This is a genomic window from Isoptericola sp. Y541 (assembly GCF_059445465.1).
In genome coordinates this window covers 1-55,624 of record NZ_JCAIUJ010000003.1, presented here as the reverse complement: position 1 = coordinate 55,624, position 55,624 = coordinate 1, and the positions used below count along the sequence as shown (strand labels likewise).

General features: G+C 73.6%; 52 protein-coding genes and 1 tRNA gene (1 of these 53 cut by a window edge). 16 read left to right on the top strand and 37 right to left on the bottom strand.

Annotation, left to right across the window (positions count from 1 at the left end; translation table 11 throughout):
• The 15 genes from AC1C2V_RS08650 to AC1C2V_RS08580 all read right to left on the bottom strand — a co-directional run.
• Window positions 1–267, bottom strand: partial view of a Trp biosynthesis-associated membrane protein gene (locus AC1C2V_RS08650; RefSeq protein WP_495389190.1) — the 5' portion only. Its footprint begins 423 nt before the window's first position; the window shows 267 of its 690 coding nt (coding positions 1–267); the start codon lies at window positions 265–267; its stop codon lies off the left edge, out of view.
• 52 nt (window positions 268–319) lie between these two features.
• Complete coding sequence (locus AC1C2V_RS08645; protein ID WP_495389493.1) at window positions 320–1,885, bottom strand: anthranilate synthase component I; 1,566 nt, start codon at window positions 1,883–1,885, stop codon at window positions 320–322.
• Between the two features lie 35 nt (window positions 1,886–1,920).
• Window positions 1,921–2,370 carry a phosphoribosyl-AMP cyclohydrolase gene (gene hisI, locus AC1C2V_RS08640; protein ID WP_495389189.1) on the bottom strand — a complete coding sequence of 150 codons (450 nt, stop codon included), beginning with the start codon at window positions 2,368–2,370 and terminating at the stop codon, window positions 1,921–1,923.
• A gap of 79 nt (window positions 2,371–2,449) precedes the next feature.
• Window positions 2,450–4,249 (bottom strand): ABC transporter ATP-binding protein, encoded by a 1,800-nt coding sequence (locus AC1C2V_RS08635; protein WP_495389188.1) that lies wholly within the window; start codon window positions 4,247–4,249, stop codon window positions 2,450–2,452.
• The gene (locus tag AC1C2V_RS08630) at window positions 4,246–6,213 is read right to left on the bottom strand and encodes an ABC transporter ATP-binding protein (RefSeq protein ID WP_495389187.1); all 1,968 of its coding nucleotides are present in this window, start codon (window positions 6,211–6,213) and stop codon (window positions 4,246–4,248) included. The genes AC1C2V_RS08635 and AC1C2V_RS08630 overlap by 4 nt, the downstream gene beginning before the upstream one ends.
• A gap of 27 nt (window positions 6,214–6,240) precedes the next feature.
• Window positions 6,241–7,014, bottom strand: a complete 774-nt coding sequence (gene hisF, locus AC1C2V_RS08625; protein ID WP_495389186.1) for an imidazole glycerol phosphate synthase subunit HisF — start codon at window positions 7,012–7,014, stop codon at window positions 6,241–6,243.
• Between the two features lie 7 nt (window positions 7,015–7,021).
• Window positions 7,022–7,999 carry an FKBP-type peptidyl-prolyl cis-trans isomerase gene (locus AC1C2V_RS08620; protein WP_495389185.1) on the bottom strand — a complete coding sequence of 326 codons (978 nt, stop codon included), beginning with the start codon at window positions 7,997–7,999 and terminating at the stop codon, window positions 7,022–7,024.
• A gap of 216 nt (window positions 8,000–8,215) precedes the next feature.
• On the bottom strand, window positions 8,216–9,577 hold the full coding sequence (pafA, locus tag AC1C2V_RS08615; protein ID WP_495389184.1) for a Pup--protein ligase: 1,362 nt from the start codon (window positions 9,575–9,577) through the stop codon (window positions 8,216–8,218).
• Between the two features lie 54 nt (window positions 9,578–9,631).
• Window positions 9,632–10,354, bottom strand: a complete 723-nt coding sequence (prcA, locus tag AC1C2V_RS08610) for a proteasome subunit alpha (protein WP_495389183.1) — start codon at window positions 10,352–10,354, stop codon at window positions 9,632–9,634.
• Entirely contained in the window at window positions 10,351–11,280 is a 930-nt protein-coding gene (gene prcB / locus AC1C2V_RS08605; protein ID WP_495389182.1) for a proteasome subunit beta, read from the bottom strand. The genes prcA and prcB overlap by 4 nt, the downstream gene beginning before the upstream one ends.
• A gap of 6 nt (window positions 11,281–11,286) precedes the next feature.
• On the bottom strand, window positions 11,287–11,484 hold the full coding sequence (locus AC1C2V_RS08600; RefSeq protein WP_495389181.1) for a ubiquitin-like protein Pup: 198 nt from the start codon (window positions 11,482–11,484) through the stop codon (window positions 11,287–11,289).
• Window positions 11,485–11,663: 179 nt separating this feature from the next.
• Window positions 11,664–13,391, bottom strand: a complete 1,728-nt coding sequence (gene dop / locus AC1C2V_RS08595; RefSeq protein ID WP_495389492.1) for a depupylase/deamidase Dop — start codon at window positions 13,389–13,391, stop codon at window positions 11,664–11,666.
• Window positions 13,392–13,449: 58 nt separating this feature from the next.
• Entirely contained in the window at window positions 13,450–15,117 is a 1,668-nt protein-coding gene (gene arc, locus AC1C2V_RS08590) for a proteasome ATPase (RefSeq protein ID WP_495389180.1), read from the bottom strand.
• A 172-nt stretch (window positions 15,118–15,289) separates the two neighbouring features.
• Window positions 15,290–16,378, bottom strand: a complete 1,089-nt coding sequence (locus tag AC1C2V_RS08585; RefSeq protein WP_495389491.1) for a tRNA (adenine-N1)-methyltransferase — start codon at window positions 16,376–16,378, stop codon at window positions 15,290–15,292.
• 47 nt (window positions 16,379–16,425) lie between these two features.
• Window positions 16,426–17,544 carry a site-2 protease family protein gene (locus AC1C2V_RS08580; RefSeq protein WP_495389179.1) on the bottom strand — a complete coding sequence of 373 codons (1,119 nt, stop codon included), beginning with the start codon at window positions 17,542–17,544 and terminating at the stop codon, window positions 16,426–16,428.
• A 77-nt stretch (window positions 17,545–17,621) separates the two neighbouring features.
• On the opposite strand from AC1C2V_RS08580, the gene AC1C2V_RS08575 reads away from it, so the two are divergent.
• Window positions 17,622–18,539, top strand: a complete 918-nt coding sequence (locus AC1C2V_RS08575; RefSeq protein ID WP_495389178.1) for a RecB family exonuclease — start codon at window positions 17,622–17,624, stop codon at window positions 18,537–18,539.
• A 9-nt stretch (window positions 18,540–18,548) separates the two neighbouring features.
• Here the strand turns inward: AC1C2V_RS08575 and AC1C2V_RS08570 are convergent, their stop codons facing one another.
• Entirely contained in the window at window positions 18,549–19,262 is a 714-nt protein-coding gene (locus tag AC1C2V_RS08570) for an HAD family hydrolase (RefSeq protein WP_495389177.1), read from the bottom strand.
• Window positions 19,263–19,347: 85 nt separating this feature from the next.
• On the opposite strand from AC1C2V_RS08570, the gene AC1C2V_RS08565 reads away from it, so the two are divergent.
• Both AC1C2V_RS08565 and AC1C2V_RS08560 read left to right on the top strand, forming a co-directional pair.
• On the top strand, window positions 19,348–20,280 hold the full coding sequence (locus tag AC1C2V_RS08565; RefSeq protein WP_495389176.1) for a PAC2 family protein: 933 nt from the start codon (window positions 19,348–19,350) through the stop codon (window positions 20,278–20,280).
• Between the two features lie 78 nt (window positions 20,281–20,358).
• The gene (locus tag AC1C2V_RS08560) at window positions 20,359–20,607 is read left to right on the top strand and encodes a hypothetical protein (RefSeq protein ID WP_495389175.1); all 249 of its coding nucleotides are present in this window, start codon (window positions 20,359–20,361) and stop codon (window positions 20,605–20,607) included.
• A 25-nt stretch (window positions 20,608–20,632) separates the two neighbouring features.
• Here AC1C2V_RS08560 and mshC read toward each other — a convergent pair whose 3' ends face one another.
• Both mshC and AC1C2V_RS08550 read right to left on the bottom strand, forming a co-directional pair.
• Window positions 20,633–21,916 carry a cysteine--1-D-myo-inosityl 2-amino-2-deoxy-alpha-D-glucopyranoside ligase gene (gene mshC / locus AC1C2V_RS08555; RefSeq protein WP_495389174.1) on the bottom strand — a complete coding sequence of 428 codons (1,284 nt, stop codon included), beginning with the start codon at window positions 21,914–21,916 and terminating at the stop codon, window positions 20,633–20,635.
• Window positions 21,917–21,976: 60 nt separating this feature from the next.
• Window positions 21,977–22,849, bottom strand: coding sequence for an undecaprenyl-diphosphate phosphatase (locus AC1C2V_RS08550; RefSeq protein ID WP_495389173.1), 873 nt, complete (start codon window positions 22,847–22,849; stop codon window positions 21,977–21,979).
• 51 nt (window positions 22,850–22,900) lie between these two features.
• Here AC1C2V_RS08550 and AC1C2V_RS08545 point away from each other — a divergent pair, with 51 nt between their 5' ends.
• Window positions 22,901–23,866 (top strand): aldo/keto reductase, encoded by a 966-nt coding sequence (locus AC1C2V_RS08545; RefSeq protein ID WP_495389172.1) that lies wholly within the window; start codon window positions 22,901–22,903, stop codon window positions 23,864–23,866.
• Here the strand turns inward: AC1C2V_RS08545 and AC1C2V_RS08540 are convergent.
• On the bottom strand, window positions 23,848–24,189 hold the full coding sequence (locus AC1C2V_RS08540) for a primosomal protein (protein ID WP_495389171.1): 342 nt from the start codon (window positions 24,187–24,189) through the stop codon (window positions 23,848–23,850). The genes AC1C2V_RS08545 and AC1C2V_RS08540 overlap by 19 nt on opposite strands.
• Window positions 24,190–24,262: 73 nt before the next feature.
• Here AC1C2V_RS08540 and AC1C2V_RS08535 point away from each other — a divergent pair, with 73 nt between their 5' ends.
• Together AC1C2V_RS08535 and AC1C2V_RS08530 are read left to right on the top strand one after the other, a co-directional pair.
• Window positions 24,263–24,514 carry a DUF5703 family protein gene (locus tag AC1C2V_RS08535; RefSeq protein WP_495389170.1) on the top strand — a complete coding sequence of 84 codons (252 nt, stop codon included), beginning with the start codon at window positions 24,263–24,265 and terminating at the stop codon, window positions 24,512–24,514.
• Window positions 24,511–25,380, top strand: coding sequence for a fructosamine kinase family protein (locus AC1C2V_RS08530; RefSeq protein WP_495389490.1), 870 nt, complete (start codon window positions 24,511–24,513; stop codon window positions 25,378–25,380). The genes AC1C2V_RS08535 and AC1C2V_RS08530 overlap by 4 nt, the downstream gene beginning before the upstream one ends.
• Window positions 25,381–25,411: 31 nt before the next feature.
• Here AC1C2V_RS08530 and AC1C2V_RS08525 read toward each other — a convergent pair whose 3' ends face one another.
• The 4 genes from AC1C2V_RS08525 to AC1C2V_RS08510 all read right to left on the bottom strand — a co-directional run bounded on the left by AC1C2V_RS08525 (window position 25,412) and on the right by AC1C2V_RS08510 (window position 30,593).
• Complete coding sequence (locus tag AC1C2V_RS08525; RefSeq protein WP_495389169.1) at window positions 25,412–26,788, bottom strand: M20/M25/M40 family metallo-hydrolase; 1,377 nt, start codon at window positions 26,786–26,788, stop codon at window positions 25,412–25,414.
• A 68-nt stretch (window positions 26,789–26,856) separates the two neighbouring features.
• Window positions 26,857–28,488, bottom strand: a complete 1,632-nt coding sequence (locus AC1C2V_RS08520) for an ABC-F family ATP-binding cassette domain-containing protein (protein WP_495389168.1) — start codon at window positions 28,486–28,488, stop codon at window positions 26,857–26,859.
• A 246-nt stretch (window positions 28,489–28,734) separates the two neighbouring features.
• Window positions 28,735–29,334, bottom strand: a complete 600-nt coding sequence (locus AC1C2V_RS08515; RefSeq protein ID WP_495389167.1) for a GNAT family N-acetyltransferase — start codon at window positions 29,332–29,334, stop codon at window positions 28,735–28,737.
• Between the two features lie 32 nt (window positions 29,335–29,366).
• Window positions 29,367–30,593: an AI-2E family transporter gene (locus AC1C2V_RS08510; protein WP_495389166.1), complete on the bottom strand. Its 1,227-nt coding sequence runs from the start codon at window positions 30,591–30,593 to the stop codon at window positions 29,367–29,369.
• Between the two features lie 208 nt (window positions 30,594–30,801).
• On the opposite strand from AC1C2V_RS08510, the gene AC1C2V_RS08505 reads away from it, so the two are divergent.
• Entirely contained in the window at window positions 30,802–31,845 is a 1,044-nt protein-coding gene (locus tag AC1C2V_RS08505; RefSeq protein WP_495389165.1) for a DUF2776 family protein, read from the top strand.
• Between the two features lie 10 nt (window positions 31,846–31,855).
• Here AC1C2V_RS08505 and AC1C2V_RS08500 read toward each other — a convergent pair whose 3' ends face one another.
• Both AC1C2V_RS08500 and AC1C2V_RS08495 read right to left on the bottom strand, forming a co-directional pair.
• The gene (locus tag AC1C2V_RS08500) at window positions 31,856–33,544 is read right to left on the bottom strand and encodes a DHA2 family efflux MFS transporter permease subunit (RefSeq protein ID WP_495389164.1); all 1,689 of its coding nucleotides are present in this window, start codon (window positions 33,542–33,544) and stop codon (window positions 31,856–31,858) included.
• A 378-nt stretch (window positions 33,545–33,922) separates the two neighbouring features.
• A tRNA-Leu gene (locus AC1C2V_RS08495) sits at window positions 33,923–34,007 on the bottom strand.
• A 236-nt stretch (window positions 34,008–34,243) separates the two neighbouring features.
• Between AC1C2V_RS08495 and AC1C2V_RS08490 the strand changes: the two genes are divergently transcribed.
• Window positions 34,244–35,068 (top strand): metal-dependent hydrolase, encoded by an 825-nt coding sequence (locus tag AC1C2V_RS08490; protein WP_495389163.1) that lies wholly within the window; start codon window positions 34,244–34,246, stop codon window positions 35,066–35,068.
• A 4-nt stretch (window positions 35,069–35,072) separates the two neighbouring features.
• Here AC1C2V_RS08490 and AC1C2V_RS08485 read toward each other — a convergent pair whose 3' ends face one another.
• Window positions 35,073–35,927: an MBL fold metallo-hydrolase gene (locus AC1C2V_RS08485; RefSeq protein WP_495389162.1), complete on the bottom strand. Its 855-nt coding sequence runs from the start codon at window positions 35,925–35,927 to the stop codon at window positions 35,073–35,075.
• 328 nt (window positions 35,928–36,255) lie between these two features.
• Between AC1C2V_RS08485 and AC1C2V_RS08480 the strand changes: the two genes are divergently transcribed.
• On the top strand, window positions 36,256–37,101 hold the full coding sequence (locus tag AC1C2V_RS08480; RefSeq protein ID WP_495389489.1) for a serine protein kinase RIO: 846 nt from the start codon (window positions 36,256–36,258) through the stop codon (window positions 37,099–37,101).
• A gap of 69 nt (window positions 37,102–37,170) precedes the next feature.
• On the opposite strand, the gene AC1C2V_RS08475 is transcribed toward AC1C2V_RS08480, so the two are convergent.
• Complete coding sequence (locus tag AC1C2V_RS08475; RefSeq protein ID WP_495389161.1) at window positions 37,171–37,779, bottom strand: hypothetical protein; 609 nt, start codon at window positions 37,777–37,779, stop codon at window positions 37,171–37,173.
• A 35-nt stretch (window positions 37,780–37,814) separates the two neighbouring features.
• On the opposite strand from AC1C2V_RS08475, the gene AC1C2V_RS08470 reads away from it, so the two are divergent.
• Window positions 37,815–38,216, top strand: coding sequence for a DUF6841 family protein (locus AC1C2V_RS08470; protein ID WP_495389160.1), 402 nt, complete (start codon window positions 37,815–37,817; stop codon window positions 38,214–38,216).
• A gap of 43 nt (window positions 38,217–38,259) precedes the next feature.
• Here AC1C2V_RS08470 and AC1C2V_RS08465 read toward each other — a convergent pair whose 3' ends face one another.
• From AC1C2V_RS08465 to AC1C2V_RS08445, 5 genes are all read right to left on the bottom strand, one after another.
• Window positions 38,260–39,426, bottom strand: a complete 1,167-nt coding sequence (locus tag AC1C2V_RS08465; protein WP_495389159.1) for a glycerophosphodiester phosphodiesterase family protein — start codon at window positions 39,424–39,426, stop codon at window positions 38,260–38,262.
• 140 nt (window positions 39,427–39,566) lie between these two features.
• Window positions 39,567–43,148 (bottom strand): error-prone DNA polymerase, encoded by a 3,582-nt coding sequence (locus AC1C2V_RS08460; RefSeq protein ID WP_495389158.1) that lies wholly within the window; start codon window positions 43,146–43,148, stop codon window positions 39,567–39,569.
• An 83-nt stretch (window positions 43,149–43,231) separates the two neighbouring features.
• Window positions 43,232–44,932 (bottom strand): Y-family DNA polymerase, encoded by a 1,701-nt coding sequence (locus AC1C2V_RS08455; RefSeq protein ID WP_495389157.1) that lies wholly within the window; start codon window positions 44,930–44,932, stop codon window positions 43,232–43,234.
• Entirely contained in the window at window positions 44,932–45,786 is an 855-nt protein-coding gene (gene imuA', locus AC1C2V_RS08450; protein WP_495389156.1) for a DnaE2-dependent mutagenesis accessory factor ImuA', read from the bottom strand. The genes AC1C2V_RS08455 and imuA' overlap by 1 nt, the downstream gene beginning before the upstream one ends.
• A gap of 149 nt (window positions 45,787–45,935) precedes the next feature.
• A complete protein-coding gene (locus AC1C2V_RS08445; RefSeq protein ID WP_495389155.1) occupies window positions 45,936–46,160 on the bottom strand; it encodes a hypothetical protein in 225 nt (74 codons plus the stop codon).
• 31 nt (window positions 46,161–46,191) lie between these two features.
• Between AC1C2V_RS08445 and fabG the strand changes: the two genes are divergently transcribed.
• Window positions 46,192–46,959, top strand: a complete 768-nt coding sequence (gene fabG, locus AC1C2V_RS08440) for a 3-oxoacyl-ACP reductase FabG (protein ID WP_495389154.1) — start codon at window positions 46,192–46,194, stop codon at window positions 46,957–46,959.
• A 173-nt stretch (window positions 46,960–47,132) separates the two neighbouring features.
• Window positions 47,133–47,417 carry a MaoC/PaaZ C-terminal domain-containing protein gene (locus AC1C2V_RS08435; protein WP_495389153.1) on the top strand — a complete coding sequence of 95 codons (285 nt, stop codon included), beginning with the start codon at window positions 47,133–47,135 and terminating at the stop codon, window positions 47,415–47,417.
• 382 nt (window positions 47,418–47,799) lie between these two features.
• Here AC1C2V_RS08435 and AC1C2V_RS08430 read toward each other — a convergent pair whose 3' ends face one another.
• Window positions 47,800–48,825, bottom strand: coding sequence for a helix-turn-helix transcriptional regulator (locus AC1C2V_RS08430; protein WP_495389152.1), 1,026 nt, complete (start codon window positions 48,823–48,825; stop codon window positions 47,800–47,802).
• 56 nt (window positions 48,826–48,881) lie between these two features.
• Between AC1C2V_RS08430 and AC1C2V_RS08425 the strand changes: the two genes are divergently transcribed.
• Entirely contained in the window at window positions 48,882–50,360 is a 1,479-nt protein-coding gene (locus tag AC1C2V_RS08425; RefSeq protein WP_495389151.1) for an MFS transporter, read from the top strand.
• A gap of 52 nt (window positions 50,361–50,412) precedes the next feature.
• On the opposite strand, the gene AC1C2V_RS08420 is transcribed toward AC1C2V_RS08425, so the two are convergent.
• The 3 genes from AC1C2V_RS08420 to AC1C2V_RS08410 form a co-directional block, all read right to left on the bottom strand.
• Window positions 50,413–50,928 (bottom strand): GNAT family N-acetyltransferase, encoded by a 516-nt coding sequence (locus tag AC1C2V_RS08420; RefSeq protein ID WP_495389150.1) that lies wholly within the window; start codon window positions 50,926–50,928, stop codon window positions 50,413–50,415.
• A gap of 338 nt (window positions 50,929–51,266) precedes the next feature.
• A complete protein-coding gene (locus AC1C2V_RS08415) occupies window positions 51,267–52,445 on the bottom strand; it encodes an alpha/beta fold hydrolase (RefSeq protein WP_495389149.1) in 1,179 nt (392 codons plus the stop codon).
• 170 nt (window positions 52,446–52,615) lie between these two features.
• Window positions 52,616–53,218 carry a TetR/AcrR family transcriptional regulator gene (locus AC1C2V_RS08410; protein ID WP_495389488.1) on the bottom strand — a complete coding sequence of 201 codons (603 nt, stop codon included), beginning with the start codon at window positions 53,216–53,218 and terminating at the stop codon, window positions 52,616–52,618.
• Window positions 53,219–53,298: 80 nt separating this feature from the next.
• Between AC1C2V_RS08410 and AC1C2V_RS08405 the strand changes: the two genes are divergently transcribed.
• The 3 genes from AC1C2V_RS08405 to AC1C2V_RS08395 all read left to right on the top strand — a co-directional run bounded on the left by AC1C2V_RS08405 (window position 53,299) and on the right by AC1C2V_RS08395 (window position 55,162).
• On the top strand, window positions 53,299–54,051 hold the full coding sequence (locus AC1C2V_RS08405) for an SDR family oxidoreductase (RefSeq protein WP_495389148.1): 753 nt from the start codon (window positions 53,299–53,301) through the stop codon (window positions 54,049–54,051).
• Between the two features lie 187 nt (window positions 54,052–54,238).
• Complete coding sequence (locus AC1C2V_RS08400; RefSeq protein ID WP_495389147.1) at window positions 54,239–54,646, top strand: hypothetical protein; 408 nt, start codon at window positions 54,239–54,241, stop codon at window positions 54,644–54,646.
• Between the two features lie 60 nt (window positions 54,647–54,706).
• The gene (locus AC1C2V_RS08395) at window positions 54,707–55,162 is read left to right on the top strand and encodes a hypothetical protein (RefSeq protein WP_495389146.1); all 456 of its coding nucleotides are present in this window, start codon (window positions 54,707–54,709) and stop codon (window positions 55,160–55,162) included.
• A gap of 58 nt (window positions 55,163–55,220) precedes the next feature.
• On the opposite strand, the gene AC1C2V_RS08390 is transcribed toward AC1C2V_RS08395, so the two are convergent.
• The coding region (locus AC1C2V_RS08390) for a hypothetical protein (RefSeq protein WP_495389145.1) at window positions 55,221–55,624 on the bottom strand (404 nt) is incomplete at its 5' end.

Genomic DNA, 55,624 nt, shown 5'->3' with positions numbered 1-55,624 from the left:
GCCCGCGATCGCGAGCGCGATGCCCGCCGCCACGACGACCAGGGCGGCGGCCCCGACCGCCGGTGCCGCGCTCGTGCCCGTCACCGCGACGTCGACCGTCGGCTCCAGTGCGGTCGCCACGGTGGTGCTCAGCCAGGTGGGGGACGCCGTCGCGAGCGTGAGCCCGCCGACCGCCACCACCGACCAGACGGCGCGCGACCGCACCCGCAGCGGGCCCCCGCCGCGCGTGCGGGCCCCGCCGCCCGTCGTCCCTCGTTCGTCGTCCATCAGTCCCGTCCGTCCGTCGTGCCCGTCCGTCATGCCCGTCCGTCATGCCCGCTCACAGCGACCGGAACCGCGCGGCCAGCTGCACCGCGCGCACGGCGGCGGCGGCCTTGTTGCGCGACTCCTCGTACTCCAGCGCGGGCACGGAGTCGGCCACGATGCCCCCGCCGGCCTGCACCCACGCCCGGCCGTCGCGGATGCACGCCGTGCGGATCGCGATGGCCATGTCCATGTTGCCGCCGAAGTCGAAGTAGCCCACCGTGCCGCCGTAGATCCCGCGCGACGCCGGCTCGAGGGCGTCGATGAGCGCGATCGCCCGGGGCTTGGGCGCCCCCGAGAGGGTGCCGGCCGGGAACGTGGCGCGCAGCGTGTCGAGCGCCGTGGCGCCCGCACGCAGGCGCCCGACCACGGTGGAGCACAGGTGCATGATGTGGCTGAACCGCCGGGTGGACATGAACTCGACCACCTCGACCGACGTCGGCTCGCACACCTTGACCAGGTCGTTGCGCGACAGGTCGACCAGCATGAGGTGCTCGGCCCGCTCCTTGGGGTCGGCGAGCAGCTCCTCGCCGAGGGCGACGTCCTCCTCCACCGTGGCGCCGCGCGGGCGCGACCCCGCGATCGGGTAGGTCGTGACATGCCCGTCGGTGACCTTGACGAGCGTCTCGGGGCTGGACCCGACCACGGAGAAGTCACGGCCGTCGGGGCCGGTGAGCCGGAAGTAGTACATGTACGGGCTCGGGTTGATGGTGCGCAGCGCGCGGTAGACGTCGAGCGGCGGGGCCGGGCAGTCCAGGTCGAGGCGCTGCGACAGCACCACCTGGAACACCTCGCCCTCGCGGATCGCCTCCTGCCCCGCCTGCACGGCCGCCTCGAACTCCGGGCGGGTGGAGCGGAACTCCAGGCGGGGCTCGGCCACCTCGTCCGTCGGGCGCAGCACGGTCGGCTCGGCGGGAGCCGGGGCGGCGAGCCGCGCCTGCATCGCATCGAGCCGCGCCACGGCGTCGGCGTGCGCCTGGTCGACGCGCTCGTCCGTGCCGTCGCCGTTGATCGCGTTGGCGATCAGCCAGGCTGTGCCCGTGTGGTGGTCCACCGCCACCAGGTCGGTGGCGAGGCTCAGCGCCACCTCCGGCACGCCGAGCTCGTCGGGCGCGCTCGCCGGCAGCGTGGGCTCCCAGTGCCGCACGACGTCCCACCCCAGCGCGCCGGTGAGTCCCCCGGTGAGGGGCGGCAGCCCCTCGATCGGCGGCGTGCGCAGGGCCTCCAGCGCGGCGCCCAGCACCTCGACGACGTCGCCCGAGGTCGGGATGCCGGCGGGGACGTCGCCGTGCCACACCGCCCGGCCGTCGACGGCCGTCAGGGTCGCGCGCGAGTCCACGCCGATGAAGGACCAGCGCGACCAGCCGCCCGACGACTCCGCGGACTCCAGCACGAACGTGCCCGGCCGGTCGGCAGCCAGCGTGCGGTACAGGCCGACCGGCGTCACGTCGTCGGCGAGGACGCGCCGCACCACGGGGATCACGCGGCGATCCGCGGCCAGCACGCGGAACGTGCCCAGGCCCGGCCACGTGGCGCCCCACGCCAGGTCGTCCTGCGTCGGCCCCGCGACGGAGGTCGGCAGCGGGGCGGGCGCGGGCGGCGTGACGGCGGGCGTGGTCACCGGTCCTCCTGGGTCGTGGCGGGCTGGGTCTCGTCGGGCTGGGTCTCGTCGGGGACGGCGTCGTCGGGCTCGGTGCCGACGACGGCGCCGAGGTCGCCCCCGGCCTCGAAGCAGGTGCGCGCACCCGTGTGGCAGGCGGCGCCGACCTGGTGGACGCGCACCAGCAGCGCGTCGCCGTCGCAGTCCAGGGCCACGGAGCGCACGTGCTGCACGTGGCCGGACGTGTCGCCCTTGCGCCAGTGCTCCTGCCGCGACCGGCTCCAGAACGTCACCCTGCCCTCGGTGAGCGTGCGGTGCAGCGCCTCGTCGTCCATCCAGCCGAGCATGAGCACCTCGCCCGAGTCGTGCTGCTGCACGATCGCGGCGACGAGGCCGTGCTCGTCGCGCTTGAGCCGTGCGGCGATCGCTGGGTCGAGGTGCGATGCGGGGAGGGTGGGCGTCTGCACCCGAGCATCTTGACACGCCCGCGCCGCCCGCCGGGCCCCTGTTCCGCCGCCGGCCGACGTCATCCTCGTCACGACCGCCCTACCGCGACTGCGCGACCCAGCTCGCGTGCATCCGCGCGTAGACGCCGCCCGCGGCGGCGAGCTCGGCATGCCCGCCCACCTCGACCACGCGGCCGTCGTCCACCACGACGACGAGGTCGCTGGCCTCCGCCGTCGAGAGCCGGTGGGCGATGGTCAGGGTCGAGCGGCCGGACGTCAACGAGTCCAGCGCCCTCGCGATCCGCACCTCCGCCACCGGGTCCACCGCCGACGTCGCCTCGTCCAGCACCAGCAGGTCCGGCGCCGCGAGGAAGGCGCGCGCGATCGCCACGAGCTGCCGCTCCCCCGCGCTCAGGGCCTCACCGCGCTGGCCGACCGGCGTCGCCAGGCCCTGCGGGAGCCCGGCCACCCAGTCGGCCAGACCGAGTGCTTCGACCGCTCCGGCGACGCGGGCCAAGGTCTCGACCGGCTCGACCGACGAGGTCGGCCGCAGCCCGTAGGCGATGTTCTGCCCGACCGTGCCGTCGAGGAGGAATCCCTCCTGCGGCACGAGCACCACGCGCTCACGCAGCGAGTCGAGCCGGAGGCGGCGCAGGTCGGTGCCGTCCAGCAGCACCTGCCCGTCGGTGGGGTCCATGAGCCGGGTGACGAGCTTGGCGACGGTCGTTTTGCCCGAGCCCGTCCGCCCGACGACGGCGATCTTGCAGCGCGCGGGCAGCTCGAGGTCCACCCCGTGCAGCACCTCCGGGCCGTCCGGGTAGGCGAACCGCACGCCGCGCAGCGTCACGGCGGCCGGGCCGCGCGGGCTCGCCACGGCGTCGGGTGCCTCGGCCACGTCGACGGGCGTCTCGAGCACCGCGAGCACCCGGCGCCACCCCGCCACCGCGTTCTGCAGCTCGTTGAGGATCTCGGTGGCCATCTGCACGGGCCCGGTGAAGAGCTGCACCAGGAAGAGGAAGGCCACCACCTGCCCCGCGGTGAGGCCACCGCCGACCCCGAGCAGCGTGCCCACCACGACCACCACGGCCAGCACCAGGTTGGCGACCAGCACGCCGCCCGAGAACACCGACGCCACCAGCAGCTGGGCGCGTGCCTGCGTCGAGCGGGTCTCCTCCACCGCGGCGTCGATCCGGCGGCCGGTGCGCCGGGCCACGCCGTAGGCGCGGACGGTCTCCGCCCCGACCACGGCCTCCGAGATCGTGCCGAGCATCGCGCCGACCGCCTGCCGCACCGCGGAGTAGGCCCGGTTCACCGTGGGCTGCGCTCGCCGCAGCACCAGGAAGAGCGGGACGAAGCACAGCCACACCACCAGGGTGAGCTGCCAGGAGTACACCGCCATGAGGGCGGTGGCCACCAGCACCTGCATGCTCGAGACGAGCAGCATGATGCCGCCCCACTGCACGAACAGCGAGATCGTGTCGACGTCGGAGGTGACCCGCGAGACCAGCGCCCCGCGTCGTTCGGTCCCCTGTGTCAGCGTGGACAGGTCGTGCACGTGGCGGAACGCCTGCACCCGCAGCGCCGCGAGGCCGGTCTCCGTGCTGCGGAACAGGCGGACGTTGACCATCGCCGTGCACAGCCCGGACACGATCACCGCCCCGCCCGCGAGCACCGTGAGGAGCACGACCCGCCCGCCGTCGGGGCCACCCGTGGCGAGGATGCCGTCGTCGATCGTGCGCTGCACGGCCACCGGCACCACGACGCGCCCGGCGGCGGCGAGCACGGCGAGGGCGAGGGTGAGCCAGATCCCGTCCACGATCTGCGGGGAGATCTGCACGCCCCGGCGCAACGTGGCGAGGACGCCCAGCTCGCTGGCGGTGGCGATCCGCGACCGGCTCACGGCACGTCCTCCCCCAGCGTCTCCCCCGCGGCGCGCTCGTCCGCGAGCTCCCGGGCCCGACGGGCCGTCTCGCGCTCGTAGGCCGTCGCGAGGTCGTGGTACCCGGGGTCGCGCGCGAGCAGCTCGCCGTGCGTGCCGACGTCGACGACCCGCCCGCCCTCGAGGTGCACGACGACGTCGGCCAGCGAGACGGACGACATGCGGTACGCCACCATGACCACCGTCGTGGCGGGCGCCCCGTCGTCGCCGTCGTCACCGCCCCGTGCGCGGGCCAGGGACCCGAGGATCTCGGACTCCACCCTCGGGTCGACTGCCGAGGTGGCGTCGTCCAGCACCAGCAGCCGAGGGCGGCGCACCAGGGCGCGCGCGATCGCGAGGCGCTGCCGCTGGCCGCCGGAGAGGTTCGCGCCCCGCTCGCCCAGCGGCGCGTCGAGCCCGCCGGGCAGCGCCCGCACGACGTCGTCGACCCGGGCGACGCGCAGCGCCTCCCAGACCGCGGCGTCGTCCGGCGTCGTACCCGTCCCGCCGACCCGATCTCCCTGGCCCTCGTCCTGGCCCTCGTCCTGGTCCTCGTCCTGGTCCCGGCCCTCGTCCTGGTCCGCCAGCGTCACGTTGGCACGCACGGTGTCCTCGAAGACGAACGTCTGCTGCGCCACCAACGCCACCCGCGTCGGGATCTCGCCGCCCGCAAGCTCCCGGACGTCGACGCCGTCGAGCAGCACCTGCCCGCGGCTGGGGTCGCTGAGGCGCGCGAGCAACGAGACGAGGGTCGTCTTGCCCGCCCCGGTGCTGCCGACGACGGCGACCGTGGTGCCGGGCGGGATGTCGAGGTCCACGCCGTCGAGCAGGGTGACCGTGGTGCCGGCCGCGGGGACGTCGACGCCCACCCCGGCCAGCCGCACCGCCAGGCCGCCGGGCCCGCCCGGCAGCGGTCGGGAGCCGGGGATGAGGGTGACGGGGGCGTCGAGCACACGGGCGATCCGGTCGTAGCCCACCAGCGCGCGCGGCAGCTCGCCCAGCACCCAGCCGAAGGCGCGCACCGGCACGGCCATGACCGTCAGCAGGTACGCGGCCGTCACGACGTCCCCGGCGTCCACCGCCCCCGACGCCGCGCGCCACGTGCCCACGCCGAGCACCGCCAGCGTCCCGAGCGACGGGAGCAGCTCGATGACCGGGTCGAAGAACGCCCGCACGGTGCCCACCCGCACGTTGGCCGCCCGCAGCTCGTCCGTGCGCTCGGCGAACCGCCGCTCCTCGCGGTCGGCGGTGCCCAGGGACTTGACCAGGAGCGCGCCCTCGAAGGACTCGTGCGCGACGTCGGCGACCTCGGCCCGCAGCTGCTGGGCGCGGGTGACCGCCGGCGACATGTACCGCTGGAACACCACGTTGGCGACAATCGCGGCCGGCACGACGACGAGGGCCGCGGCCGCAAGCCACACGTCGATCGCCAGCAGCATCGCCGTGGCCACCACGATCATGACCACCACGCCGAGCGCGAAGGGCAGCGGGTTGAACACGCCCGTGGCGGCCTCGACGTCCGCGCTCGCCGCGGACAGCAGCTGCCCGGCCGGGTGCGCCCGGTGCCACGACATGGGCAGCCGCAGGTACTGGCCCGACAGCCCGCGCCGGTGGTGCGCCTGGATCGCGGCGAAGCCGTAGCCGGCCCAGATGCGCCGACCCGCCACGCCGAGCGCGAGGGTGACGGCGACCGCGGCGAGGACCAGGCCGGCCAGCCAGATCCGGTCCCGCGCCGCCGGGTCGCCCCCGATGGCCGGCACCACGACGGCGTCCGTGGCCCAGCCCACCGCGCGGCTCACCGCCACGGTGGCCGCCCCGAAGAGCGCGGACGCCGCCACGGCCAGCACGTACAGGCGGGGCTCGGAGCGCATCCCGCGCCACACGAGCGTCGCCGAGCGACGCAGCCGCGACCCGGAGAGGGCTGCGGCCGGAGGTCTCCCGGTCATGGACAGCCGCTCGTCATCGACACCGGCTCACCGGCGGACCTCGATGCCCGCCGCCGCCAGCGCGTCCTTGACCTGGCCGACCGACAGCGTGCCGAAGTGGAAGACGCTCGCGGCGAGCAGCGCGTCGGCGCCGGCACGGGCGGCCGCGACGAAGTGGTCGGGGGTGCCCGCGCCGCCCGACGCGATCAGCGGCACGCCCACGCGCTCCCGGACCGCGGCGAGCATCTCCAGGTCGAATCCCGAAGTGGTGCCGTCGGCGTCCATGGAGTTCAGCAGGATCTCGCCCGCGCCGAGCTCGGCCGTGCGCTGCGCCCACTGGACGGCGTCGATGCCGGTGCCCCGGCGGCCGCCGTGCGTCGTCACCTCGTAGCCCGACGGCGTGACCGTCTCTCCCGTGACCCGCCGCGCGTCGACCGACAGCGTCAGCACCTGGCGCCCGAAGCGGGCCGCGATCTCCGCGACGAGCTCGGGGCGGGCGACGGCCGCCGTGTTCACGCCCACCTTGTCCGCGCCGGCGCGCAGCAGGCGGTCGACGTCGTCCGTCGACCGCACCCCGCCGCCCACCGTGAGCGGCACGAAGACCTGGTCCGCGGTGCGGCGCACGACGTCGATCATCGTGGCGCGGTCGCCCGAGGACGCGGAGACGTCGAGGAACGTGACCTCGTCCGCGCCCTCCCGGTCGTAGCGCGCGGCGAGCTCGACGGGGTCGCCGGCGTCGCGGAGGTTGGTGAAGTTCACTCCCTTGACGACCCGCCCGTCGTCGACGTCGAGGCACGGGATCACACGGACGGCCACGGACATGCGGGGCTCACTCTTCCTTCGTGTCGCTGTCGCCGGACTTCTCGTCGGGGCTCCCGCCGTCGTCGCCCTTGCCGGTCGACTCGTCCTCGGTCACCTGGAAGTGCGCGTCGAGGATGTCGACGACGTACACCAGCGTCTCGCCCGCGAGGTCACTGCTGGTGCCACCGTAGCCGAGGTCCGGGGGCACGACGAGCAGCACCTGGGACCCCGCCGTCTGCTCCACGAGGCCCTGGTCGAGGCCGTCGACGAGCTGCCCGATCCCGACCGTCGCGGACTGCGGGCGGGTGTCCGGCGTCCACGTCGTGTCGAACTGCTTCCCGTCGCTCCAGCGCACCGCGGTGAAGCGCATCGTCACGACCTGCCCCACCTGCACCTGCGGGCCCGTACCGCGCACCAGCGGCTGCACGCGCAGCTCCTCGGGCGGCTCCGCGTCCGAGTCGACCCGGACCTCCGGAGCCCCGTCGTCGCCCCGCTCGACCGTCGGGAGCCCGTCGGCTGCCGGCACGTCCGTCCCCGCCGCACGCGTCGGCAGCACGTCGACCACGAGGATCACGGGCACCTCGTCGTCCTCCTCGGCGAGCAGCATGCGCGCCCCCACCTGCTGGCCGCGGAGCGTGTCGTAGAGGTTGGAGCCGAGCGAGTCGGCCGACATCGTGTACCAGGCCGGCGCGTCGATGTATGTGGTGGAGATGACGCTGCCGTCCCGGCCGTCCTCGGCGTACATGTTGAGCAGCACCGGCTCGCCGTCCACGACGGGCTCGCCCGAGCCCGGCCACACGGTCCGGGCCCCGGAGCGCACCACGTCGTAGGGCTGCGTGTACTCGAGGGCGGGCGGCTCGCCCACAGCTCCCGACACCTGCACGGGCGCCACCGAGGGCGTCGACGTCGGCACCACGTCATTCAGCAGGGACGAGCTGCAGCCGCCGAGGACGAGGGTGCCACCGAGCAGCAGGACCAGCAGCAGTTTCAGTCGGCGGCGAAGCACCGCGACATCTTGCCATGCCCACCCGACGAACGATGTATCCGTTCACCCGAAAACCGTGCGCAAGGCGCCCACCAGAGGGCCTGTCGAGATTCGGCGGCCTCTCCGCGTGGACGTATCCCTCCCGAAGTGGAGGGCGCCCTGGCGCCCGTGAACGCGTCCACGCAGAGAGGCCGCCGGATCTCGACAGACCCGACCACCGGATCTCGACCAGCTCGACTACATGGACTCGATCAACCGATCGACCCTCTCGTCCACGTTGCGGAACGGGTCCTTGCACAGCACGGTGCGCTGCGCCTGGTCGTTCAGCTTGAGGTGCACCCAGTCGACCGTGTAGTCGCGGCGCGCCTCCTGCGCGGCGCGCACGAAGTCGCCGCGCAGCTTGGCCCGCGTCGTGGGCGGCGGCACCGCCGTCGACTCGAAGACCTCGAGGTCGGTCACCACCCGCTCGACCATGCCGCGCGCGGCGAGCAGGTTGTACAGGCCCTCGGTGCGGGAGATGTCGTGGTACGCCAGGTCGAGCCGGGCGATGCGCGGGTCGTCCAGGGCCAGGTCGTGCTTGGCCTGGTAGCGCTCGATGAGGCGCAGCTTGATGACCCAGTCCAGCTCCCGGTCCACCAGGGTCAGGTTGGACGTCTCCAGGGCGCGCAGCCCGCGCTCCCACAGCTCCAGCACCTGCTTGACGACGGGTGTCGCGCCCAGGTGCGCGTCCACGTGCTCGCGGACCCGGTGGAAGTACTCCCACTGGATGTCGACGGCCGTGGCCGTGCGGCCGTTGGCGAGCTGCACCGGGTGCAGCCCGGTGCGGTCGTGGCTGATCTCCCGGATCGCGCGGATCGGGTTCTCCAGGGTGAGGTCGCGCATCGGCACGCCGGCCTCGACGAGCCGCAGGACGAGGTCGGTGGCGCCCACCTTGAGCATCGTCGTCGGCTCGGCCATGGACGAGTCGCCCACGATGACGTGGAGGCGGCGGTAGCTCTCGGCATCGGCGTGCGGCTCGTCGCGGGTGTTGATGATCGGCCGTGACCGCGTGGTGGCGCTGGAGACGGCCTCCCAGATGTGGTCCGCCCGCTGCGACAGGCAGAAGACCGCGCCCCGCGGCGTGGCGAGCACCTTGCCGGCGCCGGTGAGCACCTGGCGCGTGATGAGGAACGGGACCAGCACGTCGGAAAGCCGCGAGAAGTCTCCCTGGCGGCGCACGAGGTAGTTCTCGTGGCACCCGTAGGAGTTGCCCGCCGAGTCGGTGTTGTTCTTGAACAGGTGCACCTTGCCGGACAGGCCCTCGTGCTCCAGTCGCTCCTGCGCGTCGGCGACCAGCCCCTCGAGGATGCGCTCGCCCCCGCGGTCGTAGGCGACCAGCTGGTGCACGTCGTCGCACTCCGCGGTGGCGTACTCCGGGTGGGAGCCGACGTCGAGGTACAGCCGCGAGCCGTTGCGCAGGAAGACGTTCGACGACCGCCCCCACGCCACGACCTTGCGGAACAGGTAGCGCGCCACCTCGTCGGCGGAGAGGCCCCGCCCGTCGTCCGCCGCGCACGTCACCCCGTACTCGGTCTCCAGACCGAAGATCCTGCGGTCCACGACGCCTCCCTCTGTCGGTCCTGCTCGACCCGTTCGGCCCTGCTCGAACCCGTCTCAGTCGCCGGGCTGCTCGAGCAGCCCGGCGAGCGCGGCGCCCTGCAGCCGGCGGAACGCCCGTCGCCGGCCCTCGCGCTCGAGCACCGCCACCTCGAGCCCCGCGGGTGCGATCTCCCGCTCCTCGCCGGGGGGGGCGACGGCGCCGTCGGCCCCCACCGCTCCGAGCGTGCGCACCGCCAGGGCCAGCACCTCCGGCAGCGTCATGACCTCGTGCCAGGCCTCTCCGACCCGTGCGGCCAGCTGCTCCGCCTGTCCGCCCATGACCACGTGCCCGTGCTCGTCGGCGACCGAGCCGTCGTAGGAGAGGCGGTAGATCTGGTCCTCGGCCGGGGTGGACCCCACCTCCGCGACGACGAGCTCGACCTCGAGCGGCTTGGATTCCGTGGTGAAGACGGTGCCGAGTGTCTGCGCGTACGCGTTGGCGAGGCCCCGCGCGGTGACGTCGGTGCGGTCGTAGGAGAACCCGCGCAGGTCCGCGTAGCGCACGCCGGCCACGCGCAGGTTCTCGAACTCGTTGTACTTGCCGACCGCGGCGAACGCGATGCGGTCGTAGATCTCGGAGATCTTGTGCAGCGCGCGCGACGGGTTCTCCGTGGCGAACGCGATCCCCCCGTCGTAGGCCAGCACCACGACGGACCGGCCACGGGCGATGCCCTTGCGGGCGAAGTCCGCCCGGTCCTTCATGAGCTGCTCGGGCGAGACGTAGAACGGCATCGTCATGCGTGCGCACCTCCCTGCGTCCCCTGCTGGCGGTTTCGCGGGGCGCCGCCGGCGGGCCGGTCGCCGTGCGCGGCCCGGTGGGCCGCGCTCCGCTCGGTCACGATCCGCTCGACCAAGGCGGCGAGCTCGTCGTCGCCCACCCGGCGCACGCCGTCGGCCGCGACGACGTTGACCACGGGCCAGATCTGGCGCACGGGGTCCGGGCCGCCGGTCGCGCTGTCGTCGTCGGCCGCGTCGTACAGCGCCTCGATCGCGACGCCCACGGCCGAGGTGGCGTCCAGGCCAGGCCGCCAGAGCTTCTTCAGGGCGCCCCGGGCGAACACGGAGCCGGAGCCGACCGAGTGGTGGTCGTACTCCTCGTAGCGCCCGCCGGTGACGTCGTAGCTGAACAGCCGGCCGTAGCCGCGGTCGAGGTCGTAGCCGGCGAAGAGCGGCACCACCGCGAGGCCCTGCAGGGCCATCGGGAGGTTGCCGCGGATCATCGTCGAGAGCCGGTTGGCCTTGCCGTCCAGGGAGAGCAGGGAGCCCTCGATCTTCTCGTAGTGCTCCAGCTCGAGCTGGAACAGCCGCACGAGCTCGATCGCGACGCCCGCGGAGCCGGCGATGCCGACCACCGAGTACGCGTCGGCCGCGAAGACCTTCTCCATCTCCCGGCTCGCGATCAGGTTCCCGGCGGTCGCCCGCCGGTCGCCGGCCATGATCACGCCGCGGCCCCCGTCGTCCGTGCCGAACGTGAGGGCGACGACGGTCGTCGCATGCGGTGCCAGCCCGTCGGCCGACGCCCCGGCTCCGCCGAGGGTGGCGCGGTGGCCCGGCAGCCGGTCGGGCGCGTGGGCGGCGAGGAAGTCCACGAACGAGGACGATCCCGGACGCAGGAACGCGTCCGGGAGCCGCCCCGAGCTGCCTGGGCTATCAATGGTGGCCATGGGCGATCACTGACCGCCCTTCTGCACGAAGCCGCGCACGAACGACTCGGCGTTGGTCTCGAGGACCTCGTCGATCTCCTCCAGCAGGGCGTCCACCTCGGCGTCCCGCTCGGACGCCTGCGGGGCGGCCGGGGCGGGGGTGCCCGCGTCGTCGTCGGGCGCGCGGTCCTCGTGCTGCGGGTTGATCCGTTCCTGACCGGCCATGGTCCGCCTCCTTTGCTGCTGCGGGCCCCCGGCGGGAGGCTCCGGGAGTGTCTCGCGATCGCCAGCCTATGCGCTGGGGCCGACAGCGCGCGCCGACGTCCGTGCCGGTTGCGCCCTGGGCTGAAAGAGACCACCCACGGGCGGGCCGTCCGCCCCCGCGGGCGCCTCCACCTGGGCGGTCATCCCTCGCCGCGCAGCCCCTTGAGCAGCGCGGCCGCGTCCGGGCTGGCGTCCAGGAGCGCGCCGATGTGCTCCCGCGTCCCGCGCGCGGGGTCGAGCATCGGGACCCGCTGCAGGGCAGCGGCGCCGGGGACGTCGAAGATCACGGAGTCCCAGCTCGCGGCCGAGACCTGGTCGGCGTAGCGCGCCATGACCTCGCCCCGGAACCAGGCGCGAGTGTCCGCGGGCGCGTGGTGCACCGCGTCCGCGACGCGGTCGTCGTCGACGAGGCGCTCCACGGCGCCCGACGCCACGAGCCGGTGGTAGATGCCCCGCTCCGGGCGCACGTCCGTCCACTGCAGGTCGAGGGCGCGCAGCCGCGAATGGTCCCAGTCCAGCCCGTCGCGGGAGCGCAGCCCCTCCAGCAGGCGACGCTTCGCGACCCACTCGACCTCGCGCGCGCACGTCGCCGGATCGGCGGCGAGCCGGCTCAGCACCGAGCGCCAGCGGTCCAGCACCTGCGCGGTCTCGTCGTCGACGCCCTCGACCCCCTCGCCGGTGCCCACGGCGCCGAGGGCGCGCGCCACGACGTCGACGTACGCCTCCTGGATCTCCAGCGCCGTGCGGCGGCTGCCGTCGGCGAGCTCCAGGCGGACGGTCAGGCTCAGGTCGCGCGACACCCGCTGCACGTCCGCGACCGGGTCGGCGAGCCGGAGCGCGGCCAGCTCCTCGCGCGCGGGGACGCCCGCCTCGGCCAGCTCCTCCAGGTGCTCGAGCACCCAGAGCACGAGCGAGGTGGTGCCGAGCTTGAGGAACGTCGCGACCTCGAACAGGTTGGCGTCGCCGATGATGAGGTGCAGCCGGCGCCAGCGTGCGCGGTCCGCGTGCGGCTCGTCGCGGGTGTTGACGATCGGGCGGCGCAGGGTGGTCTCCAGACCGACCTCGGCCTCGATGTAGTCCGCGCGCTGGGAGAGCTGGAAGCCCGGCTCGGCCCCCGTCGCCCCGAGGCCCACGCGGCCGGAGCCGGTGAACACCTGGCGCGTGACGAGGAACGGCGTCAGCAGCTCGACGAGCGTGCCGAACGGTAGCTCCCGGTCGACGAGGTAGTTCTCGTGCGTGCCGTAGCTGGCGCCCTTGCCGTCGACGTTGTTCTTGTACAGCACCACCTCGCCGCCGGGCACCTCCGCGAGCGCCCGCACCGACGCCAGCATCACCCGCTCCCCCGCGACGTCCCACAGCACGCCGTCCCGCGGCCCGGTGACCTCCGGCGAGGAGTACTCGGGGTGGGCGTGGTCGACGTACAGACGGGCGCCGTTGGTGAGGATGCAGTTCGCGGCGCTCGGGTCGTCGTAGTCCTCGGTGGAGGGCCGCTCGACGTCCTCCGGCTGCTGCCGGGCCGCCGAGCGCCCGGCGGCGCGTCCGCGACCCGACGTCCCGGGCGTGCCGCCCGCGGACGCGACCTGTGCCGACACGGGTCCCTCCCCGGCGGCTGCCGCGCCCGGCCCCGAGGGCGCAGGGCGCGACGGGTCGTCCGTGAGCAGCGACGGATGGGCGGACGCGCGCTGCAGGTGGAAGCCGCGGGCGTCCTGCAGCGGGTCCTCGTCGTCGTAGTCCCAGCGCGCGGGCGGGCGGGCGCCCGCCCGCGCCACCAGGGCGCGGTACGTCATGACCACCTGGGAGCTCATGAGCATCGGGTTGGCCATCGGCCGTCCCGGTGCCAGCACGCCGTACTCGGTCTCGATCCCCATCACGCGACGAACGCTCACGCCACCACCCTAGGGGTCCGGGCCCCTGGTGCGGCCGGGGCTACAGGTACTGGCCCGTGCTCGTCACCGTGTCGATGGTGCGCGGCGTACCGTCCCCGCCCTTCTTCTGGACGATCGTGCGGATGAAGACGATGCGCTCGCCCTTCTTGCCGCTGATCCGTGCCCAGTCGTCGGGGTTGGTCGTGTTGGGCAGGTCCTCGTTCTCCTTGAACTCGTCCACGCACGCGGACAGCAGGTGCTCCACGCGGATGCCGCGCTGCCCCGTGGACAGGAGGTCCTTGATGGCCGACTTCTTGGCGCGGTCCACGACGTTCTGGATCATGGCGCCGGAGTTGAAGTCCTTGAAGTACAGGGTTTCCTTGTCCCCCGAGGCGTACGTGACCTCGAGGAACTGGTTCTCCTCGTCCTCGGAGTACATGCGCTCGACGACGCTGCTGATCATGGCCTCGATCGCCTCGGACTCGCTGCCGCCGTGCTCCGCCAGGTCGTCCGGGTGGATGGGCAGCGCCGGCGTGAGGTACTTGCCGAAGATCTCCGTGGCGCCCTCGGCGTCCGGCCGCTCGATCTTGATCTTCACGTCCAGCCGGCCGGGCCGCAGGATCGCGGGGTCGATCATGTCCTCGCGGTTGGAGGCGCCGATGACGATGACGTTGTCGAGCCGCTCGACGCCGTCGATCTCGGCCAGGAGCTGGGGCACGATCGTCGTCTCGACGTCCGACGACAGGCCCGTGCCGCGGGTGCGGAAGAGCGACTCCATCTCGTCGAAGAACACGACGACGGGGGCGCCCTGGGTCGCCTTCTCCCGGGCGCGGGCGAAGATCAGCCGGATGTGCCGCTCCGTCTCGCCCACGTACTTGTTGAGCAGCTCCGGGCCCTTGACGTTGAGGAAATAGCTCTTCGCGCCGGGGTCGCCGCCCTGCGTGGTCGCGACCATCCCCGCGAGGGAGCTCGCCACTGCCTTGGCGATGAGCGTCTTGCCGCAGCCGGGGGGCCCGTACAGCAGCACGCCCTTGGGCGGGCGCAGGCCGTGCTCGCGGAAGAGGTCCGGGTGCGAGAACGGCAGCTCGACGGCGTCACGGATCTGCTCGATCTGCGGCCCGAGCCCGCCGATGTCCTCGTAGGCGATGTCCGGGACCTCCTCGAGGACGAGCTCCTCGACCTCGGACTTGGGCACCACCTCGTACACGAAGCCGCTCCGCACGTCGACGGTCAGCGCGTCCCCGACGCGCAACGCGGCGTCCGCGACCGACCCGGCCAGGCGGACCACCCGCTCCTCGTCGGCGCGACCGACCACGAGCACCCGCTCGGCGTCGAGCACCTCCTTGACGGTGACCAGCTCGCCGGTGCGCTCGTACCCGCCGGCCTCGACCACGGTCATGGCCTCGTTGAGCTTGACCTCCTGGCCCGGGCGGAGCGTGTCGACCCCGAGGCCGGGGCTCGCCTGCACGTGCATCTTGCGGCCGGCCGACGAGATGTCGACGCTGCCGTCCTCGTGCGCCGCGAGGAACGTCGCGTAGGTGCCCGGGGGCTTGGCGAGCTCGTCGATCTGGCCCTTGAGCTCGACGATCTGGTCGCGCGCGGCGCGGAGCGCCTCGGCGAGCCGCTCGTTCTTGGCGGCGATGAGAGCAAGCTGCGCGTCGTGGCTCGGCCCGGTGGGGAGCCCCGACGGCTCCGGTCGAGGCTCCGGTCGGACAGGGTAGTCGGTCATCGCATCCCCTCTCGTGCGGGCCGGGTGGCCGCCTCCCCGGGCGGGAAGGTGCCCCCGGACTAAGCACCCTAGACATCAACACGCACCCTAGACATCAACAAGGACGTCCGGGGGTTCATTTCACGGAGCGGTCGCGACGTTCACACGACCGAGACCTCCCGGTGACCGGGCCTCAGACCTGCTCCGGGTCCTCGCGGGGAGCTTCGAGGGAGACTTCGAGGGGTGCCTCGGGGGCGGCATCCGTCGCGTCGGGCGCCCCGTCCCCGGGAGCGACGCCGAGGTCGCGGCGCACCCGGCGGACCTTCTTGTCCGAGACGGGGCGTTCGCCCAGGGCCTCCTCCGACCAGGTCGCCTCCGGGCCGGGGTACGCGCCCTTCGAGGGGCGGCGGGTGCGCTCGGGAGGGGTGACGCCGTCCGCGAGCCGACGCGCCGTCACCAGGAAGCCCGTGTGGCCGATCATCCGGTGCTGCGGGCGCACCGCCAGGCCCTCCAGGTGCCAGCCGCGCACCATGGACTCCCAGGCCTGGGGCTCGGCGAACCGGCCGTCGGCGCGCAGGTCCTCGGCGGTGCGGGAGAGCTGGGTGGCCGTCGCGACGTAGCAGATGAGCACGCCGCCGGGCGCGAGCGCCTCCGCGACGGCGTCGGTGTTCTCCCACGGGGCGAGCATGTCGAGCACCACGCGGTCGACGGTGCCGGGGTCCGCGACGGTGGGCAGCACGTCGGACAGGTCGCCGACCGAGAGCCGCCACGCCGGGTGCGCGCCCCCGAAGAAGGACTCGACGTTGCCGCGCGCGATCGCGGCGAAGTCCTCGCGGCGCTCGATCGAGTGCAGCTCGCCGGCGTCGCCGACGGCACGCAGCAGGGACATGGTCAGCGCGCCGGAACCGACGCCGGCCTCGACGACGCGCGCGCCCGGGAAGATGTCGGCCATCTGCACGATCTGGCCGGCGTCCTTCGGGTAGACGACCGCCGCGCCGCGCGGCATGGAGAGCACGTAGTCGCTGAGCAGGGGCCGCAGGGCGAGGTACTCGATGCCGGCCGTGTTGGTCACGACCCACCCCTCGGGGCGCCCGATGAGGTCCTCGTGCCGGAAGTAGCCCTTGTGCGTGTGGAACGTGCCCTCGGGCTGCAGGGTGATGGTGTGCAGGCGCCCCTTGGGGTCGGTCAGCTGCACCCTGTCGCCCACGCGCAGAGGGCCCCGGCGCAGCTCGGCGCCGGTGGCCGTGCCGGCCGTCGAGTCGGTCGAGAGAGAGGTCGACATGTCGATCGGGCGGGGTGCGGGGTCGGCGGGAGTCACGACGGGCGAGTCTACCGGCGCAGCGCAGCCGCCACCCTCGCCACGTCCAGCACCCCGGTGACCCGGCCGCCCTCGACGACCGGCACCACGCGGGCCCCGGACGACGCGCGGGCCAGGTGGGTCAGCAGGTCGTTGCCCTCCAGGCCGGCCGCCACCGCGGAGCCGGGCGGGAACGGGACCACGACGGCCTCGACCGGGGTCATGCGCGCCTGGTCGGCGGGCACGCTGGCGGCGGCCGCGGGGTCCACCCAGCCCACCGGCTCGCCCTGTGGCCCGGCCACGGTCACGACCGCGCCGGGGTGGGCGGCCGCGGCGTCCGACACGCCGGCGACCGTCGTGCCGACCGGGACGACGACGGCGGGGACGGCCAGCCCGCGCGCGGACAGCCCCGCGACCTGCGCCCGCGAGTGCGCGCCCTTGATCGCCTCACCGGCCCCGGACCACAGGAACGCGCCGATGAGCGCCGCCCAGACGACCGTGACCCAGGAGGGCGACCGGCCGTCCTGCAGCGGCCATAGCAGCGCCCACGCGACGACGCCGACGGCGACCACGCGACCCACCCAGCCGGCGGCCACGGTGCCGCGCGTGCGGGAGCCGGTCGCACCCCAGACGATCGACTCGAGGATCTGCCCGCCGTCGAGCGGCAGGCCGGGCAGCAGGTTGAAGATCCCGACGAACGCGTTCGAGAACGCCCCCGCGAGCAGCAGCATCGACGGCACCGTCGCCGCGGGCTGGAGCTGGAACGCGACCCAGAATGCCGCGGCGAGGACCAGGTTGGTCAGGGGCCCTACGACGGCGACCAGCGCGCCGTCGAGGGGGCGCGCCCCGGCGCCCGTGTACGCCGTGTGCCCGCCCCAGAGCGTCACGGCCAGCTCGGTCACCTTGTGCCCGCGCGCTCTGGCCACGAGCGCGTGCGCCATCTCGTGCAGGAAGACGGAGGCGAACAGCAGCAGCACGAAGGCGAAGGCGACGACGAGCACGCTGGTGGTCGCCATCTGCGGGGAGAACCGGCTGACGGTGGGCGCGAACACCAGGGTGAGGACGACGGCGCCGAGGAACCACGAGGGGGTGACGAGGACGGGGGCGCCCGCGACGCGGCCGACCACCCATCCCCGGGAGCGAGAGGTCACGGGGCCAGGCTAGCCGCCGCACCGGGTGCGTCCTGGCGTGTCCGGGTGTGTCCGGAGCCGCCCGTAGGGTGACGCGCATGACGACGACCACGGGTCCCACGGCGCCCACGGCACCCGCAGCGCCCGCGGCGCCTTCCGTGCGCATCCCGGGGCTGTCGCCGTCTCGCGCGAACGACTTCATGCAGTGCCCGCTGCTGTTCCGCTTCCGCGTCGTGGACCGGCTGCCCGAGCCCCCGTCGTCGGCCGCGGCGCGCGGCACGCTGGTGCACGCCGTCCTCGAGCGGCTCTACGACGCCCCGCGCGGCGAGCGCACCCCGGAGGCGGCGGTGGCGCTGCTGCCGGGCGAGTGGCACCGCCTGGTCGCGGCCGAGCCGCGGTACGCCACGCTCTTCGAGCCGGGCGGCGACGCCGCCGGCACCACGCCCGAGGACTGGCTCGGGCGCGCGCGCAAGCTTCTCGGCACGTACTTCACGCTCGAGGACCCCAACCGGCTGGAGCCGGAGGCCCGTGAGCTGCGCGTCGAGACCCTGCTGGACGACGGTCCCGCGCTGCGGGGGATCGTGGACCGGCTCGACGTCGCGCCCGACGGCGCGCTGCGGGTGGTCGACTACAAGACGGGCCGGGCGCCCGGCCCGGGGTACGAGGCGTCGGCCCTGTTCCAGATGCGTTTCTACGGGCTCGTGCTGTGGCGCGAGCGCGGGGTGCTCCCGCGCATGCTGCAGCTCGTGTACCTCGGCGACGGCCAGGTGCTGCGGGCCGAGCCCAGCGAGCGGGAGCTCGAGGCCACGGAGGCCAAGGTGCGCGCCCTGTGGTCGGCGATCGAGGACGCGGCGCGCACCGGGGACTGGCGGCCGCGGCGCAGCCGGCTGTGCGGGTGGTGCGCGCACCAGTCGGTGTGCCCCGAGTTCGGCGGCGAGCCGCCCGTCGTGCCGGCGGAGGCGCTGCGCGAGCGGCTCGGGGTCGAGGTCGAGGCGGCTGCGCCCGTCACACCGTGACCGTCACCGTCACACCGTGAGGTCGACGACCTGCCCGGCGCCGATGCGCGCGATGGTGGCGACGTCCACCTTCTCCAGGGACGACACGCGGCTCAGGCCCTCCAGCCGAGGGACGGGCAGCACGGCCTCGACGCCGAGCGTGGTCACGCCCGCGGCGCGCGCCGACGCGATCCCCGTCGGGGAGTCCTCGATCGCGACGCAGGCGCTCGCGTCGACGCCTAGCCTCTCGGCCGCCAGCAGGTACGGCTCCGGGTCGGGCTTGCCCCGCGTCACCTGGTCACCCGTGACGATCGTGGCGAAGGACTCGGCCGGAGCCCGCGACACGACCTCCCCGGCCAGCTCGGTGTAGCTCATCGTCACCAGCGCGCAGGGCACGCCCGCGTCGGCCAGCGCGGTGAGGAGGTTCAGCGCGCCGGGCTGCCACGGCACCTCCACGCGCACCTGCTCGATCACGCGCCGCAGGAGCCGCTCGACGATCTCATCCACGGGGAGGTCGACACCGCCCTGGTCGCGCAGGATCGCCGCCGAGACCGTCAGGGCGTTGCCGACCATCTGCAGCGCCTGCTCGTCGCTCCACGTGCCCCCATGCTCGGCCACGAGCTCGTGCTCCGCCGCGATCCAGTACGGCTCGGTGTCCACGAGCGTGCCGTCCATGTCCCACAGGACCGCGGCCGGCAGGGTCGGGGCGGTCGGTTCCGGGGCGGGGGCGAGGGTCTCTGGCACCCCTCCATCGTACGGACCGGGCGCGCGCCCATTCCCCGCGTCCGCGTGACGTCGGGCACGCGCGGGCGCTGTATACGCTGGACGGATGACGACCGAGCCGGAGAACACCGGGCGCCACGCCGCACGGCAGACCGTGATGATCGCCGCGTTCGAGGGATGGAACGACGCCGGGAGCGCCGCGACCGCGGCCCTCACCCACCTGGCCGAGGTGTGGGACGCCCACCAGGTGCGGGAGCTGGACCCGGAGGACTACCACGACTTCCAGGTGAACCGCCCGGTCACGGAGACCGGGCCCGACGGGGAGCGCACGCTCACCTGGCCCACCACCACCGTCTCCGTCGCCGAGCTGCCCGACCGCTCCGTGGTGCTCGTGCACGGCATCGAGCCGTCGTTCCGGTGGCGGTCGTACTGCGCGGAGCTGCTCGACCTCGCCGCCGAGCACGGCGTGCGCACCGTGGTCACCCTGGGCGCGCTGCTCGCCGATGTCCCCCACACCCGCCCGATCCCGATGACGGCCACCACCGAGAGCTCCGGGCTGCAGGCGGTGCTCGACGTCGAGCCCAGCACCTACGAGGGCCCCACGGGGATCGTCGGGGTGCTGCAGCACGAGGCCGACCGGCGCGGGTTCCAGTCCGTGTCGCTGTGGGCGGCGGTGCCGCACTACGTCGCCAACCCGCCGTCGCCGAAGGCCGCGCTGGCGATCCTCACCCGGGTGGAGGAGCTGATCGCCGCCCCGGTGCCGCTGGGCGAGCTGCCCGAGGACGCCGAGGCCTGGCAGCACGGCGTCGACGAGCTCGCGTCGGACGACGCCGAGATCGCGGAGTACGTGCAGCAGCTCGAGGAGGCCAAGGACACCGCCGAGCTGCCCGAGGCGTCCGGCGATGCCATCGCCCGCGAGTTCGAGCGCTATCTGCGCCGCCGCGACGTGGGCGGCGACAAGGGCGGCGACAAGGGCGGGGACAAGGGCGGCGACAAGGGCGGGGAGGGCGACAAGGGGGACAAGGGCGACCGGGGCTAGGCCCACCCCTCCTTCATCCGACATCCTGACGGCGGTCTGGACGCCGAGCTCGACGGGCCGAGCCTGCACGCCCGCACCGTGACGAGCATCGAGGGTGAGACGTACTGGGGGGGTCGAGCTCGCGCCCTTTGTGTTCGTGGCGGCCTCGGCAAGAACCCGGCGCTCGGCGCCACGATCGCGCTGCCGGTGTGGTCCGGGTCGGTGCGGATCGGCGAGCGGTGGACGCCCGCGCCTGAGGTCGGGGAGCTCGAGGACTGGGTCGACGCCCTGGTCCGCACCGGGCTGCTGAGCATGGACGACGGCATCCGGGCGGACCCGGTCGCCTGAGCCGGGCGGGGCGAAGGCGCGGAGGCTAGAGCCGCACGCCCAGGAGGGCGTCGATGGCCCGGGCCAGCACGCCGGGAGCACCCTCGTGGTCGGACGCGGTGTCGCGGCCCTCCTCGAGCGAGCGGTCGGCCCAGGCGTCGACGGCCGCGAGCGCCGCCGGGCCGTCGAGGTCGTCGGCGAGCGCGGCGCGGACGGCGGCGAGCGTGCCGGCCGCGTCGGGGCCGCCGTTGCCGGAGACCGCGGTGCGCCACCGCTCGAGCCGCGCCGTGCCGGCGTCGAGGTCGGCGTCGGTCCACTCCCACTCGTCCCGGTAGTGATGGCCGAGCAGCGCGAGCCGGATCGCCATCGGGTCGACCCCCGCGTGCCGCAGCGCGGAGACGAACACGAGGTTGCCGCGCGACTTGCTCATCTTCTCGCCCTGGTACGCGACCAGACCGGCGTGCGCATGCACCCGGGCGCCGCCGCCGCCGAGCAGGCGGTCGTGGGAGGTGGACATCTCGTGGTGCGGGAACAGCAGGTCCGCTCCCCCGCCCTGCAGGTCAAAGGGCAGGCCGAGGCCGTCCCGGGCGATCACCGCGCACTCGATGTGCCAGCCCGGGCGGCCCGTGCCCAGGGACGCGCCGTCCCACGCGGGCTCGCCGTCGCGCTCGCGCCGCCACAGCAGCGGGTCGAGCGGATCCTTCTTGCCCTCGCGCTGCGGGTCGCCGCCGCGCTCGGCGAAGAGCGCGGCCATGGTCGCCGGGTCGAACCCGCCGACCCGGCCGAAGTCGGGGTCGGCGGACAGGTCGGCGTACACGTCGCCGAGGCCCGGGTCGTCGCCGCCCGCGCCCGGCTCGATCGGCACGCGGTAGGCGAAGCCGGCCTCCAGCAGCCGCTCGACGGCCTCGACGACGGCGGGCACCGACTCGACCGCGCCGGTCCAGGTGGCGGGCGGGACCATGCCGAGCGCCGTCATGTCCTCGCGGAACAGCGCGATCTGGTCGGCCGCCAGGTCCCGCCAGTCGACGCCGGTGGCCGTGGCACGCTCCAGGAGCGGGTCGTCGACGTCGGTGACGTTCGAGACGAAGGTCACGTCCTTGCCCGCGTCGAGCCACGCGCGGTGCAGCAGGTCGAACGCCAGGTAGGTGCTGGCGTGACCGAGATGGGTCGCGTCGTACGGGGTGATGCCGCACACGTAGTAGCGGGCGGACTCCCCGGGCGCCGGGTCCACGAGCCGTCCGGTGGTGCTGTCGTGCACCCGGACGGGGGTGCGGCGGCCGTCGGCCGGTTCGGGGAGCTCGGGGATCTGCGGGGCGGGCCAGGAACGCACGCGCCCAGGCTACCGGTCAGGTCACCGGGTCCGTCACCGGCAAGGTCACGGGCCGACCCGTCAGACGACGATCCCGCCGTTCGCCGTGAGCACCCCGGTGAGGAGCAGCACCACGACCACGGCCGCGAGGCCGAGCCGGTACCAGACGAACGGCATGAAGGAGTGCGTGGTGATCAGCTTGAGGAAGCCGATGATCACCACGTAGCCGACGACGAACGCCACGAGGGTGGCGATGAGGGTCGCGCCGGCCCCGGGCGCCCCGGGGGCGGGGTCGTCGCCGACCGACTTGGCGAGCTGGTAGAAGCCTGAGAGGAGGACGGCGGGGACCGCCAGCAGGAACGAGTAGTCCGCGGCGGCCTTGCGCGTGAACCCCATGAGCAGGCCCGCGGTGATGGTGCCACCGGAGCGCGACACGCCCGGGATGAGCGCCAGTGCCTGCGCGAACCCGAAGGCGACCGCGCGGCGCGGCGTCAGCTCGTCGAGCTTGCGGGTGCGACGCCCGATCTTGTCCGCCCAACCCAGCAGGAGGCCGAAGACGACGAGCGTCGTCACGGTGATCCAGAGGTTGCGCAGGTACGTCTCGATCTGGTCCTGGAAGAGCAGGCCGAGCACGCCGATGGGGATCGAGCCGAGCGCGATGAACCAGGCCATGCGTGCCTGCGCGTCGTGCGCGCCGAGGCGGGCCCGCCAGTCGCGGCCGTGGGCACCCACGAGCGAACGCCACCAGGCGACGCAGATGTCCCGGATGGTGCGGCGGTAGTACAGGAGCACGGCCGCCTCGGTGCCGATCTGGGTGATCGCGGTGAACGCCGCCCCGGGATCGCTCCCGCCGAGCAGCTCCCCGACGATGCGCAGGTGCGCGCTCGAGGAGATCGGCAGGAACTCGGTCAGGCCCTGGACCAGGCCGAGCAGGATCGCTTCCCAGGCATTCACGGGCGGTCACACTACCCGGGCGCAGAGGGTTTGCCGGTAGCCTGGCCCGCCATGGAGCGTCGTCAGGTGGGCCGCACGGGCCTGCGCGTGTCCGAGCTGGGCCTGGGGACGATGACGTGGGGGCGGGACACCGACGACCTCGACGCCGGGGAGCAGCTGCGCGACTTCGTGGACGCGGGCGGGAACCTCGTCGACACCGCCGCCACGTACGGCGACGGCGACGCCGAACGCCTCATCGGTTCCCTCCTGGACGTGAAGGTCGCCCGCGACGAGCTGGTGCTGTGCACCAAGGGCGGCGTGCGCGCCGGCCGCTCCGGGGCCACCGTCGACGCGTCCCGGGCGGGGCTGCTCGCCGACCTGGACGCGTCCCTGGCCCGCCTCGGCACCGATCACGTGGACCTGTTCCTGGTCGCCTGCCCCGACCCGACGACGCCGCTCGCCGAGACCGTCTCCGCACTGCGCCTCGCCGTCGCGTCCGGCCGGGCCCGCTACGTCGGGCTCTCCAACCATCCCGGGTGGGCGGCGGCCCGCGCGGCGACCCTGCTGGAGGCCGACGCCACCGGCCTGACCGCCCTGGAGCTCGAGTACTCCCTGCTGCAGCGCGGCGCCGAGCGCGACGTGGTGCCCGCCGCCGACGCCCTCGGCCTCGGCCTGCTGGCCTGGTCCCCGCTGGGCCGTGGCGTTCTCACCGGCAAGTACCGGCGGGCGATCCCGGCGGACTCCCGGGCGGCGTCCGCGCACCTCGCGGCCTTCGTCGACCCCTACCTGGACGCGGCCTCCTCGTCGGTGGTCGAGGCAGTGGCCACCGCCGCCGACGGGCTCGGCCGCGCACCGCTCGAGGTGGCCCTCGCGTGGCTCCTCGCCCGTGACACCGTCGCGAGCGCGATCGTCGGCGCCCGCACCCCGGCGCAACTGCGCGCGTCCGTCGCGGCCCTGGACCTCGACCTCCCGGGCGAGGTGCACGCCGCTCTCGACGACGTGTCCGCCCCCGAGATCGGCTACCCCGAGCGCTGGTAGGCCTGGCCGGGGGGCTCCACCTCGGCGCGGTCGGTGGCACCTTCGAGATCGGCGTCGAGGTCGTCCTCCTCCTCGTCGCCGTCGTCGTCCTCGTCGTCGTCGTCCTCGTCGCCGTCGTCCTCACCGTCGTCGAGGAAGAAGGGCGTCACCTCGGAGTACACCTGGGCGAGCGCGTCCTCGTAGACCTCGAACGCGTCGGCCAGCACCTCGTACGCGTCGTCGACCGCCGGGTCGTCGTCCCCCCTGCGGGTCGACACCGCGTGGTAGTGCGCCTCCAACGCGGCGACAAAGCGGTCCAGCGCGGCACGCGGGTCTGCGGTCATGCTCTGACGGTAGCGCCCCGGGGGCACAATGGGCAGACAAAAACCGCCCGCGAGCACTTCGGGAGGACGGCGGATGGCTTCGATCCCGTCGACGACGCAGGCAGGCGCGCGCTCCGGCGCGACGTCCGCCTGGCGCAAGCACGGACAGTACGAGTACCGCGTGCTCACCATCGACCGGGGCACCAGCGTCCCGGACGCACGCAGGATGCTCACCGAGGAGGCCGAGTACGGCCGGTGGGAGCTCGCCCGCACCCGCCTCTACATGGGTGGCGAACGCCGGGTGTGGCTGCGCCGCAAGATCATCAAGGTCACGCCGACGTTCTGACCTCGACCGCACCGGTCGAGGAGGACGCGCAGGTGACAGCAGACGACAGCGGGCGACAGCAGGGGCAGGTGACGGGCATGGCGGAGGCCTTCCGCAAGTCCCGCCCCGACGCTCCGCCCGGGTTCTTCGACACGGAGGCCGCCGGCCTGCGCTGGCTCGGAGTGCCGGGCGGCCCGCGCGTCGCCCGGGTCCTCGACGTCGGTGCCGGGCACCTCGACCTCGAGCGGGTCTCGGCGGCGCGCCCGACGCCCAGCGCCGCACGCGACCTCGGGCGCCGGCTCGCCGTCCTGCACGACGCCGGGGCGGACGGCTTCGGCGTGCTGCCGCCCGGGGCGGTCCGCGGGTACTTCGGCCCGCTGGACGACCCGCTGCCCATGGTCGCCGGCACGTGGGGCGACTGGCCGGCGTTCTACGCCCACGCGCGGCTGCGCCCGGTCGCCGCGCAGGGGCGCGAGCGCGGCGTGCTCACCGCGCAGGACGCTGCGGCGTTCGAGCGCGTGTGCGGGCGGCTCGGCGCGCTCGCCGGCCCAGCTGCACGCGAGGCGCCGGCGCGCGTGCACGGCGACCTCTGGTCGGGGAACGTCCTGTGGGCTCCCGGGCCGGCGTCCGCCGCCGAGGCGGTGCTGATCGACCCTGCGGCGCACGGCGGGCACCGCGAGGCCGACCTGGCGATGCTCGCGCTCTTCGGCGCGCCGCACCTGGACGAGATCATGGCCGGCTACGAGGCGGCGCACCCGCCGGCGCCGGGCTGGCGCGACCGGGTGCGCCTGCACCAGCTGTACCCGCTCGCGGTGCACGCCGTGCTGTTCGGGGGCGGGTACGTGCAGCAGACCCGCCACCTGCTGGCCCGGCTGGGCGCGGCCTGACGCGCCCGTCGTGTGCGGTCGTCCGCGGCCGTCAGCAGGTGCGCAGCAGCCGGTCCAGCACGCGCGTGCCGAAGCGCAGCGAGTCGACCGGGACCCGCTCGTCCACGCCGTGGAACATGCCGGCGAAGTCGAGGTCCCCGGGTAGCCGCAGCGGGGCGAACCCGTAGCCGGTGATGCCGAGGCGCGACAGGGACTTGTTGTCCGTGCCGCCCGAGAGCGTGTACGGCAGCACCACTGCCCCCGGGTCCTCCGCCAGAAGGGAGGCGACCATCGTGTCGACCAGGTCGCCCGAGAACGGCACCTCGAGGGCGGTGTCCTGGTGGATCGGCTCCACCCGCACGCGCGGGCCGGCCAGCTCGCGCAGGGTCGCCATCCCCTCCTCCTCGTGCCCCGGCAGCAGCCGGACGTCGATCGCGGCCTCGGCGCGGCCCGGGATCACGTTCGCCTTGTACCCGGCCTCGAGCTGGGTCGGGTTGGAGGTGTTCCGCACCGTGGCGCCGACGAACTTCGCCGCCGGGCCCAGCGCCGCCACCAGCGCGTCCACCGCGTCGGGGTCCTCGGCATCGAACCGGAGGCCGGTGAGGTCGGACACCCCGCGCAGCAGCTGGTCCACGGTGGGCGTGAGCGTGGAGGGCCAGCTGTGCTGTCCGATGCGCGCGACCGCCGCGGCGAGCTCCGTCACCGCGTTCTCGTGGTTCACCTGGGAGCCGTGCCCGGCCCGCCCGTCGGCGACCAGGCGCAGCCACGCGAGGCCCTTCTCCGCCGTCTGCAGCAGGTAGGCGCGCCGGCCGCCGACCTCCACCGAGAAGCCGCCCACCTCGCTGATCGCCTCGGTGGCGCCCTCGAAGAGCTCCGGCCGATGCCGCACGGCCCACTGCGCGCCGCGGACGCCGCCCGCCTCCTCGTCGGCGAAGAAGGCGACGACGACGTCGCGCGCCGGGCGGCGTCCCTCGCGGGCCATCTGCCGCACCACGGACAGGATCATCGCGTCCATGTCCTTCATGTCCACCGCGCCGCGACCCCACAGCAGGCCGTCGATCTCCTCGCCCGCGAACGGGTCCACCGACCAGTCCTCGGCGGCGGCGGGCACCACGTCGGTGTGCCCGTGCAGCACCAGCGCGGGCCGCGTGGGGTCGGTGCCCTCGAGCCGCGTCACGACCGAGGTCCGGCCGGGTTCCGACTCGAACAGCTCCACCTCGAGACCCACCTCGGTGAGCAGCGCGGCGACGTGCTCCGCCGCCCGCCGCTCCCCCGGCCCCTCGCCGTTGCCGTAGTTCGACGTGTCGATCCGCAGCAGGTCCTGACAGATCCGCGCGACCTCGTCCTCGGCGCTGGTCGGGGCGGTGGGCGGCACGACAGGGTTGCCCGTCGGTCCGGTCGTCGGGCGGGTCGTCGGCTCGGTCGTCATGCGGCCCACCGTAGTCGCCGCACCGCCGGGACGAGCCCGGACCCGGGCTCCTCCCGGCATGCTGGCGGTCAGGTGCGCGCGAGGGTGCCGTCGGCCCCCAGCACCAGCTCGGCCTCGAGCCCGACGCGCTCCAGGAACGCCCGGTCGTGGCTCACCACCAGCAGGCCGCCGCGGTAGGCCGACAGCGCCTGCACGAGCTGATCGGTGCTGGTGAGGTCCAGGTTGTTGGTGGGCTCGTCGAGCACCAGCAGCTGCGCCGGCGGGTCGGCCAGCAGCAGTCGGGCGAGGGTGACGCGGAAGCGTTCCCCGCCCGAGAGCGTGGCGACGGGTCGGTCCACCTGGTCGCCGCGTACGAGGAACCGCGCGAGGCGGTTGCGCAGCTCGCCCGGGGTCAGGTGCGGGGCACCCGAGCGGACCGCGTCCAGCACCGTCTGGTCGTCGTCGAGCACGTCGAGCCGCTGGGGCAGGTAGCCGACCCGCTCGGTGAGCGCCTCCGCCCGGGCGCCCGAGCCGAAGCCTTCGGGCCGTGCGTCCGGCGACCCCCCGACGAGCTGCTCCAGAAGCGTCGTCTTCCCGACGCCGTTGGGGCCGGTGAGTGCCACGCGCTCCGGCCCGGCGAGGACGAGCTCGCGGCCGTCCGTCCCGCGCAGCACGGCCAGGCGACGGCCCGCGGGCACGTCGGGGTCGGGCAGGTCGACGACGATACGGTCGTCGTCGCGCACCGACCGCTCGGCCGACTCGACCGCGGCCCGCGCGACGGCCTCCTTGTCCGCCGCCGCGCCGCGCCGCGCGCCCTGCGCCTTCTGCGCCGAGTTGCGGCGGTCGTTGATCACGGCCTTGACGTACCGGCTGTTCGCGGCGTCCTTGCGGCCCTGCCGTTCGGAGTGCGCGATGCGCTCCTGGGCCTCGACCCGCTGCCGCTTCTCCCGGCGCAGCGTCTGCTCCGCGTCACGGAGCGCCTGGCGGGCCGCCTCCTGCTGCCCCTCGAGCCATTGCTCGTACTGCGAGTACGGCCCACCGAAGGTCGCCAGGGAGCCGGTGCGCAGCTCCGCCGTGTCGTCCACGAGCTCGAGGAGGTCGCGGTCGTGGGAGACCACCACCAGCGCCCCGCGCCACGTGCGCACGATCTCGTGGAGGCGCTCGCGCGCGGCGCCGTCCAGGTTGTTCGTAGGCTCGTCGAGCAGGGCGACGTCCGCGCCGCGCAGCCGCACGCCGGTGACTGCCACCAGCATCGCCTCGCCGCCCGACAGCGTGCCGACCGGGCGGTCGAGCACGCCGTCGGCGGCGGGCAACCCGACAGCACCGAGCGCGGCGACCGCACGCTCCTCGACGTCCCAGCCGTCGCCGACGGTGTCGAAGAGCCTCTCGAGCCGGTCGGGTGCCACGTCGCCGTCCGTGATGGCGCGCACGGCGTCCACGACGCCGCGCACGCCGAGCAGGTCGGCCACGGTGGCGCGGGTGTCGAGGGTGAGGTGCTGCGGCAGGTAGTCCGCGTCCCCGGAGACGGCGATCGCACCCGACGACGGTCGCAGCCGGCCGGCGACGAGGCGCAGCAGCGTGGACTTTCCGGTGCCGTTCAGGCCGACGAGGCCGGTGCGGCCACGGGAGAAGGCGCCGGAGACGCCGGCGATCGGGGTGGCCCCGTCGGGCCACGAGAAGGTGACGTCGCGCAGGGCGACGGAGGGGTGGGTAACAGGCACGGGCGGGCTCCAGCGGTGGCGTGGGGAGGACGGACGGCGGGTACGCCGACTTCTCTCCTCGCGCGCGGCACGTGGCCGGCGGGGAGCCGTGGGGTCGACGCGGTCAGGCGGTGGCCTGGGTGCCCGTCATCGCCGTGGCCGCCTCTCGTCCGGGAGCCGTCCCCTCTCACGCGCGGCGGGAGCCGCAGGGACGGCGACGACCATGCCACGCCCCCTGCGCCCGCGGCAACCCGATATCGGGGCCGGTCAGGCGGCGGATGCCTCGGCCGGCCACGGCTCGTTCGGCTCGCGCGGGTCGTCCGGCAGCAGCGAACCCACCCACGAGTCGTGCCGCGTGCCCCGCTGCAGTCCGAACCGCCGCAGCGTGCCCTCGTACCGGAACCCGAGCTTCCAGGCGACGCGCCGCGACGGCCAGTTGCCCACGTACGCGAGCCAGTGCGCACGCGCCAGGCCCAGGCCCTCCGGGTCCAGCGCCCAGTCGACGACGAGGCGGGCCGCCTCGGTCGTGAGGCCCCTGCCCCGCGCGTCCGGGGCGCACCAGTACCCGAGCTCGCCCATGCGGTCCGTGCCGGGGGCGTCCTCGCAGCTGACGCCGACCATGCCCAGCACCGGGCCGTCGACGCCGCCAGGCTCCCGGATCGCCCAGGTGAAGTTCTTCTCCCGGGCCCAGCCTTCGGCGACCATCCCCGTGACGAACCCCTCGGCGTCCGACCGGCCGTACGGCGTGGGCACCGTGGTCCACCGCGCGATGGCGGCGTCGGCGCAGACGTCGGCGATCCGGTCGACGTCGGCGCCCGTCGGGACGGAGAGACGGACGCGGTCGGTGGCGAGGACGAACGGTTCCATGCGCGCATCCTGGCACGCGCCCCGGAGCCGGTTCACGCTGTTTGTCCGACGCTCCCCGAGCGCGCGGCACCGTCGCTGTGCGACACCTCTTCCGACCCCGCCTCGTCCGACCCCGCGTCCTCGTGCCCTGCGTCGTCCTGTCCGCCGTCCTCGCCGGGCGGCGACCCGTCGTCCGGTTCCCCGGACCCGTTGCGCTCCGGATGCGGGCGGTCACCCCGCAGGGTGGCGAAGACCGTCCACGCGACGGCCAGGAGCGGGACGGCGACGATCGCGCCCAGGATCCCGGCCAGCACCGTGCCGGCCGTGACGCCGAGGCCGATGACCAGCGGGTGCAGCGCGACCTGCTTACCCATGATGAGCGGCTGGAGCACGTGCCCCTCGAGCTGGCCGATCAGCGCGATGCCGATCGTGACGATGAGCGCCGTGACGATCCCGTTGGCCGCGAGCGCCACGACGGCCGCGATGATCATCGCCAGCGGCGCGCCGATCAGCGGGATGAACGCGCCGATGAACACGAGGACGGCCAGGGGCGCCGCGAGCGGCACGCCGAGGATGGTCAGCAGGATGAACGCCAGGACGCCGTCGGTGAAGGCGATGATGACGGTGCCCCGGGCATAGCCCGAGAAGCTGTACCAGCCGGCACCCGCCGCGGCCTGCCACCGCGAGCGGTGCTGCTCCGGGATCTGCCCCAGGAACCACCGCCACATCTTCCCGCCCGACGCGACGAAGAAGACGGTGCTGAAGATCGCGAGAGCGAAGATCGCGAAGCCCTCGAAGACGGACCCCGCGCTCTGTGCCGCCTGGCTGACCAGCGAGTCGGCATTGTCCGTCAGCCACTGACGGCCCTGGTTGATCCATTCGTTGATCTGGTCGACCGTCACGGACAGGCCGAACGGCCCGCTCTCGAGGTACTTGAGGATCTGCTGCACGCCCGTGTCGAACTGGCCGGCGAGCTGCTCCCACTGGCCGGCCACGGACGCCACGACGTACGTGATCAGGCCGCCGAGGACGAGGAACGCGCTGAGGATCGCGAGCGCGGTGGCCAGCGGGCGGGGCATGATCTTCGCGTAGAAGCCGGCCACCGGGTTGAGCACCGAGGCGAAGACGAGCCCGAGGAACACGGCCACGAAGACGAGCTGCACTTGCACCGTCGCCCAGAACACGAGCGCCACGGCGGCCGTCAGGGCGATGAGCCGCCACGACCATCCGGCCGAGGACCGCAGCCAGGCGGGGACATTCTCGCTGGAGTGCTTCGACACCCGTGGGCTCCTCTCGCCGACCGTGCCCCTCACGTGCCCCCAGTGTGCCGCACCGCGACAGCGCTGGCGGGACGGCGGTCCGGCCGTGTCGCCGCAGGCCCGGGCGCAGCGGCCTCGTCGAGGAGGGCGGTCAGGGCTCTCCGACGGGCCGTCGTCCGTCGCCTGACCTACGCTTGCCCGCACGGTACGTCCCGGCCGAGGGGTGAGCATGAACCCGACGATCAGTGTCCTCTTCCGTGCGATACCGCTGGTGATGGGGGCGGTATGCCTCGCATTCGGGCTCTACGTCCTGTCTGGCGGTGACGACGCGGACCACTTCGTCGCCGGCCACGTCAACATCGCCCTGGCGGCGATCTGCATCGCGCTCTTCACGACCGCTGCGACGATCATCCGCCAGCTCGTCCACCGGTACGGCCAGTTCTGGGTCGTCGCGCTGCCGGCGCTCGGGTACGCGGTCGCCCTCGCGACGGTGATCTGGGGCGTCGCGATCATCACCCGGGGCGACGAGCCGCAGTTCGTCGCGGCCGGGCACGTGGTGCTCGGCATCGGGTTCATCGCGGGATGCGTGAGCACCGTGGCCACCGCGTCGACCAAGTTCGTGCTCATTCAGAAGAGCGCTGCGCGTCCCGTCGGGGGCGGTGCGCCGGAAGGTGCCTACTCACGTGGCGTCGGTGCCGTGCTGATCGCGATCCCCGCGCTGCTCGCACTGATCGGGCTCGTGGTCGCGGTAACCCTCTACGCGAAGGGCGGCAACACCGCGCTGGTCGCGGGACACGTCATGACCGGCCTGTCACTGATCTGCTCCGCGCTCGTCGCGCTCGTCGCGAGCATCGTGCGACAGGTGCGCAACGAGTTCGGCGACGCCGAGCGCTACCGCTGGTCGTGGTGGGTCGTCGCGATGGGAACCGTCAACGTGGTCCTGGGGCTCGTGGTGCTGTTCGGCTCGGACGAGTCGGCGCGCCTGGCCCCCGGGACCGTGCTGATCGGTCTGGGCCTCATCTGCTTCAGCATCCTGTCCAAGGTGCTGCTGCTCGCGCTCGTGTGGCGCCAGGTCTTCGCCCTCGCCAACCGGATCCCGATCATCCCGGTGGCCACGGCGCTCGCGTGCCTGTTCTTCGCGGCGTTCCTCTTCGAGGCGACCTTCTCCCAGCCAGGCTACTTCGTCGGTGCGCACGTCCTGGTGGGACTCGGCGCGGTCTGCTTCACGCTGTTCTCGATCGTGTCGATCCTCGAGGCCGGGACCTCGAAATAGTCGCGAGCGGTCACGACGTCGCACCCCGCTCGGGCTCCTCGCGTCGCGCCGCCGCGACGACCCGCAGCGAGCACAGCAGGCCCAGCAGCAGGAATCCCGCGGCGACGAACAGGGAGACCCGGGTGCCGTCGCTGAACCCGTCGGAGAGTGCGTCGACGACCTCGGGCGTCTTCTCGCCGAGCTGGCTCCGGGTGCCCTCGGCGCGCAGCTCCGGGATGGTGCCGCCCGCCGACTGCTGCGTCGCGTCGGCCATCTGGGTCGCGACGGCGGGCGGGACGTCGTCGACCGTCTCCAGGGCGGGCGGGACCGTGGTCGACAGGCCGATCGCGAGCGCCGCCCCGATGAATGCGGTGCCGAGCGCCGAGCCGAGCTGGCGGGCCGTGGACTGCGCCGCGGACGCCTGGCCGGACTCCTGGGCCGGGACGTCGACGAGGGTCGTGCCCGTGAGCTGCGCGGACGCGAGGCCCAGCCCCAGTCCGTAGATCACGAGAAGGGCCGCGACGAGCAAGGACGACACGGTCGGCGTCACGACCAGGGCCACCGCGAGCACGCCGACGACCTCGAGCACGAGGCCCAGGACGATCGTGCGTGGCGAGCCGATCGCGGCGGCGAGATGCCGGGCCATGGCCCCCGAGAAGAACGCGCCCGCGGCCATGGTCGCGAGCACCAGGCCCGCGCCCATGGTGGTCAGGCCCAGGATGTTCACGAGGTAGAGCGGGAGCACGAAGATCAGGCCGAACTCGCCGATCGCGACGAGCATCGCGGTGAGGTTGCCCCAGCGGAACGTCGCGATGTGGAAGAGCGAGAGGTCGAGCAGGGCGGAGCGGGCGATCCGCGCGCGGTGCCGCTCCCAGAGCACGAACGCGACGATGAACAGCACGCCGATCGCGCCGATGACCGGCACGGGCGAGATCGGGGCGCCCGTCCCCCAGACAAGGCCGAAGACCTTGAGCTCGGCCTCGGGCGCCCACCAGCCGAGCGACTGCCCCTCGATGAGCGCGAAGACGACCGCGCCGAACCCGAGCGCGCTCGTCAGGAGGCCGAGACCGTCGAGCCCCGGCACCGTGATGTGCGCGCGGGTCTCGGGGACCACGAGGAGTGCCCCGATGATGACCGCCACACCGATCGGGATGTTGACGAGGAAGATCCACGGCCAGGTGAACGACGTGGTGAGCCAGCCACCCAGGAGCGGCCCGACCGCGGCCATGCCCGAGATCACCGCGCCCCAGACGCCGAACGCGATCGCCCGTTCCTTGCCGCGGAACGTCGCGTTGACGGTCGACAGGGTCGCCGGGAGGACGAGTGCACCGCCGATCCCCTGGACCAGGCGCGCCGTGATCAGGGTCCCGGCGCCGTCGGCCTGCGAGGCGAGGATGCTGCCGCCCAGGAAGACCACGACGCCCACGAGGAGCAGGTTGCGGCGGCCCAGCCGGTCGCCCAGGCGACCCGCGGACAGCAGCAGGGCCGCGAACACGACCGAGTAGGACGCGTTGACCCATTGGCCGTCGTTCAGGTCCAGGCGCAGCTCCCGGATGATCGTGGGGAGCGCGACGCCCACGATCGTCCCGTCCAGCACGATCATCGACAGCGCGGTCGCCAGGACGACCAGCCCCGCCCACCGGTGGTCCTTGGCCCCGCTCGGCGGTGCTGCCGCCGATGCCGCGCCGGTTCCGCTCGACCCGTTCGGCTGCGTGCTCATGGACACTCCTCCTCGAGCAGGGCGATCGTGGCGCGGAGTCGCTCTCCGGTGCGGTCAGGCGGAGAGCAGACGGGGCAGGGCCGAGGAACGAGTCCGTCCTGACGGGCGTGCATCCACGGTAGGACGGGCCCCGAGACCCCGCCCGGGGACCGGCCTACGCCACCGTCAAGCCCTTGCGCTCCGCGCCGTCGCAGGGTCGACAGGACCGGTCATCGGGAGGTGGAAGTGGGAGTTGGAAGCGACCGTGCGTCTCGAAGCGATCGCGCCGACGGCAGCCGTGATGTACGGTGCCACACCCGGCCACGGACGCTCCGTCGCGGAACGACGAAGGCCCCCCGTTGTGGACCGGGAGGCCTTCGTCGTCGCTGTCTCAACGAGTGTCCGGAGGGGGACTTGAACCCCCACGCCCGATAAAGGGCACTAGCACCTCAAGCTAGCGCGTCTGCCATTCCGCCACCCGGACGAGTGGACCTCGACAGCGTCGTAACGCCGTCTCGGTGCGGGGAAAAACATAGCACGGGCAGGCCGGGCTCTCGCAATCCTCGGCCCGCCCGCACCGCCCCTCCCGACGTCGCCGGAACGCTCGCCCGGCGCGTCGGCGGCGGCGTGTAGCGTCCTCCTCGGCCCGAGGACCAACCGGTCAAGGGTGAGGAACTGGACGAGTCGTCGGGCACGCCGAGAACAGGAGCGCCGCAGGTCATGATGGGTGGGCACCACGCCGCGTCGGGAGCGGCGGCCTGGGTCGCGGTCACGTCCACGGCCCCGTTCGCGTTCGGCTGGCACCCGGTCTCCGACGTCGGGGTGATGACGGGCGCCCTCGTGTGCGCGGGGGCGGCCCTGCTGCCCGACGCCGACCACCACAACGGGACCATCGCGCACTCGCTGCCGCCCGTCTCCGAGGGCGTGGCCAAGATCGTCGCGGCCGTCTCCGGCGGGCACCGCAACGGCACCCACTCGATCCTCGGCATCGCCGTCTTCACCGCGATCGCCTGGGTGATGGGCATGGTCTCGATCCGCACGGAGGCCTTCGGCGAGGTGCTCGTCGGCCCGGGCATCCTGGCGGTGCTCCTCATCGCGTTCGCGCTGCGCGCGTGGAAGGTCACCGGCGGGCGCCGCTGGTGGAACTGGACGCTGTCGCTGTTCCTCGCCGCCTGCGTGGCCGTCTTCGCGCCCGAGGAGTGGAACTGGATGCCGTTCTGCGTGGCGCTCGGCTGCGCCGTGCACGTGATCGGCGACATGCTCACCACGGCCGGCGTCCCCCTCCTGTGGCCGCTGAAGTTCCGCTCCCCGTACTGGGTGCGCCGCTTCCGGGTGCTGCCGTTCGACGACGTGTGGCGCGACGGCGGCAACCTCTCGCTGCCGATCCTGGGCGACGCCGGGTCGTGGCGCGAGTGGCTGGTCATGACCCCGGTCAGCCTCTACGCCGTCGTCGGCGTGGTCTGGGCGGCCCTCGCGCAGATGGGCTACGACACCCAGCCGGTCTGGGAGCAGGCGACGGCCTGGGCGACCACCCTCGGTTCGTGACCCGTCAGCCCCGGACGGCGTCGCGGAGCCGGCGGTCCTCGGCGGCCATGTCGGGGCGCGCGAGCCGTGCGTCGTCGTGGCGCCGGCCCGCCAGCACCGCGTCGAGGTAGCGCCGGTCGGCGTCGAGCCGGGCGCCGGGATCCGTCGTCGGTGCCCCGTGGCCGGGCACGAGGGCGGCGCAGCGCGCGACGTACGGCGCGAGCCGCTCGAGCCCCTCGAGGTAGGTCGCGACGTCGCGCGCCGCGGCACCCCTGACCCCGATGCCGGGCCCGGTGATCTCGTCGCACGGCAGCGGGAGCTCGACGTCGCTGAGCATGTCCCCCGCGACGAGCACGCGGCTGCGCGGCAGCCACACCGCCCCGTGCCCGGGGGCGTGGCCCTCGTGCGTCACGATCTCGGTGGGTGGCAGCACACCCTCCGGGTCGGGGACGCCCCGGTCGCCCGGCGGCACAGGCGCGACGCGCCCGATCAGGTCGAGCACCTCCGGCGGAGAGGGCGTGCCGCCGTAGCACCGCGCGTCCGCGCGGGCCTCGGCGCGTAGCCGGGCGCGCGCCGACGCCGCCACCCCGGCGGCCCGCGGGGTCGCCCAGCGCGGCACGTCGAGCCCGAGGTCCGGGTGCCACAGCAGGTGGTCGTGGTGGGCGTGGGTCGCGAACCCCGCGACCACCCGCGCGCCGCGGGCCCGCACCTCGGCGGCGATCGCCGCGAGCTCGTCCGCCTCCCACGCCGGGTCCACGAGGAGGGCGCCCGGCCCGGCTTCCCCGTGCCGTCCGAGGACGAGGGTGGTCGTGGTGCTCAGCCGCCTGCTGGTGCGGACGGCGACCCCCTCGTCGTCGTCGACGACCGGCACGAATCCCATCCCCGCACGATACGGAGCGGGACGAGCGGGAAGAAGGCCGAACGCGAAGAAAAGGCCGAACCGAAAAGACCTGGACCCACGCGAGGACCCGCTGGCATGCTCTCGGCTGGCGGCACGCGATCGGCGCGGGCCCGCAGCGAAGGAGGGCAGAACGATGGACGACGTCGTCACGTGCGCCCACCCGGAGACTCTCCGGCGGGCGGTCACCACCCGATCCTGAGGGGCCGCGAAGCGAGCTCCTCTGCCTGAGCAGGAGCCTCGCGTGCACCAGCACCACCCCCGGAACGAACAGATCGACGACCTTCCCCCTCTCCCCTTCGCCGCCGCCCTGCCGGCCGACGGTGTCCTCCCGGCAGAGCCCGGCCCCGACCAGCGGTGGTCCACCTGGACGTCCGTGACCAAGGGCCAGCGCGGCCCCGATCCGCGGCCCGACTGGGTCGTCACCGCCGACGCGGCGTTCGACACCGAGCTCGGCATCCTCAAGACCGGCAAGGAGGCGGACGTCTTCCTCCTCGAGCGCGCCGTGCCCGACGACCCGACACGCCACAGCCTGCTCGCCGCCAAGCGGTACCGCAGCCGCGACCACCGGCAGTTCCACCGCGACGGCGAGTACACCGACGGGCGCCGCGTGCGGCGCACCCGCGACCAGCGCGCCATCGAGGACCGCAAGTCGTCGTGGGGCAAGGCCGTGGCCGCCACCCAGTGGGCCGACGCCGAGTTCCTGGCGCTGTCGAGGCTCTGGGACGCCGGTGCACCGGTCCCCTACCCCGTGCAGATCGACGGCACGGAGCTTCTCATGGAGTTCGTCGGCGGGGAGACGGACGACGGCACCTACGAGGCGGCGCCCCGGCTCGCCCGCACCCGGCCCGCGCCGGACCTGCTGGCGGAGTGGTTCGACCAGCTGCGCCGCGGGATGGGGGTGATCTCCCGCCTCGGGTGGGCCCACGGCGACCTGTCGCCGTACAACATCCTCGTCGACGGCGCCGACAACGCCGACAACGGGGGACGCCTCGTGATCATCGACCTGCCCCAGGTCGTGGACCTCGTGGCGAACCCGTTCGGCGCGGACCTGCTGCACCGCGACTGCCGCAACGTCTGCACGTGGTTCACCGCTCGAGGACTCGACGTCGACCCCGACGAGCTGTTCGCCGACGTCTTCGCGCAGGCCTGGTAGCGGCCGCGGCGCCCGTCACCCGTCGACGAAGCTCGGGGTGTGCCCGTGCACCGACCTGACGGTGTGCCCTCAGCCACCCAGGCCCACGCTGTTGTCGGGGGCGCCGTCCCCCGGCGGCAGGTCGCCGCGCTCGACCGGCTCCTGCGTCGTGGGTGCCTCGGACACCAGCTCCGCCAGCTCGTCGTCGGTCGGGACGCGGACGTGCTCCGCGGCCTCCCGGAGGGAGGCCCGGTCGACCGCGGGCCCCGAGACCCGCAGCTCGACCCCGTCGCGCACGACGACGAACTCCTCCGCCTCCCCGGACGTCCGGTGGAACAGCTCCCCTTCCACCGTGCACATGACGGGACCGTCCACCGAGCCGCCGGTGGTGTCCCTGACCTGGCCGGTCGCGCAGTCGTCCGCGCTCATCGCGTCGCCCGTGGCGGTGAGCAGGAAGGTACTGCCCGTGTCGTCCGAGAAGATCAGCGAGAACCCGTCGGTGCCGTAGGCGCCGGCCGACATCGGCACCGGATCGAAGCCCGTCGCCGTCGTGGTCAGCACGTACCGGGGCGCCGTCCCCCATCGGGCCGCCGCCGCGGCGACGTCGTCCCCGCCGGCGGGGCCCGCGGGAGCGCACGCGGACAGGAACAGCAGCACGGCACCGGCAGGCAGGAGGCGTCGCGCACCACGAGGGCTCATGGGCGCTGATGATGCCACGGCGCTACCGTGGGCGGATGGGGACCGAGCCGGCCGACACGTACGACGGCGAGGCGCTGGCGACCTTCTTCACGGACCTCGGGCTCGCGCTGGGCGCGGGCGACCTGGAGGACCTCACCGAGCGCTTCGACCTGCCCGCCCTGCACGCCGGCCAGACCGCGTCGAGCGTCCTGACCTCGCCGGAGGAGGTCCTGGACCTGCACCGGTCGCGCCCCATGGCCGACGACGCCCGCGAGGCCGTCGCGGCCGTCCCCGAGGTGGTGGCCGTCGACGAGGCAGGCTGGGGCCTCCTGTGGGTGGACGTGCGATGGAGCTACCGCGACGAGCTCGCGGGCGAGAGCGCGACCGAACGGGTCTGCTACCTGCTCCGCCGCGGGCGGAGCACGTTCGTCGTCTGCGTCCTCGCACCCGTCGACTGACCGCCCGGCGCGGGGGCTGCCCTCCGCGACCGGCCCGTGGTGATCAGCCCACGTCGCCCGCGGGCGACGGCGCCTCGCGGTGCCGCCGCGCGTGGTACGGCTTGGGCAGCTTGAGGTGTCGCTCGGCCATGATGCTGCGCAACAGGTCCGGGGCGTCGGTGATGAGTCCGTCGACCCCCAGGTCCATGAGGAACTCGAGGGTCGCCCGGTCGTCGACCGTCCACGGGATCACGCGCATGCCTGCGTCGTGGGCGGCGTCCACGAGCCGGCGCGTGGTGAAGGGGACGTAGCCAGGGTCGTCGACGGTGCCGTCCTGCGGGTCGCCGTGCACCGGGGACACGGCGTCGGCGCCGAACGACACCGCCGCCGCGACGAACCGTTCCTGCAGCGAGCCGTCGAAGTCGTCGATGTCGAGGCCGCCGAGCCAGGGCGACGCGCCGGCCTGGCTCTGCTGCAGGAACTGCTGGCCGTTGGTCAGCGCCACGACCGGCAGCCGCGGCTCCACCTCGCGCATTCGCATGAGCGAGCCCCAGTCGAAGCTCTGGATCGTCACCTGGTCCACGAGGCGCGCGCGGCGCACCTCCCGCGCCACGACCTGCACGAACTGCTCGCGCGGCGCGGTCTGCTCCGGTGCGCCCGCCTCGACCTTGGTCTCGACGTTCAGCGTGACCTGGCGTGCCCGGTAGTCGTTGACGAGGTCGAAGACCTCCGACAGCAGCGGGAGGCGCTCGCCGGGGTGCACCTCCTGGTCCGGGAACTGCGGCTGGCGCAGGGACCCGCAATCGATCGTGCGCACCTGGGCGAGCGTGAGGTCCTTGATGTACGTGGTGCCGGGCACATACGGGTACTCGGGGTCGTCCGGGAACGCGGGCCCGGTGTCCACGCACTTGGCGGGGTTGAGATCGCGGTCGTGGGTCACGACCGCGTACCCGTCCGCGGTGATCTGCACGTCCAGCTCGAGCGTGCTCACGCCGAGCTCGAGGGCCTTCGCGAACGCGGGCAGCGTGTTCTCGACCGTCATCGCCACGCCGCCCCGGTGTGCCTGCAGGTCGAACGTCCGCTGCCCGTGCTGGCCGCGTCCGCGCTCAGATTCCTGGCCGGCGCCCTGTCGAGCACCGGCGGGGGCATCGGCGGCGGTCGCGGGGACGACGCCTGTCGCCACCAGCGCCCCGGCGAGCAGCACAGAGCTCAGCGCCTGTCGTGTTCGCATGCCGTCGAGCGTCGACCCGCCCCGTGGCCGCCGCGTGGACCGGGCGCGGCGTGTCGGCGACGGCACGGTGAACTCACGGCGTCCTCGCAGCGGGCGCCGAGCCCTCTCCCCGTCCGGCCCGGGCACCGTGACGACGCCCCTCACCGGAAGTCCCGCGATCGGGTGGCCACCGGCAGACGCAGCGGCGCGAGGTGCTCCGCGAGCAGGTTGACCGCGCCGTCCGCGCTCTCCACCCGGCCGCGGACCACCATCGCGGGGGCGCCGCGGGCCACCGCGGCGAACCGTCGCCACAGGCCCACCGTGCAGATGACGTTGAGCAGCCCCGTCTCGTCCTCGAGCGACAGGAACGTCACACCGCCCGCCGTGCCCGGGCGCTGGCGGTGCGTCACGACGCCGCCGACCGCCACCCGCCGGCCGGCCTCGGTGGCGAACGCCTGGGCGACGGTGAGCACGCCCGCCCGCTCCAGGCCCTCGCGCACGTGCTCCAGCGGCGACGCCGAGCCCGGCGTGATGCCGGTGGCCCAGGCGTCCGCGACGTCGACCTCGACCGACGTCATACCCGGCAGCGTCGGGGCGTCGACCCCGACGGACACACCCGGCAGGGTGCCCGGCCCCTCCTGACCGAGGGCGCCCGCCGCCCACAGCGCCTCCCGGCGTCCCGTGCCGAGCCCCTCCGTCGCGCCCGCGGTCGCGAGCGACTCGAGCTGGAAGGTGCTGAGCCCGACCCGGCGGGCCAGGTCCCGCAGGTCCCGGAACGGGCCGTCCTCCCGCTCGGCGACCATCTGCTCGGCGAGCTCGTCCCCGATCCCCCGGACGGCGGACAGCCCGAGGCGTACCGCCAGCGCCGGGTCCGGCTCCGGCCCGAACCCCCCGTCCGGCGGGGTTTCGACAGGCTCAACCGGCGGGGTTTCGACAGGCTCAACCAGCGAAGTGCGCTCCACGCCCGCGAGCGCCCGCGAGGCGTTGACGTCCGGGCGCAACACCTGAACGCCGTGCCGGCGCGCGTCGGCGGACAGCGACTGCGGCGAGTAGAACCCCATGGGCTGCGCGGCCAGCAGGCCCGCGTAGAACGCGGCCGGGTGGTGCACCTTGAGCCAGGAGCTGGCGTACACGAGGTAGGCGAACGAGTACGCGTGCGACTCGGGGAAGCCGAAGTCTGCGAACGCCTTGAGCTTGTCGTAGATCTGCTCGGCGACGTCCGGAGTGATCCCGTTCTCCGCCATCCCCGCCATGAGCCGCCCGCGCAGCTCCTCCATACGCTCGACGGACCGCTTGGAGCCCATCGCCCGGCGGAGCTGGTCGGACTCCTTGGCGCTGAAGCCCGCGACGTCGATCGCCATCTGCATGAGCTGCTCCTGGAACAGCGGCACGCCCTTGGTCTTGCCGAGCGAGCTCTCCAGCAGCGGGTGCAGGAAGGTCACCGGCTCCCGGCCCCGCGCCCGCTCGATGTACGGGTGCACGGACCCGCCCTGGATGGGCCCGGGGCGGATGAGCGCGACCTCGATGACGATGTCGTAGAACTCCCGCGGGCGCAGCCGTGGCAGCGTCGCCATCTGCGCACGCGACTCCACCTGGAACACCCCGACCGTGTCGGCCGCGCACAGCAGGTCGTACACCGCCGGGTCGTCGTCGGGCAGGCCGTGCAGCGTGAGCCGCTCCCCCGTGTGCTCGGCGACCGTCTCGAACGCGTACCGGATCGCCGTGAGCATGCCCAGGCCCAGGAGGTCGAACTTCACCAGCCCCGCGTCGGCGCAGTCCTCCTTGTCCCACTGCAGCACCGTGCGCCCCTCCATGCGGGCCCACTCCACGGGGCAGACCTCGATCACCGGCCGGTCGCACATCACCATCCCGCCCGAGTGGATACCCAGGTGGCGGGGCAGGCGCAGCATGCGCTCGGCCAGGTCGAGCACCGGCGCGGGGATCTGCCCCTCCTCCTCGGCCGACCGCGGCCGCTGCCCGGGCACGACATCGTGCGAGTCGTCGGCCCTGCGCGTCTCGCCCGCGTCCGTCGCGAGCGGGTCCACGAACCGGTCCCCGCCTCCCCACAGCCGTTCCTTCTCGGCGTCCTTCGCCATGCCCTTCACCATGCCCTTCACGACGGTCCGGCTCGGCTGCGCGCCGGCCGACGCCCGGGCGTCGCGGGCCGTCCGGTCGGCCGCCGGGCTGGTCGGGTCCGGCCCCCGCAGCGACCCCCAGCGCTCGATGGACTTGCTCCAGGCGTCCTGCTGCCCGACGTCGTACCCGAGCGCGCGGGCGGCGTCGCGCACGGCCGAGCGCGGCCGGTAGGAGATGACGTTCGCCACCTGCGCCGCATGGGTGCGCCCGAACTTCGTGTAGACGTGCTGGATGACCTCCTCGCGGCGCCCGGACTCGATGTCGATGTCGATGTCCGGCGGGCCGTCCCGCTCGGGTGCGAGGAAGCGCTCGAACAGCAGGCCGTGCCGGACGGCGTCGACCGCGGTGATGCCCAGCGCGTAGCAGACCGCCGAGTTGGCGGCGCTCCCCCGGCCCTGGCACAGGATGCCGTGGCGGCGGCAGAACTCCACGAGGTCGTAGACGACGAGGAAGTACCCGGGGAAGCCCAGGTCCTCGATGACCTGCATCTCGTGGTCGATCTGCGCCCACGCCCGGGCGCCCGCGGACCCGTCGTGACCCTGCCCTGGTCGGGGCCCGTACCGGTCCGTCGCGCCACGGCGCACCAGCTCACGCAGCCAGGTGGCCTCGTCGTAGCCGTCGGGCACCGGGTACGGCGGCAGGTTCGGGGCGACCAGGTGCAGGTCGAAGGCGCACTCGGCCGCGAGCTCCGCCGCGGTCGCCACCGCCTGCGGGTGCCGCCGGTGCAGCGCGCGCATCTCGGCGGCCGAGCGCAGGTGCGCCGTGGGGCCGCCCGGCAGCCAGCCGTCCATGCCGTCCAGCGAGGACCGCGCCCGCACGGCGGCGAGCGCCCCCGCCAGGTCGGCGTCGCGCGGGCGGGCGTAGTGCGCGTCCGTGGTCGCCACGAGCGGCAGGCCCGCGTCGCGCGCCAGGCCGGCGAGCGCGTCGTGCAGGTCGGCGTCCCGGGGGTCGCCGGTCGCGGTGATCTCGACGGCCACGTTGTCGCGCCCGAAGGCGTCGACCAGCAGGTCGAGCTCGCGCCGGGCCGCGGCCACCCCACCGCCCGGCCCGGGCGCGGTGAGCGCGCGCCGGACGGCACCCTTGCGGCACCCGGTGAGCACGAGCCACTCGCCGCCCGCCTCGGCGCCGAGCTCCTCGAGGGAGTACCGGGCCTTGCCCTTGACCCCCGCGTCCAGGTGCGCGGTAGCGATCGCCCGCGACAGGTTCCGGTAGCCCTGGGTGCCGCGCGCCAGGACCAGCAGGTGGGTGGCCCGCGGGTCGGGGACGCCCGTCGGGGGGTCGAGCACCGGCCGGCTCCCGGCGGTGCCCGGCGCGGCCCCCGCCGTCTGCGGCGCGGGCAGGTGCAGCTCGGCGCCGAAGACGGTGGGCAGCCCCACCTTCCGGGCCGCCTCGGCGAAGCGGACCACCCCGTACAGCCCGTCGTGGTCGGTCAGCGCCAGCGCCTCGAGCCCCAGCCGCGCGCCCTCCGCCGCCAGCTCCTCCGGGTGCGACGCGCCGTCGAGGAAGCTGAACGCCGAGTGGGCGTGCAGCTCGGCGTACCCGCTCCGCCCCAGGCGCGTGCCTCGTTCCTCGGCCCCCACCCTCCGCTGCACCTCCGTCTCAGTCATAGCTCTCCTGATGACCGAGACTGCGGCTCCGCCCCAGGCGCGTGCCTCGTTCCTCAGCCCCCACCCTCCGCTGCACCTCCGTCTCAGTCATAGAACGCCTCGACCCGCCACGCGCCGCCCGACTGCGCCAGCAGCAGCGCCCGGCCGTCGTCGAGCACGGCCTGCAGGTAGACGCGGCGCGCGCCCCCACCGGCGGACCACCAGCGCTCGGCGAGCGGCCACGGGCCTGCCCACCCCGTCACCCCCGCCACGTCCTGCGTCCCGACCTCGTCGCCACGACCGCCCCCGCACACGACGACGGCGGGCTCCCCGCTCATCGCGAGCCGGGCGTCCACGACGACGTCGCGCCCCGCGGCGTCGAGCACCCGGGCGGGCACGGGGTCGGCCGGCAGGGCCGCCGGCGCGGGGCCGGGCAGGGCCCCGGGCCAGGGCAGCCCCGGGTCGCGACCGGGTGCGCCCTCCGTGCCGAAGGGCACGAGGCGCACCCGGTCACGGGGCCCGCGGCCGCCCTGCAGCTCCACCGTGAGCACGGCGTGCCCGCCGAGCAGACCCTGCACCCGCCCGAGCGCGCGGCGGGCGCGCTCGCCCTCGCCCGCGTCGGCGCCCCACAGGCCCGGCTGGTGCGTCGTGGCCGGGACCACGTCCTCGGCAGCCAGGGCGAGGTGCGCGATCGGCGCGACGACGGGGTCCGCCACCGCACCCGACCTGCCCCGCCGGGCGGACGCCGCGGTCAGCCACCCCTCGAGCTGCCACCGCACCCGGTCGGTGATCCGCGCCGCGCTCATCCCGCCGGCCGCGCCGTCGTCCGTACGCCACACGCGCTCCAGCACGGCGCCGCTGTCGCCGTCCACCCCGCCGAGGTCGTCCCCGCCGAGGTCCCCGCCGGCGGCCGTGCGCGCGGTGATGCGCAGCCGACCACAGGCCAGGCCGCGCGCGGCGAGCAGGTCGTACAGCTCGGTGGCCAGGCGGCGCGCGGCGAAGGTCGCGACGTCGACGCGCAGCGCGGGCGGGTCGAGCTCCTCGGCGACGGCGAGGTCCGCCTCGACGCGACGCCGGGCGGGCGGGCGCAGGTCCTCGCCGCGGGCCAGCCGCTGCGCCCAGGCGCCCAGGTCCCCGAACCGGGCCTGCACGCTCGGGGACGGCAGCCGGGCCAGGTCGCCGAGGGTGCGCAGGCCGAGGCGCCACCACAGCCCGGCCGCCTCGCGCACGGCGGCCACCCCCGCCGGGTCGCAGGTCGCGTGCACCAGCTCGCCCACGGGCCGGTCCGCGAGGAACGCGGCCGACGCGCCCGCGGGCACGACGGCGTCCTCGCGGGCGGCGAGCACCGCGGCGAGCAGGCCGTCGGCCACCCCCACCTGGCTCTCGTACCCGGTGCGCTCGGCGACCGCCCCCACGAGGACCTGCGCCAGCGCGAGCTCGGACCCGTGGTAGCGCGCGGCCCCGTCGGCCGGCAGCAGGAGCAGGCCAGGGCGCGCGACCTCGAGGCCCGCGACGACCGTCTCGGCAGCCAGCGCCACCGGCTCGAACTCGCGCGCGTCGCGGCCGTCGTCCGCCAGCAGCAGCGCCACCTCGGGGCACCGCTCCTGCGCCTGCCGGCGGCGCATCCCCCGCCGCACCCCCTGCGCGCGGGCGACGGCCGAGACGGCGACGACGCTGTGCCCCGCGCCCGTCCCGCCGCCGGACCGGGCGCCGAGCACCGCGGCGGGGACGTGCGCGTCCAGACCCGCGACGGCCAGCGCCGCCACCACCGGCCAGTCGGGGACCCACACCACGGCGGTCCGCATCACGCCACCCGCAGCCGGGCGCCCGGCCGTCCGGCTCGTTCATCAGCTCGCTCGTCCGCCTGCTCGCTCGCATCCTCGACGACGTCCCCGACAGCGGGGACGCCACCCACGACGGCCTCGACCCGCAGCGGCACGTCGACCTCGATCTCGACCGGCCGGGCGGCGGCGCCGCGGCCGGTGCGCAGCACGCTCAGGGTCCGACGACGCAGCCACCCCGCCCCGCGGTCGACGCCGGACCAGGTGCCGCCCCGCGCGTCGAGGGTGACGTGCGCGCCCGGCCACGCCGCCTGCGCCACCAGCACCGCGCCCCGCTCCCGGGTGCGCGCGGCGAGGCGGCGCCGGTCGGCGCCCGCCAGGGTGGCCCCCGGACCGACCACCACCACGTCCATCCCGTCGAGCAGCGCGGCGACCGCGGCCGGGGCGTCCGGGCCGGGGGCGGGCACGAGCACGGCCCGCCCGAGCGCGATCCCGGCGTCCGCGGCCGCAAGCATCCCGACCGCGGGCGCGCCGACGAACGCGACCCACGCCCCGGACCGCGAGGCCTCGGCCAGCAGAGCGAGCAGGAGCGTCGTCGACCCCCGCACCGCGAGCACGGTGCCCGCGGCCAGCCCGCCCCCTGGCAGGAGCGCGGACAGGTCCGGGTGCACCGGCAGCAGCCGGCCGCCGCCCGCCTCCGCCGTCCGCGCCCCGCCCCCGGTGCGCTGCTCCGCCGCCCGGAGCGCCGCCCGGGCGGCGGCGACCCGGTCGAGGGCAGGTACAGGTCCGGGTCCAGATCCGGGAGCAGGTCCGGGAGCAGGTCCGGGAGCAGGTCCGGGAGCAGGGTCCGAGGTACGCGGAGGGGCGACGACCGTCACTCGACCTCCTCCCGGGGTGCCGCCGCGCCACCGCACGACGCACCCAGACCGGGCACCACGGCGCGCGGGCACGCGACGCCTGGCTCACCCCTGCATCGTTCGAACATGCGTTCGAACACCTTCAGTAGACGCCGGGGCGACGACGCCTGTCAACCGCGCAGGTCGGCCGCACGGGCGCCGCCCGTCATGTGCGCTCGGCGCCACATACCGCGCAGTCGGTATGAATGTTTGGGCTCCTCGCGGTCCAGACTGGGGGCGCCAGCAGCAACGACGAGGAGGTCGTGCCCGTGCAGATCGTCGGCGTCCCGCCGCGCACCGTCGCGCCCCTCGAGCCGTCCCCGCACCCGGCACTGCAGCCACATCTGCAGCACCACCCCCGCAGCCACATCGAGGAGAGGACCCCGCATGACCGGGCAGACACCCCAGCTCCGCACCGCGATCGTCACCGGAGGAGCCCGCGGCATCGGCGCCGCGACCGCCCGCCGCCTGGCCGCCGACGGGCACGCCGTCGCCGTCCTCGACCTGCGCACCGAGCAGGCGGCCGAGACCGCCGCCGGCATCGTGGCGGGCGGCGGCCGCGCGGTCGGCATCGGCGTGGACGTCGCCGACGCGGACGCCGTCGAGGCCGCCGTCGCCCAGGTGACCGAGGAACTCGGCGCCCCCACCATCCTGGTCAACAACGCCGGGATCCTGCGCGACAACCTGCTGTTCAAGATGTCCCCGGACGACTGGGACGCCGTGCTGCGCGTGCACCTGCGCGGCGCGTTCGTGATGTCCAAGGCCGTGCAGGCGCACATGGTCTCCGCCGGCTGGGGCCGCATCGTCAACCTGTCCAGCACGTCCGCGCTGGGCAACCGCGGCCAGGCGAACTACTCCGCCGCGAAGGCGGGCATGCAGGGCTTCACCAAGACCCTCGCGATCGAGCTCGGAAAGTTCGGGGTCACGGCCAACGCCGTGGCCCCCGGCGTCATCGCCACCGACATGATCGCGGCGACCGCCGAGCGCATCGGCATGCCGCTGGAGGACTACCTCGCCGCCGCCGCTAAGGACGTGCCCGTGGGGCGCGTCGGGCAGCCCGAGGACATCGCCGCCGCGGTCTCGTTCTTCTGTTCCGAGGAGGCCTCGTTCGTCTCCGGCCAGGTGCTCTACGTCGCGGGCGGGCCGAAGGCATGAGCACGAGGAGCCCCCGCGGAGGTACGCCGAGGAACGAGGTGTGCCGGAGCGAGGCACCGCAGGGCTCGTGCAAAGGGGCCAAGGCATGAGCACGAGGAGCCCCCGCGGAGGTACGCCGAGGAACGAGGTGTGCCGGAGCGAGGCACCGCAGGCTCGTGCAAAGGGGCCAAGGCATGAGCACGACGACCGGCACGCCGATCCGGGTCGACTCCCCCGCCGCGCTCGCCGACGCCGTCGGCCGGCGCGCGACGGGCGAGTGGCTCACGATCGACCAGGGGCGCATCGACGCGTTCGCCGACGCCACCGAGGACCACCAGTGGATCCACGTCGACCCGGAGCGCGCGGCCTCGGGACCGTTCGGCACGACGATCGCGCACGGGTTCCTCACCCTGTCGCTGCTCCCACGCCTCGCCTCGTCGCTGGTCGAGGTGGGCAGCGTCGCGATGGCCATGAACTAGGGCTGGACCGCGTGCGGTTCCTCACGCCCGTGCCCGCCGGCTCCCGCGTGTGCGCCGCGACCGCGCTCACCGGGGCCGAGACGGTCGCCAGGGCGTGCGACTGTCCTCCAACGCGACCGTCGAGATCGAGGGGGTCGAGAAGCCCGCCCTCGTCGCCGAGGCCCTCGCCCTGTACGTCCCGGCGACCTGAGACACCCCGCTCACCCCGAGCCTGGTCACGGCGCGGCGGGCGGGCCGGCCCGCCCGGTCGAGCAGGTCGGTCGTCACCTCCCACAACCGCTGTACCCGGCGACGAGTGCTTTGGTCGGCGGGTAGGGGGCGTTGGCTGGGCGGGCGGCGACGGTGGCCGCAATGCCAGCGAACAGAGCGAGCCCGATGGTCGTCACCGCGCGTGCCGGGACGCTCGATCCGGCGCCGCGCGACCGTCGTCTGTCGAAGACTGCCGTTCTGGGACTCCGTTGTCGATCCGGTTGCGGATGGCGCGCAGGGCGTGGCGGAGTTCAGCAGGTTCGATCTCGGTGATGTTGGCGTCGAAGGTGAGCAGCAGCCCAGCGACCCCGGACCACGACCATGCTCCGAGCGTGAGCCGGCAGCCGTCCTCCGTGAGGTGCTCGACGGTGGAGCCGCCGGGAGCGAATCGCGCGACGGTCGAGGCGGGTAGAGCGATGATCGCTGAGCCCCTGCACGGCCATTCAGCTGCGACGTCGCCGCGGTCGTGGGTGGTCATCACGAAATTCACGGCGTCGCCGTGCGGGATGGCCCGCCGCTCGAAGGGCTTGTGCGTCGGCGTGCCCGGTACGAGGCGGTCGAGGCGCATGGCACGCCAGCGGTCCGCTGCGGGATCGAAGGCGACGAGATACCAGCGTGCCGCCCAGACCACGAGGTCATGTGGTTCGAGAGTGACGGTGACCGACTCACGGTCGTCGGCGTACTCGACCCGCAAAGCGTGGCGTCGGCTGATCGCGGTGCCGACGGAGCGGACGAGCTCGGCGTCGATGGGTGGTGCCGGGAACTCCCAGTAGTTCCGAGCCGCCGAGACAGTGAACGCCGCGGCGTGCAGACGGCTGCGTTCCGGCATCGCCTGGTGCAAGGTGGCCAGCGCTCGAGTCGCGTTCTCGCGGATGCCGGACAGCACCGTGGGAACCGTCTGCAGAGCTACCGCGGCGGCGACCGCTTGGTCTTCGTCGAACACGACCGGAGGAAGTGGTGTGGCGCGGCCGAGGCGGTAGCCACCTCCGACGCCGCGTACGGCCTCGATCTCGTAGCCGAGATCTCGGAGGGTGTCGATGTCGCGCCGAACCGTCCGTACGGATGCTTGGAGGCGCAGGGCCAGTTCTCCGGCGGTGAAGGTGGCGCCGGTGCCGAGGATCGAGAGCAGCTTCAGCGCTCGAGCGGAGGTGTTCGCCATGCGGATCCCTAAGTAGTGGCCATTCGATGGCAACTATAGATGTCAGTGTCGCCCGTATGACCACACCGACAAGCCCTCACCGAGGGCAGGCTGCCCCACCGTCGTCGCCCACCCTCGTCGCCGGAGCGGGCGCGAGCGCCGCCCTGCTCGTCGTGCTGTTCGGGACCTTCATGGACCTGCTCGACGCCACGATCGTCTCCGTCGCCGCCCCGGCCATCGCCCAGGACCTCGGAGCCAGCGACGCGCAGATCCAGTGGACGATCGCTGCCTACGTCCTCGCCCTTGGGACCGGCCTCGTCACCGGCGGGCGGCTGGGCGACCAGTACGGTCGCAAGCGGCTGTTCATGATCGGGCTCGCGGGGTTCATGGTCACCTCCGCGTCGTGCGCGCTGGCCGCTGATCCGAGAATGCTCATCGGGATGCGCGCCGCCCAGGGCATCGCCGCGGGCGTCATGGTTCCCCAGGTGTTCGGCATCATCCGCGGGTCGTTTGCGCCCGGCGAGCGCGCCAAGGCGTTCGGAGCCTACGGGGCCGTCCAGGGTCTCGCGGCCGTCGCGGGCCCTTTGCTGGGTGGCCTGCTCGTGGACGCGGATCTGCTCGGGCTCGGCTGGCGCACCATCTTCTGGATCAACGTTCCTGTCTCCGTCGTGGCGCTCGTCCTCGGAGCAAAGGTCCTCCCAGAGTCTCGGTCCGCGTCGAGCGCCCGGCTCGACCTCCTGGGAGCCGTGCTCGCTGCGTCAGGCATCTTCCTGCTGCTGTTGCCGATCATCCAGACCGAGACGTGGGGATGGACGTGGGTGAGCGGCGTCATGCTCGCCGCCGGACTCGCTGTCCTGGCGATCTTCCTCACCTACGAGCGTCACCTGGCCGCGCACGGGAGGGAGCCCGTCCTCGACCCGGCGCTCCTGAGGATTCGGGCGTTCACCGGTGGCCTGTGCGCGTCCATTCTGTTCTTCGGCGGCATCGGCTCCTTCTTCCTCACCCTCTCCGTGTACCTGCAGAACGGGACCGGCCGCACCGCGTGGGAGACCGGGCTCGTGATCCTGCCCTACGCGATCGGGTCGATCGTCACCTCTGGCCTCGGTGTCGCCCTCGCTGCCAGGGCCGGTCGAGCCCTGCTGATCTCCGGTGCCCTGACCGTCGCGGTGTCTCAGCTCCTGCTCTGGCTCGTCATCAAGGACGGCAGCGACCCCAGCTACTGGCCGCTCGCGCTGGCGTTGCTCATCGGCGGCCTCGGCCTCGGCCTTGCCGCACCCATCCTGGTGAGTGTCGTCCTCGCCGGCGTTCCCGGGCGTAACGCCGGTGCCGCGGGCGGGGTCCTGTCCACCGTCGACCAGATCGGTGGCGCGGTCGGGATCGCCGTCCTCGGCACGATTTTCTTCACCACCGCCGCAGGGGCGCCCGACGGCACCCCGGCCCTGGTCGGCTACAGCGACGCGTTCGGCATCGTGCTGCTTGCTTCCGCAGGTCTCTACGTTGTCACCGCGCTGGTGATGCTCGCGCTCCCCAGGTCCGCTGCCGGACACACCGGATAGGCCGCCATGAGCGGGGCCGTGCGGGGGCGTGGCGCTCCCGCACGGCTCTTCGCTAGATGCGGAACGGTGCCGCGTAACGGACGGTGCCGCGGGGCAGCGGGTGCTCGGGGTCGAGGGCGAGCGCCATCATGGCCTCGTCCGGGACGTCGATCATGAGGGTGATGCCGTGGACGGAGGCTCGTGTGAAGCCGAACCGCGGGTAGTAGGCCGGGTGTCCGAGGACGGTGACGAAGCGCTCGCCCTGGTCCGCGGCGGCCCTGAGCGAAGCACGGATGGCCGCGGTTCCAGCGCCGGTTCCCTGGTACTCAGGAAGCACAGCGACGGGTCCCAGGCACAGGGCCGGAGTCTCGTCGATGTGGCAGCGCGTCAGCAGTGCGTGGCCGACGAGCGTGCCCTCCTGGTCGGTGGTGACGATCGACAGGTCGTCGATCCAGGAGACGTCGCTGCGCAGAGCGCCGACAAGGTCGGCCTCCAGCGGTGTCTCGAAGGCGGCCAGGTCGATTGCGCGGATGGCAGCGGCGTCGGCGCTGGTCTCGGCGCGCGTGATCCATGGGTTGCGAATGCTCATGACGGGGTACAGGTCCGTTTCATGGTGGTGTTCGTGGTGGGTGTCACCTCGCGAGCTCACGCTCCCAGCGAGGGCAGATCCGGTGAGGTCAGGCGGTCGCACAGGACGTGAGATCGGTCCGGGCGGTCCGCACAGCGGCGACCTTGAGCGCGGACATCGATCTCACCTCCCTGACATTCCTCGACCGGGTACACACGAACAGCGTGGAACGTAGCACGCCGAGATGCGCGGTGCAGCTGAGTTCCCGCGCGGCTCTCCAGCCCCCGTGTTCGAGGGCCCAGATCGAGCAGGCCGATCGCCAGGACGGCGCGCACCGGAGGCCTCCAGCTTCCGGGTGCTCAGAAGTCGAGCAGCGGCAAGACAGAGCGAGCAAATGCTCCAGGGTCCGCGCTGGCGCCCACGTGGTTGCCGGGCATGTCGATCAAAGGCTGGCGCAGCAGCGTGGCCAGAACCGTGGCTGCCTCGCGCGCCATCTGATGATGGCTCGCCACCCCGGCGCACACGGCTAGCCGGACTCGGCGCAGCCTCTCGATGTCGGGTTCGTAGAAGACACTGGGGCCAGCCATCTGGCCGAGGAAATAGCGGTTCTTGTCGAGCTCGTCCGGCGGCAAGGGCGGCAGCTTCACGTGCGCGGGCGGAAACTGGCCCGGACCCGTGTGATGAGCAGCCCCGCTGAGGTCGTAGAACTCCTGCACCGCTTGCTGCGGGTCAGCCGGCGCGACGGCGAACGCCGCCGCCGCGCGATCGGCGAGGAGTGCGTCGTCCAGCAGTGTGATCAGGGGCGGCTCGTGCAGCACAGCTGATCCGACGAGCCGAGGGTGCCGCGTGGCCAGCTCGAGCACGGTCACAGCCCCACCGCTCGTGCCGACGAACGCTGCCGGCGCGCCGGTGAACGTGTCGACGAGCGCGGCAAGATCCTCGGCGAGCGTTTCGGGAGTGGGTGTGGCCATGCCCGGTGTCCTTGGACTGGCTCCGATGCCGCGGGGATCGTGGCAGACGACGGTGAACTGGCCCGCGAGCTCATCGGCGAGGCCTGCGAATCCGGCCCGTCCCGCCGGCGCTCCGACGAGGAAGAGCAGGGGCCCGTCGCCGTGCGCGCTATAGGCGATCGTCGTGTCGGTTCGTCGAAGGACCTTCGGCGAGCCCGCGGTGCGCCCGGAGTAGTCCGCGATCTTGCGCCCGATGACCTCGAGGGCTCGGTCCAGGCCCTCACGACGATCCTCCACGCGACGGCGGTGCGCCGTGAGCAGATCCAGCCGCAGACGCGGAAGATCGATGTCCCTGCCGTCAGCACCGGTGAACTGCGCGATGTCGGACAGTGGCATGCCCGTCTCACGCAGATGGACAAGCATGCGGATCAGCTCGACGTCGGCATCGACGTACTGGCGGCGTCCGGCAGAGTCACGCCGCGGGGCGGGCAGGGCCCACTGTCGTTCGAAGTACCGCAGGATGTCGGGCTCGAGCCCAGTACGCGCGGCAGCCTCTCCGATGCCGAACTGCTCTTCGCTCTCACTCATGGCGCAACTGTCGAACTTGGACCTCGGTCAAGGTCAAGCGGCGGCCTCCAGACGACGTGGCCAGACTCGAGCGGCGCCGGTCGGGCGGTGGCGTCTCCCGGTTGCCGCCGTACCAGAACCGACCGATTCTGAGGCGCGCCAGAATCAGGATATGAAGGTTTCGAAACCACCTACGAGGCTAAGGGGGCTGGCCACGCACTGAGGGCGACCTCGGCGACCGGGATGAGTTGGGCACGGCTCGCGCCGTCGCGTGCGGCCTGTGCTAGTCCGGTGAGCGTGCTGGTCGTGAAGCGGGCGAGTGCCTCAGGGTCGGTATCTGGAGGTAGCTCTCCTGCGTCGACGTCACGGTGGATCGTCCGAGCGAGCATCTCCGTCGTCCTGGCGCGCCGTTGGGAGAGGTGGGCGATGACCTCGCCGTCGCTGGTGCCGAGGTCGCCGCTGAGCGCCAGGCAGCCCGCGGGAAGGTCGGTCTGGGTGTAGCGCACTGGTGCCTCGCGCAAGATGCGTGCGGCCGCCTCGCGAGCGGTGGGTTCCTCGGCGAGGGCTTGGTCGATGAACCCACCGTACCGATTGGTGTATGCGTCGAGAGCCTCGTAGAAGAGCTGCCGCTTCCCGCCGAACGCGTTGTACATGCTCGGGGCCCCGATGCCGAGCTCGCCGGTCAGGTCGCGGATCGAGGTGGCCTCGTACCCGCGCTGCCAGAAGAGCAGCACCGCCCGGTCGAGCGCTGCTGCTCGGTCGAAAGACCTCGGCCTACCTCGCGTGCTCGCCATCACGGCCCAAATATATAGCGATCGCTACAGGCGGTGCTAGCCTCCACATCTGTACCGATCGCTAGCCAATGGGGTGGACCATGAACGACCTGACGGGGAAGACCGCGCTGGTGACCGGGGCGGGGCGCGGGATCGGGCGGGCGATCGCCGAACGCCTGGGTAGGGACGGGGCGCGCGTCGGTGTCCACTACGGCGCCAGCGCCGAGGGCGCGGCCGCGACAGTGGCCGCACTCCAGGCGGCGGGAGGCGAGGCCTTCGCCATCGGCGTCGAACTGGGCACCGAGGGGGATGCCGCCAGGCTCTGGTCGTCGTTCGACGAGCATGCCGACGGCGTCGACATCATCGTCAACAACGCCGGAGTCCTCGGCGGTCGGGCTGCCTTCACGGAGGTGGACGAGACGACCTTCCAGCGGGTGTTCGACGTGAACGCCAAGGCGCCGTTCTTCGTGCTGCAGCAAGGACTCACGCGACTGCGCGACGGCGGCCGGGTCGTCAACGTCTCAACCCGCTTTACCCACGGCGCCCGCAACCCCGAGCTACTGCCCTACACGATGTCGAAGGCCGCCGTCGACGCCCTCACCTCGACACTGGCCAAGCAACTTGGTGCACGAGGCATCACCGTCAACGCCGTCGGCCCCGGCGCGACCGACACGGACATGAACACCACGCGCCTGCAGACTGCCGAGGGGCGAGCAGAAGTCGCTGCCCTCTCGCCGCTAGGTCGAGTAGCCCAGCCCGGCGACGTTGCTGACATCGTCGCCTTCCTCGCGTCGGAGGACGCGAGGTGGGTCACGGGCCAGTGGATCGACGCCAGCGGCGGGTCGATGCTGTGACGCCCGCGCGATCCGCGCGCTCGAATCTCCTTGTCGACTCCCGACAGACCGACCCGGGCGTTCAGAACTGACCGATTCTGAGGCGCCAGAATCGGGTTCTGGAAGTTTCAAAACCCGACGCAGACGGCCCATGCCGGCAGGGCTGACGGGAGCTCACTGGGGCGCAGCTCATGGTGAGATTGCGGTCATGTTCGTCCGCTTCCAGTCACCACTCCCCGGCAAGCGCGGTGTACACACCGGCGTCTTCGGGCTCACCAACCTCCTCGGCCGTGCCGGGCGCCTGACGCCCGAGGAACACGCGACGTGGCGGGCCGGGAACGACTGGTACAACGCGGCGTATCCCGATCCGATGGACACCGACCCCTCCGTCTACGACGAGACCGCACACCCGCGCGCCACGGCGTGGTTCAAGAACACGGCCACCCACCTCCTCGAACGTGTGCCGCCATACCTCGCGATCCTCAGCGCGCACGGCGTGGAATGCGTCCGGGTCGAGTCGGAAGACCCGGGCCGCGTGATCTACGAGGACGACGTCCAGATCGTCGTCGTGCCCCACGACCCGACCGCGTCGACCTCGTTTCATCCCACGACCTGACGACAGCGGGCGGGACGGCCGTGCGAGTATTCGGGTCCACCGCGAGAGATGGGGACGATCATGGACGCGAAGCAGGAGCGGTGGGCCGCCGTGGGGACAGGTGCCGTGATCGTCGCTGTGATGGTCGGAACGTGGTTGATGTGCGAATACGTCCTCGCATGGCGCGAGACCTTCCGGCTTGAGGATCTCACCTACGCGCGCAACCAGGTTGATGACTTCGAGGCGTACCGGTCCGGTGGTGTCTTCGAGTCCGGGACGGCGTGGGCAGCGCTGGTCATCGTGCTGATCGCCATCATGCTCGCCACTGTTGCCAGTGTCCGCGCCGGCAGATGGCGTCTCACGTTCGCAGCCGTCAGTGCTGCCTGCCTCATGGCCCTCGTGGCCGCTGGCGCGGTGCTGCCGTTCGGCCCGTTGGTCGTCCTGGTCTTCGCGCTTCCTGCCACGGCCGCCGTGCGTAGCTTGTCCCGGCCGGCGAACAACCACAGCCTCGCCGATACCGAGACACGCGGCTTGTAGTCGCTGCTTCCGAGCCCGGATCCGACGAGCCGGGTGAATACGTCACCCGTGCCCGGGCTCAGCACGACTTCTCGGGTACGGATCCCGGACCGCAGAGCGGGGGCTCGGGAGCTGGGGCACTGTCGCGGGGCCCTTGCTCGAGCACGGTGGTTCCCAGCATGAGGGCGCCGTCGTTGTCCATGAGCCGAGTCTCCAGCAGCGCGCCGGAGACCGGGTCGAGCAGGAGTTCTTCGATGCCGAGATTCTTGTCGGAGAAGTCGGCACGGACCGCCGTTGCCTCGCGCCCCACGCTGTCGGACGTGTAGCCGACCAGCTCGACGCCGGGGATCCCGGCGAGGACCTGCCACAGCGCGCGGCGCAGCTCGGGACTGGCGGGGCTGCCATGCAGCAGGCTCACGGCCTGGCTCCACACGTCCCAGTCGTGACCGTGTCCGCTCGCAGGGAGCCCTACTGTGAGTCGCT

Excerpts from the sequence above, each read along its gene's own strand:
- AC1C2V_RS08435 (WP_495389153.1), top strand. The coding sequence starts at position 47,133 with ATGAGCACGACGACCGGCACGCCGATCCGGGTCGACTCCCCCGCCGCG.
- AC1C2V_RS08545 (WP_495389172.1), top strand. The coding sequence starts at position 22,901 with ATGGAGCGTCGTCAGGTGGGCCGCACGGGCCTGCGCGTGTCCGAGCTG.
- fabG (WP_495389154.1), top strand. The coding sequence starts at position 46,192 with ATGACCGGGCAGACACCCCAGCTCCGCACCGCGATCGTCACCGGAGGA.
- AC1C2V_RS08600 (WP_495389181.1), bottom strand. The coding sequence starts at position 11,484 with ATGGCCGGTCAGGAACGGATCAACCCGCAGCACGAGGACCGCGCGCCC.
- AC1C2V_RS08410 (WP_495389488.1), bottom strand. The coding sequence starts at position 53,218 with ATGGCGAGCACGCGAGGTAGGCCGAGGTCTTTCGACCGAGCAGCAGCG.
- AC1C2V_RS08415 (WP_495389149.1), bottom strand. The coding sequence starts at position 52,445 with ATGAGTGAGAGCGAAGAGCAGTTCGGCATCGGAGAGGCTGCCGCGCGT.
- AC1C2V_RS08460 (WP_495389158.1), bottom strand. The coding sequence starts at position 43,148 with ATGACTGAGACGGAGGTGCAGCGGAGGGTGGGGGCCGAGGAACGAGGC.
- hisF (WP_495389186.1), bottom strand. The coding sequence starts at position 7,014 with ATGTCCGTGGCCGTCCGTGTGATCCCGTGCCTCGACGTCGACGACGGG.
- prcA (WP_495389183.1), bottom strand. The coding sequence starts at position 10,354 with ATGACGATGCCGTTCTACGTCTCGCCCGAGCAGCTCATGAAGGACCGG.
- AC1C2V_RS08505 (WP_495389165.1), top strand. The coding sequence starts at position 30,802 with ATGAACCCGACGATCAGTGTCCTCTTCCGTGCGATACCGCTGGTGATG.
- AC1C2V_RS08420 (WP_495389150.1), bottom strand. The coding sequence starts at position 50,928 with ATGAGCATTCGCAACCCATGGATCACGCGCGCCGAGACCAGCGCCGAC.
- AC1C2V_RS08455 (WP_495389157.1), bottom strand. The coding sequence starts at position 44,932 with ATGCGGACCGCCGTGGTGTGGGTCCCCGACTGGCCGGTGGTGGCGGCG.
- dop (WP_495389492.1), bottom strand. The coding sequence starts at position 13,391 with ATGGGGATCGAGACCGAGTACGGCGTGCTGGCACCGGGACGGCCGATG.
- AC1C2V_RS08500 (WP_495389164.1), bottom strand. The coding sequence starts at position 33,544 with ATGAGCACGCAGCCGAACGGGTCGAGCGGAACCGGCGCGGCATCGGCG.
- AC1C2V_RS08575 (WP_495389178.1), top strand. The coding sequence starts at position 17,622 with ATGACGACGACCACGGGTCCCACGGCGCCCACGGCACCCGCAGCGCCC.
- AC1C2V_RS08405 (WP_495389148.1), top strand. The coding sequence starts at position 53,299 with ATGAACGACCTGACGGGGAAGACCGCGCTGGTGACCGGGGCGGGGCGC.
- AC1C2V_RS08395 (WP_495389146.1), top strand. The coding sequence starts at position 54,707 with ATGGACGCGAAGCAGGAGCGGTGGGCCGCCGTGGGGACAGGTGCCGTG.
- AC1C2V_RS08490 (WP_495389163.1), top strand. The coding sequence starts at position 34,244 with ATGATGGGTGGGCACCACGCCGCGTCGGGAGCGGCGGCCTGGGTCGCG.
- AC1C2V_RS08585 (WP_495389491.1), bottom strand. The coding sequence starts at position 16,378 with ATGTCGACCTCTCTCTCGACCGACTCGACGGCCGGCACGGCCACCGGC.
- AC1C2V_RS08515 (WP_495389167.1), bottom strand. The coding sequence starts at position 29,334 with ATGGAACCGTTCGTCCTCGCCACCGACCGCGTCCGTCTCTCCGTCCCG.
- AC1C2V_RS08485 (WP_495389162.1), bottom strand. The coding sequence starts at position 35,927 with ATGGGATTCGTGCCGGTCGTCGACGACGACGAGGGGGTCGCCGTCCGC.
- AC1C2V_RS08525 (WP_495389169.1), bottom strand. The coding sequence starts at position 26,788 with ATGACGACCGAGCCGACGACCCGCCCGACGACCGGACCGACGGGCAAC.
- AC1C2V_RS08400 (WP_495389147.1), top strand. The coding sequence starts at position 54,239 with ATGTTCGTCCGCTTCCAGTCACCACTCCCCGGCAAGCGCGGTGTACAC.
- AC1C2V_RS08565 (WP_495389176.1), top strand. The coding sequence starts at position 19,348 with ATGACGACCGAGCCGGAGAACACCGGGCGCCACGCCGCACGGCAGACC.
- AC1C2V_RS08475 (WP_495389161.1), bottom strand. The coding sequence starts at position 37,779 with ATGAGCCCTCGTGGTGCGCGACGCCTCCTGCCTGCCGGTGCCGTGCTG.
- AC1C2V_RS08470 (WP_495389160.1), top strand. The coding sequence starts at position 37,815 with ATGGGGACCGAGCCGGCCGACACGTACGACGGCGAGGCGCTGGCGACC.
- AC1C2V_RS08425 (WP_495389151.1), top strand. The coding sequence starts at position 48,882 with ATGACCACACCGACAAGCCCTCACCGAGGGCAGGCTGCCCCACCGTCG.
- prcB (WP_495389182.1), bottom strand. The coding sequence starts at position 11,280 with ATGGCCACCATTGATAGCCCAGGCAGCTCGGGGCGGCTCCCGGACGCG.
- AC1C2V_RS08630 (WP_495389187.1), bottom strand. The coding sequence starts at position 6,213 with ATGACCGGGAGACCTCCGGCCGCAGCCCTCTCCGGGTCGCGGCTGCGT.
- AC1C2V_RS08430 (WP_495389152.1), bottom strand. The coding sequence starts at position 48,825 with ATGGCGAACACCTCCGCTCGAGCGCTGAAGCTGCTCTCGATCCTCGGC.
- AC1C2V_RS08535 (WP_495389170.1), top strand. The coding sequence starts at position 24,263 with ATGGCTTCGATCCCGTCGACGACGCAGGCAGGCGCGCGCTCCGGCGCG.
- arc (WP_495389180.1), bottom strand. The coding sequence starts at position 15,117 with ATGACCGACTACCCTGTCCGACCGGAGCCTCGACCGGAGCCGTCGGGG.
- AC1C2V_RS08465 (WP_495389159.1), bottom strand. The coding sequence starts at position 39,426 with ATGCGAACACGACAGGCGCTGAGCTCTGTGCTGCTCGCCGGGGCGCTG.
- AC1C2V_RS08540 (WP_495389171.1), bottom strand. The coding sequence starts at position 24,189 with ATGACCGCAGACCCGCGTGCCGCGCTGGACCGCTTTGTCGCCGCGTTG.